This window comes from Devosia sp., assembly GCF_017307495.1.
Classification (GTDB): Bacteria; Pseudomonadota; Alphaproteobacteria; order Rhizobiales; family Devosiaceae; genus Devosia_A.
This window is the reverse complement of sequence record NZ_JAFKHE010000029.1, coordinates 1-56,118: the sequence shown is the minus strand read 5'-3', so window position 1 is coordinate 56,118 and position 56,118 is coordinate 1. Positions and strand designations below refer to the sequence as shown.

55 protein-coding genes are annotated in these 56,118 nt (G+C 64.9%); 7 read left to right on the top strand and 48 right to left on the bottom strand.

What is annotated here, in order from left to right; genetic code table 11:
* Positions 1-17: 17 nt before the first annotated feature.
* On the top strand, positions 18-509 hold the full coding sequence (locus J0I99_RS18335; RefSeq protein ID WP_291398927.1) for a hypothetical protein: 492 nt from the start codon (positions 18-20) through the stop codon (positions 507-509).
* Positions 510-558: 49 nt separating this feature from the next.
* Here the strand turns inward: J0I99_RS18335 and J0I99_RS18330 are convergent, their stop codons facing one another.
* The 6 genes from J0I99_RS18330 to J0I99_RS18305 are packed head-to-tail and all read right to left on the bottom strand — an operon-like array spanning position 559 to position 7,774.
* A complete protein-coding gene (locus J0I99_RS18330; protein ID WP_291398926.1) occupies positions 559-2,058 on the bottom strand; it encodes an efflux transporter outer membrane subunit in 1,500 nt (499 codons plus the stop codon).
* Complete coding sequence (locus tag J0I99_RS18325; protein WP_291398925.1) at positions 2,055-3,179, bottom strand: ABC transporter permease; 1,125 nt, start codon at positions 3,177-3,179, stop codon at positions 2,055-2,057. Before J0I99_RS18325 ends, J0I99_RS18330 begins: the two co-directional genes overlap by 4 nt.
* Before the next feature lie 6 nt (positions 3,180-3,185).
* Positions 3,186-4,304, bottom strand: coding sequence for an ABC transporter permease (locus J0I99_RS18320; RefSeq protein WP_291398956.1), 1,119 nt, complete (start codon positions 4,302-4,304; stop codon positions 3,186-3,188).
* A 47-nt stretch (positions 4,305-4,351) separates the two neighbouring features.
* The gene (locus tag J0I99_RS18315; RefSeq protein WP_291398924.1) at positions 4,352-6,136 is read right to left on the bottom strand and encodes an ATP-binding cassette domain-containing protein; all 1,785 of its coding nucleotides are present in this window, start codon (positions 6,134-6,136) and stop codon (positions 4,352-4,354) included.
* A gap of 1 nt (position 6,137) precedes the next feature.
* Positions 6,138-7,169: a secretion protein HlyD gene (hlyD, locus tag J0I99_RS18310; protein ID WP_291398923.1), complete on the bottom strand. Its 1,032-nt coding sequence runs from the start codon at positions 7,167-7,169 to the stop codon at positions 6,138-6,140.
* Positions 7,166-7,774, bottom strand: coding sequence for a TetR/AcrR family transcriptional regulator (locus J0I99_RS18305; protein ID WP_291398922.1), 609 nt, complete (start codon positions 7,772-7,774; stop codon positions 7,166-7,168). Before J0I99_RS18305 ends, hlyD begins: the two co-directional genes overlap by 4 nt.
* Before the next feature lie 209 nt (positions 7,775-7,983).
* Here J0I99_RS18305 and J0I99_RS18300 point away from each other — a divergent pair, with 209 nt between their 5' ends.
* Positions 7,984-8,931: a LysR family transcriptional regulator gene (locus tag J0I99_RS18300; protein WP_291398921.1), complete on the top strand. Its 948-nt coding sequence runs from the start codon at positions 7,984-7,986 to the stop codon at positions 8,929-8,931.
* Here J0I99_RS18300 and J0I99_RS18295 read toward each other — a convergent pair.
* From J0I99_RS18295 to J0I99_RS18150, 30 genes are all read right to left on the bottom strand, one after another.
* Positions 8,876-9,103: a DUF2274 domain-containing protein gene (locus J0I99_RS18295; protein WP_029075203.1), complete on the bottom strand. Its 228-nt coding sequence runs from the start codon at positions 9,101-9,103 to the stop codon at positions 8,876-8,878. The genes J0I99_RS18300 and J0I99_RS18295 overlap by 56 nt on opposite strands.
* A 2-nt stretch (positions 9,104-9,105) precedes the next feature.
* Complete coding sequence (locus J0I99_RS18290) at positions 9,106-10,269, bottom strand: TrbI/VirB10 family protein (protein WP_291398920.1); 1,164 nt, start codon at positions 10,267-10,269, stop codon at positions 9,106-9,108.
* Positions 10,269-11,228 carry a P-type conjugative transfer protein TrbG gene (gene trbG / locus J0I99_RS18285; protein WP_291398919.1) on the bottom strand — a complete coding sequence of 320 codons (960 nt, stop codon included), beginning with the start codon at positions 11,226-11,228 and terminating at the stop codon, positions 10,269-10,271. The genes J0I99_RS18290 and trbG overlap by 1 nt, the downstream gene beginning before the upstream one ends.
* Positions 11,225-11,914, bottom strand: coding sequence for a conjugal transfer protein TrbF (trbF, locus tag J0I99_RS18280; protein WP_291398918.1), 690 nt, complete (start codon positions 11,912-11,914; stop codon positions 11,225-11,227). The genes trbG and trbF overlap by 4 nt, the downstream gene beginning before the upstream one ends.
* On the bottom strand, positions 11,911-13,278 hold the full coding sequence (gene trbL, locus J0I99_RS18275; protein ID WP_291398917.1) for a P-type conjugative transfer protein TrbL: 1,368 nt from the start codon (positions 13,276-13,278) through the stop codon (positions 11,911-11,913). The genes trbF and trbL overlap by 4 nt, the downstream gene beginning before the upstream one ends.
* A 3-nt stretch (positions 13,279-13,281) precedes the next feature.
* Positions 13,282-13,587, bottom strand: a complete 306-nt coding sequence (trbK-alt, locus tag J0I99_RS18270) for a putative entry exclusion protein TrbK-alt (protein WP_291398916.1) — start codon at positions 13,585-13,587, stop codon at positions 13,282-13,284.
* A gap of 20 nt (positions 13,588-13,607) precedes the next feature.
* Positions 13,608-14,375 (bottom strand): P-type conjugative transfer protein TrbJ, encoded by a 768-nt coding sequence (trbJ, locus tag J0I99_RS18265; RefSeq protein ID WP_291398915.1) that lies wholly within the window; start codon positions 14,373-14,375, stop codon positions 13,608-13,610.
* 2 nt (positions 14,376-14,377) lie between these two features.
* Positions 14,378-16,816, bottom strand: a complete 2,439-nt coding sequence (gene trbE / locus J0I99_RS18260) for a conjugal transfer protein TrbE (protein WP_291398914.1) — start codon at positions 16,814-16,816, stop codon at positions 14,378-14,380.
* Between the two features lie 12 nt (positions 16,817-16,828).
* Positions 16,829-17,107, bottom strand: coding sequence for a VirB3 family type IV secretion system protein (locus tag J0I99_RS18255; protein WP_291398913.1), 279 nt, complete (start codon positions 17,105-17,107; stop codon positions 16,829-16,831).
* Entirely contained in the window at positions 17,107-17,439 is a 333-nt protein-coding gene (locus J0I99_RS18250) for a TrbC/VirB2 family protein (protein WP_291398912.1), read from the bottom strand. The genes J0I99_RS18255 and J0I99_RS18250 overlap by 1 nt, the downstream gene beginning before the upstream one ends.
* Complete coding sequence (trbB, locus tag J0I99_RS18245; RefSeq protein WP_291398911.1) at positions 17,436-18,416, bottom strand: P-type conjugative transfer ATPase TrbB; 981 nt, start codon at positions 18,414-18,416, stop codon at positions 17,436-17,438. The genes J0I99_RS18250 and trbB overlap by 4 nt, the downstream gene beginning before the upstream one ends.
* A gap of 188 nt (positions 18,417-18,604) precedes the next feature.
* A complete protein-coding gene (locus J0I99_RS18240) occupies positions 18,605-19,033 on the bottom strand; it encodes a CopG family transcriptional regulator (RefSeq protein ID WP_291398910.1) in 429 nt (142 codons plus the stop codon).
* A 7-nt stretch (positions 19,034-19,040) separates the two neighbouring features.
* Positions 19,041-21,026 carry a conjugal transfer protein TraG gene (locus tag J0I99_RS18235; RefSeq protein WP_291398909.1) on the bottom strand — a complete coding sequence of 662 codons (1,986 nt, stop codon included), beginning with the start codon at positions 21,024-21,026 and terminating at the stop codon, positions 19,041-19,043.
* Between the two features lie 24 nt (positions 21,027-21,050).
* Entirely contained in the window at positions 21,051-22,790 is a 1,740-nt protein-coding gene (locus J0I99_RS18230) for a VirD2 family relaxase/mobilization nuclease (protein ID WP_291398908.1), read from the bottom strand.
* Positions 22,791-23,033: 243 nt separating this feature from the next.
* Complete coding sequence (locus J0I99_RS18225) at positions 23,034-23,813, bottom strand: lytic transglycosylase domain-containing protein (protein WP_291398907.1); 780 nt, start codon at positions 23,811-23,813, stop codon at positions 23,034-23,036.
* A gap of 3 nt (positions 23,814-23,816) precedes the next feature.
* Positions 23,817-24,164 (bottom strand): DUF736 domain-containing protein, encoded by a 348-nt coding sequence (locus J0I99_RS18220; RefSeq protein ID WP_291398955.1) that lies wholly within the window; start codon positions 24,162-24,164, stop codon positions 23,817-23,819.
* 68 nt (positions 24,165-24,232) lie between these two features.
* Positions 24,233-24,778 carry a S26 family signal peptidase gene (locus tag J0I99_RS18215; RefSeq protein ID WP_291398906.1) on the bottom strand — a complete coding sequence of 182 codons (546 nt, stop codon included), beginning with the start codon at positions 24,776-24,778 and terminating at the stop codon, positions 24,233-24,235.
* A complete protein-coding gene (locus tag J0I99_RS18210; protein ID WP_291398905.1) occupies positions 24,775-25,296 on the bottom strand; it encodes a DUF2840 domain-containing protein in 522 nt (173 codons plus the stop codon). The genes J0I99_RS18215 and J0I99_RS18210 overlap by 4 nt, the downstream gene beginning before the upstream one ends.
* The gene (locus tag J0I99_RS18205; RefSeq protein ID WP_291398904.1) at positions 25,293-25,544 is read right to left on the bottom strand and encodes a hypothetical protein; all 252 of its coding nucleotides are present in this window, start codon (positions 25,542-25,544) and stop codon (positions 25,293-25,295) included. The genes J0I99_RS18210 and J0I99_RS18205 overlap by 4 nt, the downstream gene beginning before the upstream one ends.
* Positions 25,541-26,284 carry a site-specific DNA-methyltransferase gene (locus J0I99_RS18200; protein WP_291398903.1) on the bottom strand — a complete coding sequence of 248 codons (744 nt, stop codon included), beginning with the start codon at positions 26,282-26,284 and terminating at the stop codon, positions 25,541-25,543. The genes J0I99_RS18205 and J0I99_RS18200 overlap by 4 nt, the downstream gene beginning before the upstream one ends.
* Entirely contained in the window at positions 26,281-26,934 is a 654-nt protein-coding gene (parA, locus tag J0I99_RS18195; protein WP_291398902.1) for a ParA family partition ATPase, read from the bottom strand. Before parA ends, J0I99_RS18200 begins: the two co-directional genes overlap by 4 nt.
* A complete protein-coding gene (locus J0I99_RS18190) occupies positions 26,931-28,106 on the bottom strand; it encodes a replication initiator protein A (protein ID WP_291398901.1) in 1,176 nt (391 codons plus the stop codon). Before J0I99_RS18190 ends, parA begins: the two co-directional genes overlap by 4 nt.
* Before the next feature lie 18 nt (positions 28,107-28,124).
* Positions 28,125-28,406, bottom strand: a complete 282-nt coding sequence (locus J0I99_RS18185) for a helix-turn-helix domain-containing protein (protein WP_029075224.1) — start codon at positions 28,404-28,406, stop codon at positions 28,125-28,127.
* Positions 28,407-28,549: 143 nt separating this feature from the next.
* Positions 28,550-29,146, bottom strand: coding sequence for a DUF2285 domain-containing protein (locus J0I99_RS18180; RefSeq protein WP_291398900.1), 597 nt, complete (start codon positions 29,144-29,146; stop codon positions 28,550-28,552).
* On the bottom strand, positions 29,088-29,312 hold the full coding sequence (locus J0I99_RS18175; protein ID WP_291398899.1) for a DUF6499 domain-containing protein: 225 nt from the start codon (positions 29,310-29,312) through the stop codon (positions 29,088-29,090). Before J0I99_RS18175 ends, J0I99_RS18180 begins: the two co-directional genes overlap by 59 nt.
* Positions 29,313-29,439: 127 nt before the next feature.
* Positions 29,440-29,700 (bottom strand): DUF2285 domain-containing protein, encoded by a 261-nt coding sequence (locus J0I99_RS18170; protein WP_291398898.1) that lies wholly within the window; start codon positions 29,698-29,700, stop codon positions 29,440-29,442.
* Positions 29,701-29,793: 93 nt separating this feature from the next.
* Positions 29,794-30,060, bottom strand: a complete 267-nt coding sequence (locus J0I99_RS18165) for a hypothetical protein (RefSeq protein ID WP_291398897.1) — start codon at positions 30,058-30,060, stop codon at positions 29,794-29,796.
* A 247-nt stretch (positions 30,061-30,307) separates the two neighbouring features.
* Positions 30,308-30,472: a hypothetical protein gene (locus tag J0I99_RS18160; protein ID WP_291398896.1), complete on the bottom strand. Its 165-nt coding sequence runs from the start codon at positions 30,470-30,472 to the stop codon at positions 30,308-30,310.
* A gap of 450 nt (positions 30,473-30,922) precedes the next feature.
* Complete coding sequence (locus tag J0I99_RS18155) at positions 30,923-31,324, bottom strand: single-stranded DNA-binding protein (protein ID WP_291398895.1); 402 nt, start codon at positions 31,322-31,324, stop codon at positions 30,923-30,925.
* A gap of 841 nt (positions 31,325-32,165) precedes the next feature.
* Entirely contained in the window at positions 32,166-32,582 is a 417-nt protein-coding gene (locus tag J0I99_RS18150) for a hypothetical protein (RefSeq protein ID WP_291398894.1), read from the bottom strand.
* A 259-nt stretch (positions 32,583-32,841) separates the two neighbouring features.
* On the opposite strand from J0I99_RS18150, the gene J0I99_RS18145 reads away from it, so the two are divergent.
* Positions 32,842-33,762, top strand: coding sequence for a DUF6615 family protein (locus J0I99_RS18145; protein ID WP_291398893.1), 921 nt, complete (start codon positions 32,842-32,844; stop codon positions 33,760-33,762).
* A 15-nt stretch (positions 33,763-33,777) separates the two neighbouring features.
* Here J0I99_RS18145 and J0I99_RS18140 read toward each other — a convergent pair whose 3' ends face one another.
* The 10 genes from J0I99_RS18140 to J0I99_RS18095 form a co-directional block, all read right to left on the bottom strand.
* Positions 33,778-34,710, bottom strand: a complete 933-nt coding sequence (locus tag J0I99_RS18140; protein WP_291398954.1) for a DUF2493 domain-containing protein — start codon at positions 34,708-34,710, stop codon at positions 33,778-33,780.
* Between the two features lie 329 nt (positions 34,711-35,039).
* Positions 35,040-36,101: a toprim domain-containing protein gene (locus J0I99_RS18135; RefSeq protein ID WP_291398892.1), complete on the bottom strand. Its 1,062-nt coding sequence runs from the start codon at positions 36,099-36,101 to the stop codon at positions 35,040-35,042.
* Entirely contained in the window at positions 36,102-40,442 is a 4,341-nt protein-coding gene (locus J0I99_RS18130; protein WP_291398891.1) for a strawberry notch-like NTP hydrolase domain-containing protein, read from the bottom strand.
* 159 nt (positions 40,443-40,601) lie between these two features.
* A complete protein-coding gene (locus J0I99_RS18125; protein WP_291398890.1) occupies positions 40,602-41,246 on the bottom strand; it encodes an antitoxin of toxin-antitoxin stability system in 645 nt (214 codons plus the stop codon).
* A complete protein-coding gene (locus J0I99_RS18120) occupies positions 41,239-41,655 on the bottom strand; it encodes a hypothetical protein (protein WP_291398889.1) in 417 nt (138 codons plus the stop codon). The genes J0I99_RS18125 and J0I99_RS18120 overlap by 8 nt, the downstream gene beginning before the upstream one ends.
* A gap of 69 nt (positions 41,656-41,724) precedes the next feature.
* Positions 41,725-42,279 (bottom strand): hypothetical protein, encoded by a 555-nt coding sequence (locus J0I99_RS18115; protein WP_291398888.1) that lies wholly within the window; start codon positions 42,277-42,279, stop codon positions 41,725-41,727.
* A gap of 154 nt (positions 42,280-42,433) precedes the next feature.
* Positions 42,434-44,605, bottom strand: a complete 2,172-nt coding sequence (locus J0I99_RS18110) for a chromosome partitioning protein ParB (protein ID WP_291398887.1) — start codon at positions 44,603-44,605, stop codon at positions 42,434-42,436.
* Between the two features lie 131 nt (positions 44,606-44,736).
* Positions 44,737-45,159 carry a hypothetical protein gene (locus tag J0I99_RS18105; protein ID WP_291398886.1) on the bottom strand — a complete coding sequence of 141 codons (423 nt, stop codon included), beginning with the start codon at positions 45,157-45,159 and terminating at the stop codon, positions 44,737-44,739.
* Positions 45,156-45,929, bottom strand: coding sequence for a hypothetical protein (locus tag J0I99_RS18100; RefSeq protein ID WP_291398953.1), 774 nt, complete (start codon positions 45,927-45,929; stop codon positions 45,156-45,158). Before J0I99_RS18100 ends, J0I99_RS18105 begins: the two co-directional genes overlap by 4 nt.
* The gene (locus J0I99_RS18095) at positions 45,929-46,882 is read right to left on the bottom strand and encodes a zincin-like metallopeptidase domain-containing protein (protein ID WP_291398885.1); all 954 of its coding nucleotides are present in this window, start codon (positions 46,880-46,882) and stop codon (positions 45,929-45,931) included. Before J0I99_RS18095 ends, J0I99_RS18100 begins: the two co-directional genes overlap by 1 nt.
* 261 nt (positions 46,883-47,143) lie before the next feature.
* Here J0I99_RS18095 and J0I99_RS18090 point away from each other — a divergent pair, with 261 nt between their 5' ends.
* The 4 genes from J0I99_RS18090 to J0I99_RS18075 all read left to right on the top strand — a co-directional run bounded on the left by J0I99_RS18090 (position 47,144) and on the right by J0I99_RS18075 (position 54,152).
* Positions 47,144-48,364 (top strand): ATP-binding protein, encoded by a 1,221-nt coding sequence (locus J0I99_RS18090; RefSeq protein ID WP_291398884.1) that lies wholly within the window; start codon positions 47,144-47,146, stop codon positions 48,362-48,364.
* Between the two features lie 65 nt (positions 48,365-48,429).
* Complete coding sequence (locus J0I99_RS18085; protein WP_184006061.1) at positions 48,430-49,212, top strand: DUF1837 domain-containing protein; 783 nt, start codon at positions 48,430-48,432, stop codon at positions 49,210-49,212.
* Complete coding sequence (locus J0I99_RS18080) at positions 49,199-52,702, top strand: DEAD/DEAH box helicase (RefSeq protein ID WP_291398883.1); 3,504 nt, start codon at positions 49,199-49,201, stop codon at positions 52,700-52,702. The genes J0I99_RS18085 and J0I99_RS18080 overlap by 14 nt, the downstream gene beginning before the upstream one ends.
* 127 nt (positions 52,703-52,829) lie before the next feature.
* Positions 52,830-54,152, top strand: coding sequence for a hypothetical protein (locus J0I99_RS18075; protein ID WP_184006065.1), 1,323 nt, complete (start codon positions 52,830-52,832; stop codon positions 54,150-54,152).
* Between the two features lie 58 nt (positions 54,153-54,210).
* Here the strand turns inward: J0I99_RS18075 and J0I99_RS18070 are convergent, their stop codons facing one another.
* Together J0I99_RS18070 and J0I99_RS18065 are read right to left on the bottom strand one after the other, a co-directional pair.
* Entirely contained in the window at positions 54,211-55,566 is a 1,356-nt protein-coding gene (locus tag J0I99_RS18070; protein WP_291398882.1) for a site-specific integrase, read from the bottom strand.
* Positions 55,567-56,000: 434 nt separating this feature from the next.
* Positions 56,001-56,118 (bottom strand): IS3 family transposase (locus tag J0I99_RS18065; RefSeq protein WP_291398952.1); only part of this gene is annotated, 118 nt, incomplete at its 5' end.

The following is a 56,118-nucleotide window of genomic DNA, read 5'->3' as shown; positions in this document are numbered from 1 at the left end:
CGAATGGGACGAGGTCGATGTCTGAATATAGACTAAATGTGACTATAAAAGCCTGCGGTGTAGCGGCAATTCTATTTGGAATAGCCACGGTCGTTTCCGGTGGAAACGCTATTCTCGGTCTTCACGGGATACCCGAATCTCGGGAGAAAATTGTACCATTCGTCTTGTATTTTAATTTTCTTGCTGGATTTGCATACATCATCACCGGGATCGGTTTGATTTTGCGAAGCAGATGGGCGCCTGCATTCGCGGTCGCTGTTGCTGTTGCCACAGTCATTGTCTTTGCTGGCTTTGGTGTGTGGATATTCCGAGGCGGCGCATACGAAATGCGAACTCTCATTGCTATGAGCGTGCGGACCGCATTTTGGTGCATCGTGAGCATTGCCGCATTGGTTGCGCGCAATGCTTGTTCAACTTCGTCAGTTGTAGAAACTGATTTGAGATCAAATAATTCCGATTATGCCGGGAAGGAGATGCCACACCAAAAGCAACGACAAATAAGACCGTAGAATGATCGCGAAGAAAACAGCGCTGTTCAAAAATCGATCGCCGATCCTGTCATGAAATGGGAGTGGATGAGGTTGCTTCGGACGCCCCCCAGCCACCTCCGATCGCTTTGTACAGCGCTACCAGTTGCACAGCAGCTGCCGTCTGCGCGCGCAGATTTACAGTTTCGGCCTCGTGCAGAAGGCGCTGGGCCGCAAGCAACTCAATTCGCATGATATCGCCGGCGGCAAAGCGCGCTTGAGCATGACCAAAGCTACGGCGCGAGGAATCCAGTGCCGCTTGACGACGTGTCAATGTATCAAGAGCTGCATTGTAATCGCCCAAGGCACGCTCTGCATCTCCCAGTGCCGCCAGCACAGCCTGTTCATAACCCAGCGCGGTCTGCCGTTGAGAAGCTTCCCGGGCACGTATCTCTGCGCGCACACGGCCGCCGTCGAACAATCGCCACGAGATGAGCGGCACAATGGAGAGGCGCGTGCTGGACGAATCGAACCAGTCGCCCGGATTGAGCGCCTGGAATCCGCCACCGGCACCAATGGACAGCTTGGGAAACAGCTCTGCGGTAGCAACGCCGATATCGGCGGTGCTGGCAGCGAGTCGCCGTTCAGCGGCCAGAACATCGGGGCGGCGACGCAAGATGTCGGCGCGTTCCCCTACGGGCAGTGCTGGCAGGACGCGCGCAGGCGCGGCGGTGTTGAGCAGCTTCAGTTCCCGTTCCGGGGGTGCGCCGAGCAGGACACCAAGACCGAGTACTGCTCCGCGCTGACGCGCCTCAATGCCCGGTAGCATGGCATTAGCCGCAGCCCACCGCTCATGGGCTGCATCCACATCGGCGCGGGAAACATCGCCGAGAGCGGCACGGCTGCGCATGAGGTCCAGCGTCTGTTGCAACGTCGCGACCGTCGCCTGCTGCGTAAGCAATTCTTCCCTGGCGCCAGTCGCCTCGAACCATGTGCGAGCGACCTCCGCCGCGATCCGCATACGTACGCCCTGTGCCTCGGCTTCGGCCTCCTGCAACCGCGCGCTCGCGCCTTCCAGCGTCCGGTGATTGGCGCCAAACAGGTCAAGCTCCCAGGCAGCATCGAAGCCGGCATCATAGATTGTCTGCGACGCATCGAGCCCCGGAATGGAACCAACGGGCAGCGGGCCATTTTCGCTTTGCCGGCGGCGGTTCACGCTGGCGCCTGCGGAAACAGAGGGCAGTTGTTGACCAGCAGCCCGGTCGCGCAGTGCCCGCGCTTCGTCGATCCTCGCGGAGGCCTGACGGATATCCAGATTCTGCGCCAGTGCAGTGTCGACCAGTCTCTCCAGTTCTGGGTCGCCCAGCGTTGACCACCAGCGGGTAAGGTCGGCGGGCGCGGACGCTCCTGCCGCCGTCAGGGTCCAGCCGCTCCCCGTGTAAACGGAAGGTGGCCCGTGATAGTCAGGGCCGACGACACAGGCGGTCAACGAGGTAGAGCCGACTGTCACCAGTGCGGCGCGCCACCATCGGAGAGGACGCACGCCCCGATCCGTCAAGGATGCCGGTTCGCGATAGCAGATCAATCTCATTGCAGACGTCCTCGAACGAAGATGGTGGCCATGGTGAGCGACACCAGGGCGATGAGAGCCAATGGCCAAAGGCTGGCAAGAATATCGCCGGGCGACATTGCTTTCAGAAAGCTGCCTTCCACGATGATGAGGAAATGGGTGAGTGGTATCGCCTGAGCCAGCCATTGCAGCATTGTGGGCATGTTCTCGACTGGCGTGGCGAAGCCCGACATCAGAACGGCGGGTACGCCGATGGCGAAGGCGCCAAGGATGGCCTGCTGCTGGGTCGCGCTGATCGCCGAAATCATCAGGCCGATGCCCACCACCGACAGGATGAACAGGACCAGGCTGACAAATAGGAGCCCAAACGATCCGTTGAACGGGATCTGGAACGGTCCTGCGGCTGCCGCCATCATCAGAAGTCCGAGCATGGTGCCGATGACCAGCGCCGGCAGCGACTTGGACACGATGATTTCCGGCGTGGAGGTTGGCGACACCAGCAACTGGTCGAACGTTCCCAGTTCGCGTTCACGGGCGATCGACAGCGACGTGATGAGCAGCGCGCTGAAGAAGGCCAATATGCCGGAGAGGCCGGGCACGATAAACCAGCGGTACGTCAGATTGGGATTGAACCAGTTGCGCACCGCTGCCGGCGTCGTGGGCCCGGTGCCGGCGTTGGCCTCCGCACCAACCTCGGCAGCGATGGTGGAAAGATAACTGGCGGTGATCTGCCCTGAATTGCTGCGTCGACCATCGATCAGAACCTGGATGCGACCATTGTCGCCGGCGGCGATTGCACGCGAAAAGTCCGGCTGGATATCGAGCGCCGCGATCACCTTGCCCTGGTCGATAAGATCGCGAAGCTCCTGGCTGTCGGTCACGCGATAGACCCGGGTAATGAAGTCGGCCCGGTCCAGTCGCGTGATCAGTTCATAGGACCAGCGCCCGGTATCCTGATTGTGAACGGCGATATCGACATTGCGCACTTCTAACGTAGCAGCGAAGGCAAACACCAGCAGTTGCAACAGCGGCGGCGCGAACACCACCATACGGCTGCGCGGGTCGCGCAGGATGCTCAGGACTTCCTTGATGAACTGCGCCCGCAGCCGGGTGAAAGCGAAATAGCTATTGTGTTGCGCCACGGCCGCTCACTCCAGATTCTTGCGCGTGGCGCGTTTCGCTAGGAGGAAAAACAGGATTCCGATTCCGGCCATCGCCAGCAGGTTCGGCACAAAGACCGCCCAGATGTCTCCGGCCAGAAAGATGGTCTTCAGCGAAGACACGAAATAACGTGCCGGGATCAGCCAGGTGATGGCCCGTATCGGCGCTGGCATGGCGTCGATCTCATAGAGAAAGCCCGACAGCATGAATGCCGGAAGAAAGCCGGAGAATAATGCAATCTGCGCGGCCAGAAACTGATTGCGGGTGACAGAGGAAATCAGCAGTCCCTGACCCAGTGCAGGCACCATGAAGGTGGCTGAAAGCAACAGGAGCGCGGCCAGCGATCCACGCAACGGCACGTCGAACACAAAGACCGCCAGTGCGGTTGCGCCAAGCGTGGATAGCATGCCGAGCGCAAAATAGGGCAAGAGCTTGCCGATCAGGATTTCCACGACCGATGCGGGCGTGGAGAGAACCGCTTCCATCGTGCCGCGTTCCCATTCGCGCGCGACCACGAGCGCGGTCAGCATGGTGCCAATGATGGTCATGACGATGGCGATGGCGCCAGGTACGAGCGAACGGCGGCTTTCCAGTTCGGCGTTGAACCAGTAGCGTGGCTCCAGTGTTACGCCTGCCTGGGGCGCCTCGACACCGAGGCCGCCCCGCCAGGTCTGCACGACGCCCTGCGCATAGTTAGTTACATAGTTGGCGGTATTGGGCTGCGAGCCGTCGGTTATGATCTGCACGAGAGGCTGGACCCCACGGTTGGCCAGGCGCTGCTCGAAATCCTGCGGAATCACCACAAAGCCGCGCAAGCTGCCGGAGACAACCCGGTCCGCGACCTCCCGCCGGTCATGGACGAAAGTGACATTCAGATAACGGGTGCCGGCGAATGCGGCGGCCAGTGAGTGTGCTGACGCGGATTGCGATTCCTGCACGACGCCGATCCGCACCGCGCGCACGTCCAGCGACACCGCATAGGCAAACAGAAACAACAGCACGACCGGAAGGACGAAAGCGATCAACAGCGTGGACGGATCACGCATTGCCTGCAGGCTTTCCTTAAGCACCAGAGCCCAAAGACGCTTTGGATCGAAGCGGCGCATGGCCTCAAGAGGCACTCGTTGTTCCGGGCGCGGTCCGTTCGAGCCGTTCATACTGTCGCCCCGCTGCGTGCCTCGTCAGCGAGATCTTCTGCTTCGACCAGATGAATGAACGCGTCCTCCATGGTCGGGTCCGGCTGGTGATCACTGACCGCGCCGCGCTTGAGAGCGTCCGGCGTGTCTAGCGCGATCAGCCGGGCGCGATAGAGCATCGCCACCCGATCGCAATATTCCGCCTCGTCCATAAAATGGGTGGTGACCATCACGGTCACACCCTTGCGGGCAAGCCCGTTGATATGGGTCCAGAATTCGCGCCTTGTGATGGGGTCGACGCCCGAAGTCGGCTCATCCAGGAACAGCACAGGCGGGCGATGCATCACCGCGCACGCCAGCGCCAGGCGTTGCTTATATCCAAGCGGCAATGAGTCCGGCGCCGCCGAGAGCCAGGGTTGCAGACCGAAGATGTCGATCATCTCCTCGATCCGGGCCTGCCGCGCGGCGCCTTTCAGGCCATATACGCCGGCGGAAAACTCCAGGTTCTGCCGCACGGATAACAAACCATAGAGCGAGAATTTCTGCGCCATGTAGCCAAGCTGGCCTTTGGCCGCGCCGGTCGCCCGGCGCAGGTCCAGCCCCACCACCTGCGCCTCGCCGCTGGTGGGTTTGAGGAGGCCGCACAGCATTTTGAAGGTGGTCGATTTGCCAGCGCCATTTGGCCCTAGCAGGCCGAAGATCTCGCCTTTGCGGACCTCGAAGCTCACATTGTCGGTGGCTGTGAAATCGCCAAAGCGCTTGGTCAGATCCCGGCAGGAAACGGCGACGTCTGAGGCAAGTTCGACCGGCGACAACCCTTCAGCGAGCGCCGATGTGCCGCCCGGACCACCACCAAGAAGATCGATGAAGGCGTCTTCGAAACGGGCGGGCACCGCCCTGAGCTGCGCATCGACCCGCCCGGCGAGCGCGGTTATCTGCTCGCTTCCCGTATCGGCGCGCAGCACCATGCGTACGCCGGCACCCTGGATCACCCCATCGCTGACGCTTTCCAGATCCAATGCCTCGGCAAGCACGGCACGTCGCTGATCGCCAACCTGTTCCAGACGGAAGCTTCGGTTTGTAAGGCGTGCGGTCAGCTCTCCGGGCGGCCCGTCATAAGCAAGCTGCCCTTCGTTGAGCAACAGCACGCTGTCGCAGCGCTCAGCCTCGTCGAGGTAAGCGGTCGACCAGACCACGGCCATCCCTTCGTCGGTCAGCGCCTGCACCATGCGCCACAGATCCTGACGGCTGACCGGATCGACGCCGACGCCCGGTTCATCGAGCAACAGGACGGCAGGCCGGGCCATCAACGCGCAGGCCAGACCGAGCTTCTGCTTCATGCCGCCGGAGAGCTTCCCTGCCAAGCGTTCGGTAAAGGGGGCAAGACGCGTGAAGTCGAGCAATTCCGCAAAAAGGTCAGCGTTCCTGTCGGCATCCATGCCGCGCAACTGCGCATAGAGGCGCATATTCTCCATGACCGATAAGTCTTCGTAGAGGCCAAAGCGCTGCGGCATGTAGCCGGTCGCGACATGGATGGCGTCATTGTCGTCCACCACATCAAAGCCCGCCACCGTGGCCTGGCCGCTGTTCGGCGCCAGCAGACCTGTCAGAATGCGCATCAAGGTTGTCTTGCCCGCGCCGTCCGGTCCAACCAGCCCGGTAAGACAGCCGTACCGGATATGCGCATTCAAGCTCTGCAAAGCATGCACGCTGCCAAAATGCTTGCTTACCCCGTCGATGACGACTGCTACCTCACTATCCGTGTCACGTAGCGGGTCGGATGTTGTGCTACCGGACGCCACGTCAACGGCCTTTGACGTGCGCGCTGGAGGCTTGCCCGGCATCGACGTCGATGGTCACCGGCATGCCCTGGCGCAATGCGGCATCTGCATTGGTGACCACGATCCGCAGGCGATAGACTAGATCTGTGCGTAGATCCGTGGTCTCTACCGTTTTTGGCGTGAACTCGGCGCGCGGTGAAATGAACCCGATCTGACCTCGATAGACCTTGTCGGACGAGTCGCTGCGAACCTGCACCTGCATTCCGGGCGCGATGCGGCCCAGATCCGGTTCCCTAACATAGGCACGTACATAAACCGGAGCATCAAGGCTGAGGCTATAGATCGGACTCTGACTAACGACCATGCTGCCGGGTTCGCGAACCCGTGCAATCACAGTGCCGGTGCTCGGTGCCAGCAGCACTGTGTCTGCAAGAGCAGTCGCAGCTTGTGCTCGTGCTGCTTGTGCGGCTGCCAGGCGGGCTTGCCCCGCTGCGATATCTTCCTTGCGGAAGCCTTCCATGGCTTGTGAATGGGCGGCCCGGGCCGCATTGACAGTGGCGACGGCCTGATCGCGCGAGGCGCGCGCCGCATCGGCCGCCTTTTGACTGGTAGCCCCCGACGTGAGCAACTGGTTCTGACGATCGAAATTGCGCTCTGCCTCCCTAGCGACGGCCAATGCCTGATTAAGGGCCTCCTGCGTCTGTGCAATCTCTTGTGGACGCAGGCCGCGGTGCAATTTGTCGAGCTCTGCCCGAGAAACATCCACAGACGCATCCGCCGCCGCGAGCGCTTCCTCGAACGGCTGCGCGTCGAGGACAGCAATGCGCGCGCCCTTTTCGACGTGATCTCCTTCATCGAAGTGCATCTGCGCTACACGGCCGGACTGACGGAAGGCCAATTGCACCTCCCGAATGTCGACATTGCCGTATAGGCGCAGAGTATTGTCGTTGCGGTCGCCGCGCTGCACCCACAGCCATCCAGCACCAATTATCGCGATGACGGCGGCAACAATCAGGAGCCGCTTTGTGACGCTGGATAGATGAATACTCTTCATTGCACTGTTCCGATACCGCGCAGATAAATGGCGAAAACGCCGCCCGCATCGCTGCGAATGCGGGTTACATCGCCCGCCAGCAAGGATCGCACGACGAGTCCCTGGACCGTGCCGATGAACAGCGTGGCTGCGGCATCTGGATCGAGATCCGCATGCAGCTCGTTCCGTGTCTTCCCTGCTTCGAGCAACCCACGAATCCGCTCGCCGTTGTGGCGGATCAGCGTCTGGGCCATCCGCTTTGGAAGGGTCTCGCCCGGACGCTGCAACTCCCCGAACAGCATTCTTGGCACCCCCGGGTGTTCAGAGACGAATTCGATATGTGTCACGAAGACCGCCTCAAGGGCTGCGATCGGAGACGTGGCTCCTTCTGCTGCCTTATCCACGCGGGCGAGCAAGCGTTCGGCCACCCAAGATATGACGGCCTCTAAGATCGCATCCTTGCTCGGGAAATGACGGAACAGCGCCCCCTGGGTCAGCCCCATTCGCTGCGCGATGGCCGTCGTTGTGATGTCGCTCGGATTTTGTTCCGCGGCCAGATCGACCATCGCCTCCACGGTCGCCGCTCGTCGCTCGTCAGCGGGAAGATGCTTGGGATGCCCATTCATGGCTTGCACTCACACAAGAAAGTAATCTATTACTATCTATCCATTATAGTTGCTCACCGCAAGAGGAAACCACGGGGGTAATCGTCATCGACAGCAAGGCCGTTATCCCGGTCGACCAACGCCGGTCGATCCCACGCGAATGGAACGGTGAGCGCCTGTCCTCCCTCCATGGGAGGAGCCCGATACGTCATGAACCCAGCGGAATATAAGTGGAACTACGCCACCTCCGATACTTCGTTGCCGCAGCGGAACATGGCAGCCTTCGCAAGGCTGCGTCGGCGCTTGGCATCCGAGAGTCAGCGGTCAGCCGTCGAATCCGCGATCTTGAGGATCACTTGGGCGCCTCGCTCTTTCAGCGGCACAATGGCGGTGTCATTCTAACGCTGGCCGGGCAGCGCTTCGTGCGGCACGCGCGAAAGGCACTTAGGCAGATCGAGTATGGTGCAAAGGACGTCGCCACGATCGGACGCTCCGAAGACGGTCGGATCAAGATCGGGATATTCTCTTCGCTCGCCTCGGGCTTCCTGTCGGAGTTGCTGCGCGCTTATGATAAGGGTCACGCGCAGGTCCGAATCGAGCTGATAGACGGCGATCCGGCGGATCATGTTTCGGCGATTCGTCAGTTGCGACTTGATGTTGCGTTCATCACCGGTACGTCGCAGTGGCCCGATTGCGAAGTCGATCAGCTTTGGTGGGAGCGGGTATTTGTTGTCCTTCCCGCTAACCACTCGCTCTGCGGCAAGGCGGAACTCAACTGGCGCGACCTCGTCGGCGAGCGGTTCATTGTAAGCGACGGGGCGCCGGGGCCGGAGATTCACGACTACTTGGTGCAGCGCCTCGCTGATCTTGGACGGCATCCAGAAGTTGATACACAATATGTCGGTCGAGACAATCTTCTCTCGCTTGTAGCGGTCGGTCGAGGTCTAACGCTGACGAGCGAAGCAACTACGGTCGCACAGTTCCCAGGAATCACATATCGACCGATCGCGAACGAAGTTCTGCCCTTCAGCGCAGTGTGGTCGCCCCGGAACGATAATCCGGCCTGCCGTCGATTGCTCAGTCTCGCGCGTACATTATCCCGATCAACAAGAGCAACAATCATTACTGCGATGCTTTTGACTTCCTCGCTTTCACAAATCCCCGATCCGTGGCTATGAATCGCTCCAGCATAGGAACAATGAGACGGACCGGATCGGCCGATGCCTGTCCCGACTCGCGGCCGAGGATCTCGGCATAGGCCATCAGGTCGCGATGGAGCGCGGCAGGCAGCTCCAGCGCGACCTTGACGGGTTTATCGTCGGCGATGGGGCCGAGTTTCAGCTTGGTCATGGTCAGTTCCTGAAGGGTTCGAGGACAAGATCGCGCGTCACTACAATCCTGACCAGGAAGCCCGGCCGGATGGTCAGCGTCGGCGCGACGTTGAGCTGGCGGCGAACGATCTGCTGTCCGGCGTCGTTGATCGTGTCCTGGCCGCCGTTGCGGATGGCGCGCAGGAGCCGGTCCTGATCGTCGACGGCAAGCTCGGCTCCAACCGAAAGCAGGGTCGAGAGCCCGGCCGCCTTGGCGAGATCCCACCAGTGATAATCGACGCCATCCTCAAGGCCGGCATAGCCCTGCGTGTCGGTTCCAGGCTGGCGCTCGAGAACGATCGAGCGGCCGTTCGGCATGATGAGCCGGTTCCAGACGAGCAGGACGCGGCGCTGGCCGAACTGCACGTTGTTGTCGTACTGGCCGATGATCCGCGTCCCCTGGGGTACGAGCAGGATGCGCCCGGTCGGGCTGTCATAGATCGGCTCCGTGACCTGGGCGATGATCTGGCCGGGCAGATCGGAGCGGATGCCGGTGATGAGTGCGGCCGAAATGACCGCCCCGGCCTGGAGCACGAAGGGCGACGCCGGCGGCGTCACGCGATCGGGCGTGACGGTGCGCCGGTCGGCCGCCGCGTTGAGGAAGGCGAGCAGCTTGTCCTGGCCGGTGGCGGCCTGTCCGCCCGCGCCGGAGAGATCGAGGCCGGCAAGACCGGGCATTGCGCCCGCCGTGCTGGCGGCCGTCGATCCCTGCCGCGACTGGAAGAAGACGGTGCTGAGGCGCGCGGCCTCTTCCTCGGCGCGGCGACGCTGCTCGGCCTCGCTGACGCCGGGCGTCGGAACCGCGGGCGTTACAACGGGCTGGCCGTTGTTCTGCGCGTCGACGATCGGGCGGCCGAGATCGCCGGGAAGCGCCGGGCCAAGGATCGGGCCGGAATAGTCCTTCGGCAATCCGGCGAGACCGTCGGCGGTCTGGCGGTTGTTGGTGGAATAAAGCTCAGCGCCGCCATCGTCCGGCCCGCGTGTCTGGAGCGCGTAGATCAGCGATCCGCCGATGCCGACCAGGGCGACGGCGGCGACGCTCGCGAGCATCTTGCGCGAGAGGCGTGTGACGCGCGGCGCTTCGGCGCGAAGCCGCATCGGCGCGACGGGGGTGCTGGTTGCGGTATTGCCTGCGGTATCGGTCATTATGACGGCCTCCCGTCGGTGCGGGTAATCCTGACGGTCTGCTGCTTGTCGCCCGCGCCAAGGCGCAGTTCGGCCGCGCCAAACAGGCGATCGACAATCAGGATGTGTTGATAGATGCGGCTGTTGGCGATCTGGGTTTCGCCTTCGGGGCCGATGACGAAGAGCGGCGGCATCTCGCCCTGCACGATGCCGGCCGGGAACTCGACATAGACATGCCGGCCATCGTCATAGACGGCGATCGGCTTCCACGGCGGATTGCCAGTGGCGGTCAGGCTGTAGCGATAATTGCGGGCGGCCACGGCCGGAATGACCGGCGTGACTGGCACGCTTTGGCGCTGGCTGGCCGGCGGCTGCGGATAGGCCCAAGCGACAGACGGCATGTAGGGCTTCTCGCCGGAGCGCAACTCCAGCATGTAGGTGCGCCGGTCGGTGGTCACGATGAGGTTGGTGGTGATGTCGGGCCGGCTCGGCTTGACGAGGATATGGACGCGGCGCGTGACGCCGGAACCGCTCTCGGTATCGCCGATGATCCAGCGCGCCGTATCGCCGGCGGCGATCGGTCCCGCGCCGGTCAGGCTTTCGCCCGGCTCCAGCGCGATGTCGGTGATCTGGCCGGGAACGGCATAGACCTGATAGAGCGCGCCTTCCGACCATGGGTAGATCTGGATGGCGTTGTAATAGCCCTCGCGGCGCGGCTGCACGCGAGCCGCCGCATTGGCGTTCTCGACGCGGCCGGTCGGGGTGCCGGCGGTCTCGCCGCCGCGTGCGACCGTCCAGGCCGGCGGGATCAGCACCGGCTTCGGCCGGTCATCGGTGACGGCGGCCGGGATCGCCGGCAAAGGCGGCACGCTGGCGTCGTAGCTGATCGCCGGAGGCTTGGTCATGCTGGCGCATCCGGCGAGCATGGTTGCGGAGAGCAACAGGGCCGGAACGGCGAAGGTGCGGACGGACGGGCTCATTGGCTCAGCTCCCGCGACCAGTTAATCGCATTGACGTAGATGCCGAGCGGATTGGCTTTCAGCCGCTCGGCGTCTCGGGGCGGCTGGAGGGTGATGGTCAAGATCGCCGTCCACCGCTCCGTTCTCGCAAGCACGCCGTTCTCGAACTGCCGCTCCGTCCAGGCAACGCGGAAGGAATCCGGCGAGGCGCGGATGACGCTGGAGACGTCGACGGCGATCTGCTGCTTCCCGACCTTGGTGAAGGGATCGTTGGTGCGGGCATAGTCGTTGAGCGCGCCCGCGCCGCGGTCGGTCGTCCACTCATAGGCGCGAAGCCAGTTCTGGCGAACGATGATCGGATCGGCCGGGATCGAGCGGACCTGCTCAATGAAGCGGGCCAGATGCCAGGCGATCTGCGGATCGGTCGGGCGATAGTCGGCGGTGGCCGGCGCGATGCTCTGCGCCTGGCCGAGCTTGTCGACTTGCACCACCCAGGGCACGACGGTTCCGCGCGCCGACTGGATGACGAGCGCCCCGGCGAAACCGGCCGAGAGGATCAGCGAGCCGAAGGCCATGTATCGCCAGTTCTTGGCCTGCACGCGGGCCGAGCCGATGCGGTCGTCCCAGACCTGCGCGGCCTTCTGGTAAGGCGTCTCGGGTTCGGGCGTCTTGCCGTAATGCACGGCGGGCCTTTTGAAGATGTTCATGAGCGGTCGCTTTCAGAGAGGTTGACGGAAGAACCGGAGCCGTGGCTGTCGCCGGAACGGACGGCATGGGCGGCGGCGCTGACGCCGTGAGAAAGATGCTGGCCGCGCTTCATGCGCTTGGCCCATTCCGGGGTGCCTCCTGCCGTGGCTGCCGGCGTGGACGCGGCTTCGGCGTCCTGCGGACCACCGCCGACCGTTCCCATGGTCGAGGAGCCGCCGGTCGCACCGAAGCCGGCCTTGGCGCCATCGGAGAAGCTGGATTTCATGCTTTCCGAGGCGCGCGCCACCGCGCGCTTCAGCGGTGAGACGGCGGCCGAGCCTGCGGCGCGGGCAACGCCGCCCATGCCGGAGACGACGCCTGCCGCACCCGACTGCCCCACGGAGCCGAGCGAATAGGCCGCCGATGCCGAGCCTGCCGCCGTCGCGCCGCCGCGGGCAACGGCAGCGCCACCGGAGAGCGCCGCCGATCCGCCCTTGATGGCGAGACCCGCCGCACCGCCTGCCGCAAGGGCTGCGCCGCCGACGGCAAGGCCGGTCCCCACGGCAGCGCCAGCACCGAGCTGCGGGCCGCCAGAGACGAGACCGTTGGCGATGCCGGGACCGAAGATGCCGAGGCCGAGCAATGAGAGCGCGGCGAGCACGATCGCCATGGCGTCATCGACGGTCGGGGTCGTGCCGCCGAAGCCCTTGGTGAACTCGCCGAACAGCGTCGAGCCGATACCGATGATGACGGCAAGGACCAGAACCTTGATGCCGCTGGAAATGACGTTGCCAAGCACGCGCTCGGCCATGAAGGCGGTCTTCCCGAAGAGACCGAACGGAATGAGAACGAATCCGGCGAGCGTCGAAAGCTTGAACTCGATCAGCGTGACGAAGAGCTGGATCGCCAGGATGAAGAAGGCGAGGATCACGAGCGCCCAGGCAAACAGCAGGCACACGATCTGGATCAGGTTCTCGAAGACCGAGATCCAGCCCATCAGCGGCGAGATCGCTTCAAGCAGCGGCCGGGCGGCATCGAGGCCGGTTTGCGCGACCTTACCGGGGCGCATCAGGTCGGCGGTCGAGAAGCCCGTACCGCTCGCCTTCAGGCCAAGCCCGGCGAAGCTATCGAAGACGATCTTCGCGAGATTGTTCCAGTTGCCGATGAGATAGGCGAAGACGCCGACGAACAGCGTCTTCTTGACGAGACGTGCGATGATGTCGTCATCGCCGGCCCACGACCAGAACAGCGCGGCGAGCGTCACGTCGATGACGATGAGCGTGGTCGCGATGAACGCGACTTCGCCGGATAGAAGGCCGAAGCCCGAGTCGATGTATTTGGTGAATACGCCGAGGAAATTATCGATGACGCCTGCGCCGCCCATGGCTCACCGCCCTTCGGCTGCGGCGGGCGCCGCCGGTGCGACCGGAGCGACCGGCGCAGGCGCGTGGCCGAGAAAGCGGTCGCGGGTTTCGGCCCAGACGCGCAGACATTCCGCATCGCTCGCGGCCTGTTGACCAAGTTGCTGGCACCGGCGCTGGCTCTCGCGCAGCGGATCGCCTTCGGGCTGAAGCTGACGCGCCGACGGCGGTGCTGGCGCGTCCTCTCTACGGGTCATTTCGATCGCCGTCGCCGTGACGGCGATGGCGACGAATACAATAGCGCCCAGCCGGGCCAGCATCTTGCCGTCCATAAGCCTGCTCCTTCCGGCGCTTACTTGCCGCTGTTGAAGATCTGGGCGTTGCCGGGCTGGTAGCCCGAGCCCGGCGTCAGGAAGCGGCGACGCTGTTCGCGGCCCTGTTCGGCGGCGGCGCTGCGTTCGGCCTCGGTGAGCGCGCTGGCGCGGCCGTTGGAGGCGAGCAGCGCCACGAGATCCGAAAGCTGCTGCGATTGCAGGGCGAGGATCTGATTGCCGGCTTGCGTCGCCTGAAGCGCGCCGGTCGCGCCCTGGCTCTGGCTGACCAGCGCCGACATCTGCGTCCGGTTGCTGTCGATGTTCGAGACGACACCGGCCTGCACGCGCATGGCGTCCTGCAAGCCGCCGACGGTGTTCTGCCAGCGCGAGCGGGCGTCGGCGACCATCTGCTTGTCGCTCGTCGACATGGAGACGTTGCCGTATTTCTGGCTGAACATCTGGTCAATCTGCTGGACATTGAAGGCAATGCCCTGGGCCTGCTGGAGAAGCTGCTGCGTGCGCTGCACGTTCTGCTGCAAGGTCTGAAGCGCCGAGTAAGGCAGGCTCGCCAGGTTCTTCGCCTGGTTGATGAGCATCTGAGCTTCGTTCTGGAGCGAGGTGATCTGGTTGGTGATCTGCTCCAGCGTGCGCGCGGCGGTCAGGACGTTTTGCGCATAGTTGGAGGGATCGAAGACGATGATGGCGTGAGCGGGCGTCGCCACCATCGGCGAGAGTGCGAGCGGCGCGGCCGCCAGCATGGACGCGGCGAGCGCCATGGCGCGCGAGCGGAAACGAAGGGTAATCATAGTCAGGACTCCTTTGCTGCGGTGGGAAAAGTTGGGATGAGGTCGACAGCCCAGCCCACGTCGCGGGCGCGCAGCCACGCGGCGAGGAAGCCGTCGCGGCCGTGTTCGGCGACGAGGTTGGCGATCAGGGTCTGGTCGGATTTTGAGGATGCGGCGCAGAGCGCGAGGCCGAGTTCGGACAGGCCCAGCTCGAACAGGCGGTTGCCGCGCCGTGACTGGCAGTAATAATCCCGCTTGGGCGTGGCCCGCGCGAGGATTTCGATCTGCCTGTCATTGAGACCGAAGCGGCGATAGATGGCCGTGATCTGCGGCTCGATCGCGCGCTCGTTCGGCAACAGGAGGCGCGTCGGGCAGCTTTCGATGATGGCCGGCGCGATGCTCGAATTGTCGATGTCGGATAGCGACTGCGTGGCGAAGATCACCGATGCGTTCTTCTTGCGCAGCGTCTTCAGCCATTCGCGGAGCTGGCCGGCAAAGCCTTCATCGTCCAGCGCCAGCCAGCCCTCGTCGATGATAAGCAACGTCGGCCGTCCATCGAGCCGGTCGCCGATCCGATGGAAGAGATAGGAAAGCACGGCGGGCGCCGCACCTGTGCCGACCAGCCCCTCGATCTCGAACGCCTGCACGGCGGACGAGCCGAGTTGCTCGACCTCCGCGTCGAGCAGCCGACCATAGGCCCCGCCGACGCAATAAGGCCGGAGCGCCTGCTTGATGTCGTTGGACTGGAGCAGCACCGACAGGCCGGTGATCGTGCGTTCCTCGACCGGCGCCGAGGCCAGCGACGTCAGCGCGGTCCAAATGTGCTCCTTCACTTCCGGCGTGATCTGGATTGCTTCACGGGTCAGGATCGCGACGATCCAGTCGGCGGCCCAGGCACGCTCATAGGTATCGTGGATGCGCGCGAGCGGCTGAAGCGAGACGGAGAAGTCGTCGCCCTCTGTCAGCCCGCCGCCGAGATCGTGCCAGTCGCCGCCCATGGCGAGGGCTGCGGCGCGGATCGAGCCGCCGAAGTCGAAGGCGAACACCTGGCTGCGATCATAGCGCCGGAACTGGAGCGCCATCAGCGCGAGCAACACGCTCTTGCCCGCGCCAGTCGGGCCGACGACGAGGGTGTGGCCGACATCGCCGACGTGGAGGGATAACCGGAACGGGGTCGAGCCTTCGGTCTTGCCGTAAAGCAAGGGGGGCGCACCGAAATGCTCGTCCCGTTCCGGCCCCGCCCACACCGCCGACAGCGGTATCATGTGGGCGAGATTCAAAGTGCTGATGGGGGGCTGGCGGACGTTGGCGTAGGCGTGGCCGGGCAGACTGCCGAGCCATGCGTCCACCGCGTTGACCGTCTCGACCATGGCCGTGAAGTCGCGGCCCTGGATGACCTTCTCGACAAGGCGGAGTTTCTCGTCGGCAAGGCGCGGATCGGCGTCCCACACCACGATCGTCGCGGTGACATAGGCCATGCCCGCCACGTCCTGACCCAGTTCCTGCAAGGCCATGTCGGCGTCGGCCGCCTTGTTGGACGCATCGGTGTCCACCAGCGCCGAGGCTTCGTTGGTCAGAACTTCCTTGAGGATGGCAGCGATCGACTTGCGCTTGGCGAACCATTGCCGCCGGATCTTGGTCAGCAGTTTGGTCGCGTCGGTCTTGTCGAGCAGGATCGCGCGGGTCGACCAGCGATAGGGAAAGGCCAGCCGGTTGAGATCGTCGAGCAGGCCGGGCGTCGTCGCGGTCGGAAAGCCGATGACGGTGAGGACGCGAAGATGCTGGTCGCCAAGGCGCGGTTCGAGGCCGCCGGTCAGCGGCTGGTCGGCGAGCAGCGCATCGAGATAGATCGGCGTTTCGGGAACGCGGACGCGATGCCGCTTGGTTGAAACCGCCGAATGGAGATAGGTCAGCGTCTCCGTGTCATCGAGCCAGCCGCATTCGGGCATGAAGCCGTCGAGCAGCGCGAGCACGCGATCGGTGCGGTCGATGAACCCGCGCATCACCTCATGGGGATCGACGCCGGATTGCTCGCGGCCCTCGTAGAGCCAGGTTTCGGCCCGGGCGGCGTCCTCGGCCGGCGGCAGATAGAGGATGGTCAGGAAATAGTCCGACACGAAATGGATGCCGGCTTCCTCGAAGTCGGCCTTGCGTTCCTCTTCCACCAGGCCGGAGGCCGGATCGGGAAACGTGCTGTCGGGATAGGTCGCGGCTTCGCTGCGCTGCGCCTCGACAAAGATGCTCCAACCCGAGCCGAGACGGCGGAAGGCGTTGTTGATGCGACCGGCGACGGCGACCAGCTCGGCCGCGACGGCGCTATCGAGATCGGGACCGCGGAAGCGCGCGGTGCGCTGGAACGATCCGTCCTTGTTCACGATGACGCCGGGGCCGACCAGCGCGGCCCAGGGCAGATAGTCGGCAAGGCGGGCAGCGGTGCGGCGATATTCGGAGAGATTCATCATGGCGACGCCCCCTCAGACCGCGAGAAAAGCCGGGACGCGCAGATGGCGTCGGCCGACCTCGACGAATTGGGGATCGCGCCTGGCGGCCCAGACCGCCGCGACATGACCGATGGCCCAGATGGCGATGCCGACCAGCCAGAGGCGCAGGCCGAGGCCCACGGCCCCGGCCAGCGTCCCGTTGAGGATCGCGATAGAGCGCGGCGCACCGCCGAGCAGGATGTGCTCGGTCAGTGCGCGGTGAACCGGGACGGTGAATCCCGGCACATCCAATTGCTCGAAGGCGACCGCCATCAGACGAGCGCCCCGCCGCCAAAGCTGAAGAAGCTGAGGAAGAACGAGCTGGCCGCGAAGGCGATCGACAGGCCGAACACGATCTGGATCAGCTTGCGGAAGCCGCCGGACGTGTCGCCGAAGGCGAGCGCCAGGCCCGTGGCAATGATGATGATGACCGCGACGATCTTGGCCACCGGGCCTTCGATCGATTGGAGGATTTTCTGAAGGGGCGCTTCCCACGGCATGGACGAGCCGGAGGCATGGGCGGCCGGCGCCAGCATCATGCTGACAGTGACGGCGGTTATGGCGGTCGCCACGATGCGGCGGCCGCGTTGAAGCGTGCGGATCATTCGGGTTCTCCTGTGGTCGGGTGGGCTGGGGTGATGCGGTAATCGCCGTCCGGGCCGAGCCCTTCGACGCGGGCGAGTTCGGCGAGCCGGCGCGCGGAGCCGCGGCCGGCGAGGACGGCCACGAGGTCGATCGTCTCGGCGATCAGAGCGCGCGGGACCGTGACGACGGCCTCTTGAATGAGCTGTTCGAGACGGCGTAGCGCGCCGATGCCGGTGCCGGCGTGGATCGTGCCGACGCCGCCGGGATGGCCGGTGCCCCAGGCTTTGAGGAGGTCGAGCGCCTCGGCGCCGCGCACCTCGCCGATGGGGATGCGATCGGGGCGCAGGCGCAGCGAGGACCGCACGAGATCGGAAAGCGTGGCGACGCCTTCCTTGGTCCGCATGGAAACGAGGTTCGGCGCGGCGCACTGGAGTTCGCGCGTGTCCTCGATGATGACGACGCGATCGGCGCTCTTGGCGACTTCGGCCAGCAGCGCATTGGTCAGCGTGGTCTTGCCGGTCGAGGTGCCGCCGGCGACGAGGATGTTGGCGCGCGCCGCGACGGCCGCGCGTAACGTCACGGCCTGGTCGGCGACCATGATCCCCGCAGCGACGTAATCGTCGAGCGTGAAGACGGCGACGGCGGGCTTGCGGATGGCGAAGGCCGGCGCGGCAACAACCGGCGGCAACAGGCCCTCGAACCGTTCCCCCGTCTCGGGCAGTTCGGCCGAGACGCGCGGGCTTCGGGCATGAACCTCCGCGCCGACATGATGGGCGACCAGGCGCACGATGCGCTCGCCATCGGCGGCCGACAGCCTCTCGCCCGTATCGGCCAGCCCTTCGGACAGGCGATCAATCCAGATGCGGCCATCGGGATTCAGCATCACCTCGACGACGGCGGGGTCTTCCAGAAATCGCGCGATGGCGGCCCCAAGCGCGGTGCGCAGCATCCGCGCGCCGCGCTGGATCGCCTCCGGCTTCTGGTGTGAAGTGGTCATGTCGGCCCCGTTTCCTCACGAGGCGCAACAGACAGTCCCCGGAATGGGGTCGATTAAAAGAGCCCGAAATCGGGTCGGTTCAACAAGTATCGGTCGTAGTAGTAGTGTGGCGTGCAAATACAGGAGAACGGCGGAAGAGCCCTGATCTTGATGTCGTCGCCGGGCTCACCAGATGACGCGCGAGATCGTCACGGCTCCGACTCGGAGACATCCTCGGGGATCTCCTGTCGCAGCTTCGGCCCTTTGACGAGGCGCCGGCCGAGCGCGGTGATGAAAGCCTCATACCGCTCGGCTGACTTGGCGCGTGCCGCCTGCGCGGCAGGCTCCGGCAAGGCCGGCGTGGTCGTGATCCAGAAGCGGATGAACACCGCCAACGTTTCAACGGCGATGCCGACATCCCGCTCCAGGCGGGTCATGCGGCGGTCGATCTGATCGAGGCGCTTGGCGACGACGGCCTCGCGCCGCTCGGCATCGTCCGGCGACAGGAACGATGCGATCGCTGCCTCGGCGATCATGGACTGCGATTGATCCCGGCGCGCGGCAAAATCCGCCAGCGCCTGCGTCACGTCGGGGTCCAGATAGACCGTGAACTTCGACTTTTTCCGATGGCTGGTCATGGCGCGCTCACAACTCCATGCCGTCATTCGGGTCGAGCGAGACCTGACGCGCCACCCCCTGCATCTGGCGAAGCATACGCCGGTTGCGCACGGCGTCCTCCTCGGCGTCGTCGGGAAGCTCGATCTCGAACTCGTTGGCGATGGGTTCTTTCTTCTCCACCGGCTTGGCGCGGCTGAGTTCCGGTTGCAGCCGACGTTCGGAATCGGTGGTGTCTTCGTCGTCGGACAGGTCGGCAGACTGCGCGTTCAGCGCCTCCGGCCTCGCCGGGATCGGCAGGCTGCTCCAGTCGTCGGGGCGAGGCTTGTCGAGACGTTTCAGTTCGGGCGGCGACAGCAGACGCTCGCGGAAACGGGCATCCTCATAGTAGCGCGCCTTCTTCGCCCGGATCGGGGGGGTGCCGGCGACCATGACGATCTCGTCGCTCGGCGGGAGCTGCATGATCTCGCCTGGCGTCAGCAACTGGCGGGCGGTCTCGGAGCGCGAGACCATCAGATGGCCGAGCCAGGGCGAGAGCCGATGCCCGGCATAGTTCTTCATCGCCTTCATCTCGGTCGCCGTGCCGAGCGCATCGGACACGCGCTTGGCGGTGCGCTCGTCGTTGGTCGCGAAGCTCACGCGCACATGGCAGTTGTCGAGGATCGAGTTGTTCGGGCCGTATGCCTTTTCGATCTGGTTGAGCGACTGCGCGATCAGGAAGGCTTTGAGGCCGTAACCCGCCATGAAGGCAAGCGCGCTCTCGAAGAAGTCGAGCCGCCCCAGCGCCGGAAACTCGTCGAGCATCAAGAGCAGCCGGTGACGGTCGCCCTTCGCCTGTAGATCCTCGGTCAGACGGCGGCCTATCTGGTTCAGCAGCAACCGGATCAGCGGCTTGGTGCGATTGATGTCGGACGGCGGCACGACGAGGTAGAGCGTCGTCGGCCGCTCGCCGCCCACGACGTCGCTGATGCGCCAGTCGCAGCGCCGCGTCACCTCGGCGACGACGGGATCGCGGTAGAGGCCGAGGAACGACATGGCCGTGGACAGGACGCCGGAACGCTCATTGTCGGATTTGTTCAGCAGCTCGCGCGCCGCGCTGGCGACGACGGGATGCGGCCCGTCCTCGCCGAGATGGGCGGTCTTCATCATGGCGCGCAGCGTGGATTCGACCGGGCGCTTCGGATCGGAGAGGAAGTTGGCGACACCGGCGAGCGTCTTTTCCGGCTCGGCGTAGAGGACATGGAGGATCGCGCCGACCAGAAGCGAATGGCTGGTTTTTTCCCAATGGTTCCGCTTGTCCAGGCTGCCTTCGGGATCGACCAGAATATCGGCGATGTTCTGCACGTCGCGCACTTCCCACTCGCCGCGCCGCACCTCGAGCAAGGGATTGTAGGCCGAGGATTTCGGATTGGTCGGATCGAAGAGGAGCACGCGGCCGTGGTGCGAGCGGAAGCCGGATGTCAAAGTCCAGTTCTCGCCCTTGATGTCGTGGACGATCGCCGAGCCCGGCCAGGTCAGGAGCGAGGGCACGACAAGGCCGACGCCTTTGCCCGATCGCGTCGGCGCGAAGCACAGCACATGCTCCGGCCCGTCATGGCGCAGATACTCTTGGCTGTAGCGGCCCAGCACGACGCCATCGGGATCGAGCAGCCCCGCGGCCTTCACCTCTTCCTTCTCGGCCCAGCGCGCCGAGCCATAGGTCGCGATGTCTTTGGCTTCGCGCGCCCGCCAGACCGACATGCCGATGGCGACGGCGATGGCGATGAAGCCGCCGGATGCGGCGATGAACGCGCCCTCGGTGAAGATCTCCGGCGCATAGGCATCGTAAGAAAACCACCACCAGAAGAAAGCGGGTGGATGGTAGAACGGCCAGCCGAACAGGGCGAACCAGGGCGGCCCGAGCTGCGCCTGAAACCCGAGGCTCCAGGCGACATATTCGGTCGCGCCCCAGGTGGTGGAGAGGACGATGAGGAAGACGATCAGAATCTGTCCCCAAAGGATTTTGGTCGCGGACATTGCGATGGTCCTTGTCTGTTGAGGTTAGAGGCCGAGCCCGCGCTTGCGCCCGAAATCCCAATCGACGCCGCCGCCGTCGCGGGCGACGCCGGAGACGTGGCGGCCGAGCTGCTTGTCGAGGGATGGCGACCAGGGCACGAGCTGGAAGCCGAGGCCGTCGTCGATCATGGCGAAGCGGCCGGAGGCGAGCGTCAGGCGCTGACGATAGGTGCCGGCGACATATTCGCCGCCTTCGGCCGGTTTGAATGGCTGGCCGGTCTCCTTCGCGAGCCTGCCGGCCACGGCATCGACTTCGCGGCGGCGGAGCGTCTCGATCAGGTTGCGGTTAAAGATGACGCGGCGGCCCTGCTGCTCGGCAAGACCTTCGCCGACCAGATGCTCCGCGCGTTGCCGCATCGCGTCCCGCACTTCCGCGCCGAAACCGCCGTCCGACATGGCGACGGGTTCGCGGGCGATGGATTGCCGGTCGAGCCAGGTCGCGCCGGTTGCGTTCACCTGATGCTGGAGATCGAGATCGGAGCGGACTGCGAGCGCGACGCGGCGATCGCCTTTCGCGTCCTCATAGGCGCGCAGCTCGACGATCGATCCTGGCGGGCTGTCGCCGGTGGCGTCGAGATGCGGCAGCCTGATGTGATGGGTGCGGCCATCCACGCCGTCGACCACGGCGTAGGCCGTTCCCTTCAGTTCGTCGTCAAGGCCGCGTTCGACGAGGCGGCCGATGACGGGAACATCGAGGCTCTCCCCGGCGAGGACATAGCTGGCCGAGCCACGCTCGATGCCGCGTTCAGTGAGCGCGCGGTGCATCCGCTTGATGATGTCGCCACGCTCTCCAAGTTCGCGCAGCGTGGATTCCGCCTCGGCCTTGATGAACCATTGCTGGTGTCCGACCTGTCCGGCGAGCCCGCGGATTTCGAGGGTGCGCAGCCTGCCGACCTTGAGCGCGTGAAATTCGTCCGGCTGCTGACCGGGCTGCGGCGCGAGGTCGATGATGCCTGACTTGCCGGCGTCGCGGACAAGCTGCCGATCGAGCTGCGTCCAGCGTTCGGCCTCGACCTGCCGCTCCAGATTGCGGTTGATCTCCAGATCGGTGCGCCGGCCAAGCTCCTGCGTGACGAGATCCTGCGCACGGGCGCGCATTCCCTCCTTGATGTAGTCGCGGGAGATCACGAGGTCCTGGCTGTCGTCGGTGCGGCCGCGCAGGATGATATGGATGTGGGGATTGTCGGTGTTCCAGTGATCGACGCCAACCCAATCGAGCTTCGTGCCGAGATCCTTTTCCATCTGGCCCATCAGCTCGCGGGCGTGGTCCTTGAGATCGGCCATATCCACGGCGTCCTCAGGCGAGACGATGAAGCGGAAATGATGCCGGTCGTCCTCGCAGCGCGCCGCGAAATCGCGGGCATCCACGTTGTCGCCTTCAGGACCGAACAGCCGCGCCTTCTCCCCGTCTTGGGTCACGCCGTCGCGGCGGAGATAAGACAGGTGCGCAGCCAGCGGCGCGGCGCGTGCGCTATGGCGGACCACACGGGTCTTGATGACGACGATGCGCGAGCGGCCGGTGAGCAGGCGATTGGCCTGGATGCTGGCGCGCTGGCCGCGTCCGAAGCGCGAGCGGTTGCCCGTCGTGATCTTGCCGGAACAGGAGACGCGGCCCCCGGCCTTCTGCGCGGCGGCGAGCGCCTGCGAAATGAAAGGCCGGGCCTGCTGTGCGCGGGTCGAGCGGATGCGCCCAGGCCGGACGCGAATTTCGCTGTCATCGGCCATGGTGCAGCCCCGCACGGTGCAAAAGGGACAGGAAAATCATGAAGATGGGCGCGGAGCGCACGGTGCGCGAAAGCGCGGCACGGTGCGGAACGCGCCGAAAACCCAAGCAAAAACAACCGACCGACCAAAGCGCACCGTGCGCCTTTTTATCTCGCCATCGTCCGGTTGTTGTGCCTGCCTCTGCCCCTTGCGCTCTCCATGACACGCCGGGCCACGATTGCGCGCGAAGGACGGCCCGCACGCTCATGGGCGCTCTCCTGGGATGGAGCGTGCGACGACAAGGGGCGAATCCGATGTCGCGGCCGGATCGGATGGCCTCGCCGTGACGGAGGATCGGCTGTCGGCCGAACGCTCGCTGGCCGACCGTGACACCGCGGGGCGAGCGTCGGCGGAACGCACGACGAAGATCGCCGCCTCGCGCCAGTCGGGCGGCGGATCGGCTCGCCGGACTGACGTTTCGGGTGCGGCCGCGCCGCCAAGAACCGGCACGAGCGCGGCGACATAGGCCCGCGTTTCGCCCGGCAACGCGCGACCGGTCGAGCGATGGTCGTCATAGCGGCCGGGACCGGCGTTGTAGGCCGCGAGCATCGCGCCGACATCGCCATAGCGGTCCCACATTTCGCGCAGATAGGCCGCGCCCGCCATGATGTTGTCGTGCGGGTCATAAGGGTCACGGCCGAGACGGTAGCGGACGCGCAAGGCGGCCCAGGTGTCGGGCATGACCTGCATCAGTCCCAACGCACCCGCCGACGAGATGGCGCGCACGTCGCCCGCGCTCTCGGCGCGCAGAACGGCGCGAATCCAGCGTTCGGGGATGGCGAACCGCTGCGCCGCCTCGGTGATGTGGGCGGCATAGGGATCGACGGCGGCCGGACGAGCGACTGGTGCGGATTGTGCATGAGCGGCGCCGGTCGCGCTCGCTGCGAGGATCAGGCCGGAAAGGAGAAAGAGAGCCATGCGCCGGGCGGCGCGATGCCGCCCGTGCGCACTCCGATGGCTCGTCGATAGACGGCGAGCGGGCATCGGTCAGTCCTTCTCGGCGCGGTCGCGCGGACGCGACCAGTGCAGCGTCCAGTCTTTTCCGGCATCATCGTCACGGAACAGGTTGGCGCGGATCGGCTGCGGGAATGTCGGATCGTCGATCAGCAGCGCGACATACTCGCCGGCCTTCTCGCCGGTGCGCTTCCACCCCGCGCCGATCTCGGCGGTGGTCTCGTTGCTCATGGCATCGAAGACGTGAACGCGATAATCGGGCGCGTTTTCGGCGTCTGACGGCTCGGCCGGAACGATGATGATGTCCTGAACGAGCAGCAGCGTAAGAAGATTGCCGATGAAGCCGGTCTCTTCGCGCGTAAATTCACCAATCTGAGGCATGATTGCTTCCTTTGCGGTGACGTTGGGAAAGCCATCGGCGGGCACCGCTCCCGCCGTTGGCGAGGCGTTCACCGGGTCGGGGCACGCCATTCAAAGCGGCCGGTTCCGTCTTCGTCGGTCCACAGCGGGACCGCGTGGCCGATGACCCGGTCGGTGGAGGTCAGGGCGAAGTAGCGACCGTCGAGGCTGTCGCGGACCTGCCAGTTCATGAGGAAGACTTCGCCGGTATGGATGCGGCGGCAGCCCCGCCAGGCGGGCAGTTCCCGGCCGATGCGGTCGCGCTCCAGTGCCGTGCCCATCTCGATCCCGTCCACAGTGATCGTGCGGCCGGAGCGGCAAACGGTCTGCCCGGAAACGCCGAGAACGCGCTTCAGCAGCGGTACGCCGTTGGGCAGATAGCCGCGCTCGGCCATGAAGGCGGCGAGCGGTTCGGGTGCGTCGACCGCGACAAGATCAGTCACGTCGAACGGCCCGTCGAAGTCGATCGTGTAGAGGCCGATGGGCGCGCTGGCCGAGGCGTTCCACATGATCTTGATCGGCATTGGCGTGAGCGCCGGATAGCCGATGCCCATCGTGGCGAGCGCCATGACGAGGATGAGGCCGGCGCGCGTCATGGCTGGACCTTCCTGCGTAGGAGGAAGGCGCGATGCTGTTCGAGAGTATAGGCGCGTGGGCGTTGAGCGGCGGCCATCCGGTTGTGGACGTGCCGCCAGTGTTCCGGCGAAACGGCGTCCGCTTCGATGCCGATCGCCTCGATCGCATCGACGTGGTGCAGCACGTCCTCGACCTTCGGCCAGCCCTCGATCTTCAGCAGGATTTCGCCGCCCGGCCGCACGAAGGGCAGCGTCTGATAAGCCTCGCCCGGTTCGACCGCGCGCACGATGTCGATGCGCGAGATGATCGTGCCGAAGTCGTTCGCCGCCCATCGGACGAAGGCGAAGACGGTGTTCGGCCGGAAAGAGAGAATGCGCTGGCGACGGTCGATGATCTGTTCGTTCGCCGGCTGGCCGAACCTGATCCAGTATTCGATCTTCTTCTCGATCCACGTCAGTTCGACGCGGACCATGCGATCATGGGAGAGCGCGGACGGCATCGGGCCGCCGCGCACGCGGGGGGCCGCGGCGCCGGTCATGTGGGGTCTCCTGGGGTCGGGGGAAATTCGCGCGAGAGCAGCTCGCGTAGCATCTCGGCGACGGTGACGCCGCGCCCGAAGGCCGCGATCTTGATCCGGCCGCGCAGCTCGGGCGTCACGTCAATGGTGAGACGCGCCGTGTAGGCGGTGGCTTCGGATGCGCGCGGCGGGCTCTCGGCCGTCCTGATCCATTGCTCGGGATCGGCGGGGCGCCTGGCGAAGCCGCGCTTTTCGACGCGGGCCGTCATGACGCGCCTGCGTCATCGAAGGGCAAAAGCGAGGCGAGCCGTGAACGGGCGCGCGCGGCCATGTCGGGATCGATCTCGCAGCCGATATAGCGGCGGCCGGACAGCCGGCAGGCTTCGCCGGCCGCGCCGGACCCTGCGAACCAGTCGCCGAGCAACCCGCCTTCCGGGCAGCTCGTGCGGATCAGGATTTCGAGCAGCACGGACGGCTTTTCGGTCGGGTGGATCGCGCGGCCGTGGCAATTGCGCAGGTAGATGACCGAACGCATGATGCGCGGCCCGCCGTCCTGGCTGACGTAATGGCCGGCGTCGATCTGGCCGGTATGGGGAGGACGCTGCTTGCGGCGGACTGTGCGCGCCGTCGCATCGGGCGTGGTCTGGACCTCGTTGTAGATGTCGCGCCAGGCCGTCTCGGCGGGGTAGAACTGCACGGCCAGCTCATGCACGCGCTTGAAGCGGTCGGCATGAAAGCTGGAGCCGTTCTGCTTCTCCCAGATGATCTCCTGTGCGATCCGCAATCCGGCATCCGCGAAACGGTCGGCGGTCGCCATGAAGCTGCGCAGCGAACCGAAGACCCAGATCGAGCCGGTGGGCTTGAGGGCGGCGCGCGCCAGCGCCAACCAGCCCTCGACGCGCCGATCCCAGGCGAGCGAGGTGTCGCCATAGGGCGGATCGGCGAGGATCATGTCGAACGGGCCGCGCGGCGGCATGAGTTCGCGGCAGTCGCCGGCAAGGACGATCATGATCCGTCCCTCCCGATGCGCAGCCGCCCGATCTCGGATGCGAGCGCGGCGATTTCGCGAGCGGCGGGCGAGCCACTGTCGATTTCCGAGGCCAGCCGCCCGGACTGCGCGGCGTCGGCGAAGACGATGCGCTGGCCGATGGTCGCGGCGAGCACCGGAGGATCGTGATCGGCCAGCGTCTCGGCCGTCTCGCGAGCGATGACGGTGCGCGCGGCGCAGCGATTGAGAACGAAGCGGGCGACGAGCTGCGGCCGGTAGATGCGCGCTTCCGACAGGAGCGAAAGCATCTCGGCCGAGGCCCAGCCGTCGAGCGGCGATGGCTGCACCGGGATCAGCACGAGGTCGGCGGCGAGCAATGCCGACCGCATGAGGCCCGCGACGCGCGGCGGGCCGTCGATGACGATGTGATCGGCATCGCGCGCCAGCTCGGGCGCTTCGCGGTGGAGCGTATCGCGCGCCAGGCCGACGACGCCGAACGCGCGCGGCAGGCCCTCACGGTTGCGCTGCTCGGACCAGTCGAGCGCCGAGCCCTGCGGGTCCGCATCGATCAGCGTGACACGCCTGCCGCGCCCGGCGAGTTCACCGGCGAGATGGAGCGCGAGCGTCGTCTTCCCGACCCCGCCTTTCTGATTGAGGAGCGCGACGATCATCGGCGTTCCCCCGGTGCATCAAGGGGAAGCCGGGGCGCTTCGGGATCGCCGACCTGGGCCGAGAGGACGTTGCCGGAAGCCCTTCGGGGACCGGACGGTGCGATCGGGACGCTCTTTTTCGCCGCTACGCTGAGGCTTCTGGCGGCGTCGCGGATGAGGTTCTCCACATCGCGCGCGCGCGCTTCAAGGTTAGATTCTTGGTTAGACTCTAAGTTAAGGGCGCGAATCCGCCTCCGATTTCCAGACGTTAAGGCCGGTTTGGGTTCCTGATAGCACGAGCCTCGGGTTCCCGATGGCACGATAGTCCGGGTTCCCGATAGCACGAGGCCGTCCACAGGTTTTCCACAGGCCGGGAGCGGCTCGAAAGCGAGCAGCGTGCGCCCGCCGATCTCCACCTCCAGCGACAGGACGTAGCCGGGCAGCGGCTGGCGCCGCACGATGTCGCGCAGCTCGAACGCGAAGCGTTTGAACGGCGACAGACTGCCGGATTTGACGTGGAGGTGGCGCAGATCGAAACGCCACCCGTCGCGCTGGCGGCCGCCGTGCTTACGCACGATGCGGTAGAGCCAGCGATCGAGGCCGCCGGTGAGATGGAAATAGGCCGGGTCGATGGTGAGGATAAGCGCTTCATCGAGGACGGCTTTGTAGAACCAGTCGGGGACGATCAGTTCGATGCCGTCCGGCCGCCCATGGCGGTCGGTGCGCTCCTGCCATTCGTTGATCCACGAAAAGCGGTGGCGGCGACCTTCGGCGGGCTGGCGGATCGATGTCGAGATAGTGGTCGATTGCAGCCGGTCCAGCGCCGCCTTGAGGCGCTGGTAGTCGCGCAGCGATGTGCCGCGTCCGACATAGGTGAGGATTTCATAGGGCGTCGCGGCCATCAGTCGGGACGTGCGAAGCCCGTTATCGCGAGCTTCGACGATCTGGCTGGCGGCCCAGATCAGGATGTCGGCGTCCCAGATCGTGGCCATGCCATGATCGGGAACGGCCTCGACGCGGATCGTGATGTCGCCCGCCGAAAAGTCGATCGGGGCGACGCGATGGGATTTGGAGAGGGAGAAGAAAGGATAGGCCATGAGATCCTGCGCATCTCGTGGCGCGAAGTCGCCGGGGAGCGCGCGAAACAGATCGAGCTGCCCACGCTCCGAAGGGTCACGACGCCGCACCACCATGAAAGGGACCGGCCACGATCAGCGTGCGTATCGGCCGGCGCTCTGGCCGGTCGGCAGCGTCTGGCGCTTTGCGGGAAGCACGGAGCCGCGCGGATCGGAGGTCGAGGTGACGGCGCCGCGTTCGGCCCAGGTTTCGAGATCGTCGACGGCATAGACGACGCGCCCGCCGAGCTTGCGGTAGGCCGGGCCGGTGCCGTAGGTCCGGTGTTTTTCGAGGGTGCGGGCGGACAGGCTGAGAAATTCAGCGGCTTCCTTGGTCCGCAGGTAGCGTGGCGGGAGCGCGGCGGTATCGGGTCGCATGGGGCGGGCCTCCGTGGGGTTGCTGGGGGCCGCTGGCGATCAGCGGCTGACAGCGACCACGGTGGCGGAGAACCGTCGGCGGGATGGATGGGGGACTTGAGGTGGCTAAAATCTCCACCCCGGACGCCATGGAAGCGCGGCGACTAGGAGCGGCGGCGATGGCGAAGAAGTTGCAGATAGCCGCCGTCAATGAGGGCAAGGCCGCCTTCGACGAAGGCGATGACGGCATCGCGCAGCGGCGATGTCTTCCAGGGCTCGGTATCGACGCGCGCCGCGCCATAGATTGCGATGGCGATCTCGCGATAGGTCGCGCCGTTCATATGACCGTCGGCGGCGCGGAGTTTGAGCCGGAAACGCCGCCGTTGCTCGGTGGTCATGCGCGTATCGCGCGGCGGTGGGCGGCCGAGCCAGATGCGCGCCATTCGAGACAGGGCGTCGATGCGATCGAAGACGTCGCCGTCGAACGGAACCAGCGCCGCGAGCTGGTCATCTGGAACCGTGCCGGAAAAGAAAAGAACCCGGATGTCGTGCTCGGAGATGGACGCATAGGCGCCTTCGGGAGCGTCACGCCCTACGGCAAACAGGTCGGAAGATGGCGCAGAGGCAGGAGGCAGAAACTCCGGTCGGCGCGTCAGCAGAAGAATGGCGCTATCGCATGAGGGCGACCACACGACGTCCTGGTCAAGCGCGGACAGGCCCGGCCTGGCGGCGAAATCGCAGCCCCCAGAGTCGTTCTGCATCTTTCGGAAGCGGTGCGGCCTCAGTGGCAGCGTTCACGAGACGGCTGTAGAGTTGCTGATAAGGAACGAATCGGCGAAGACATTCCCAGGCGAGATCTTCGACCTGCAAGCTATCGAAATAGTCGTAACGGCTGTCGTCCCGCCAGTCGCTTGTATCTGGCCTCATAGCGTCAACTCCTCGCAAATTACGCGCACAAGTCGAACGCCCAGTTTTCTTATTTCCTCATAGTTGGTGGAAGGCCGGGAGAGGACATTGCCTGATGCCGAAAGGGCATCGCACGGACATCGGCAGATCAGTGGTGGGACTGGCGCAGAAGGTGCCGATAGCCGGTGTGCGTCATCCAGCGGGCGCGAGCGAGATGGCTGTCATGGATGCGTCGACAGCGTTCGGGGTCGTGTGCCGGATCGAGACCGAACAGAATCTGCACCGCCTCTGTCCAATCGGCGCCATCGGCATCCGCGTCCAGCAAGCGCGCGTAGAGCTTGACGTGCGCCTTGTCGTAGGCGGTGAGTTCCTGCCCTGCGGGTGCGGTATCGTCGAATGTCTCGATCATGGAGCAGGCTCGATTACTATGCGGCTGCTGCATCTAAACCAAGTTTGGTCCAAAATGGAGCGAAGGCAAGCGTCGGCGGCTTCTGCCCGCCGATCAGCGCGCGGCGTCGGATGAATTGGGCTTATTTCCGCGATCATCGACCAGCAACACTCCTTGCCCTTTGTCGGTGGACAGGAAGACGATGCCGGCAGCTTCCAAAGCTCTGCGCACCTCATCGCGCGTTGTCTCGTACACATCGAGTCCGTTTGCGGATTCGAGGCGTTTGAGCGCGGTCAGCGCTATGCGGGCCCTGTCAGCGAGCGTCTCCTGTGTCCAACCCAGCAACGCGCGTGCGGCCCGTGATTGTCGGGCGGTGATCATACATGATCACCTCCCATTCAGACCTACGCGCACTCCAGAACTACGACCATTTTAGTCGCTCTTTCTTCCTTTTGCCAGCCCGAAGGTGCTGCGAGGATCCCGCGATGACGTGTTTCCGATGCAGCGATTCGCAGGGCCGGATGGCATCGGGAAGCCTGAGAGGCCGCTCCAGCCCCGCCGCGCGCCGGCGACCGCATTGGGCGGGCGGCGTCTGAAATAGATGGAGGGGCGGATGATCCGCCCCGTTTCATGCGAAGGGATCGATCTCGGAGACGATGGTGTCGTCGTCGCCGTCATATTCGGTGGCGGGCATCACGCTCATGGTGCCGTCGCCGGCGCGGAAGATGATGATGACGACCATCAGGGTGGAGGCGAGACTGGCGGCGTAGGCGTTGGCGGTTGCGAGGGTCATTGTCCGGCTCCCGATTTTGGCGGGGACCATTCCCCGCTCGACGGGCACCCGAAGTGTTTTGGGCTCGGCCGGGGTCATCGCGCAGGCGAAGACGAAGCGACCGCACGCTTTGCGTAGCGGACCCCATGAGGGTTGACCCTGGAAGGCCGGGACCGGAACCAAGGTTAAGCCACAAGAGCGGGGTGGTTTCCGTCTGCCGAAGCCGGTTGTCCCTGCATTGCCATTGCCGATGCTGCCCGGGCTCGCTGCCTGATGGTCGCGATCGTCCTCCGCCGTCCGTGAGCCGCGCGATGCCCGCCGCCGAATATATGCCTGGCGCACGCCAGCCCTTCCGATTCGATCGCATGAGACGGTGCGCAGCGGCCAAGGCCGTCGTGCGACGGCGCCGGCGATCCGGCGTGAACATGGGAAATCCCGGCGGCTTTCGCCGCCGGGGCTCCTGCCGTCCGGTCAGAACGGGATGTCGTCATCCGTGTCGTCCTGGTTGTTGCCGTTTTCGGTCTGCTTCGCCCGGCTCAGGAAATCGACGGTCTCGGCGATGATCTCGCAGCCGTAGCGGTCGTTGCCCTGCTGGTCGGTCCATTTGGTGTAGTGGATGCGGCCGCGAACCAGAACCTTCATGCCCTTTTCGCAATGCTCCTCGATCGTCTTGCCGAGGCCGTTGAAGGCGGTGATCCGGTGCCATTCGGTGTCTTGCACCCGGTAGCCCCTGTCGTCACGGACCACCTTGCCTTCCGAGTAGCGGGGGCGCGAGGTTGCGAGGGTGAAGTGGGTGATCTTGGTGCCGCCCTGGGTGGTGCGGGTTTCCGGGTCCTGGCCGATGTTGCCAGCGAGGATGACGATGTTCTGCATTGTAGGTCTCCGTTGCTTCTCGGAGGAACCATTCCCTCCGACGAGACCCGGCCAAGGCCGTCTGGAGACTCCTGCATCGCCGCTTCCGGCGGCGGCTTGACCCCCAAGGTCCGGGTGGAGCGGGCAGCCGCGCGCAGCGCGGCAACACGGCCGGAAACCGCGGGGGTTGCCGGAAGGAAACAGAACGGACTTAGGGGATCAGTCAGTCGGAGGGATTGGTGCTTCCGTAAGCCCGATGGAGACTGGAGCCAGAACAGCATCCTTGCTGGCGCCAGATGATGACAGGGCCAGACGCACCGCCCCGGAGGCTCACCGGCCACGTCCCAGTTCGCCTGCCGATCAGCGCTCTGGCTTCGCAGGCAAGCGAGGACTTCCGCGAGAATGAGACGCCTACCGGGTCAACGCGCCGATGGCCGGATCATCGTTCCAAGGAACGTGGCTCGACCCAGGGCATTGCAGCAAGGCATGAAGATGTTCGCGGCGCAGCTCTACGCACAGTCCCACGGACGGATCAGCCCGGCATCAATCGCCGTGCTCGCAGATCCGGCCCGATGCCGACGCACCGGGCCGGACGGGGCGACCGACACGGCAACGGCATGTCCAGCGAGGGCGATGACGCTCTGTACTTATTGGATGGCCGGAGGCTTGGTGGCGAAAGCTGCCGGGATGGACATGGGAATGATGGATCGCCGCCGCCCCATGTCAGCGCCCCGTGTCAGCGATTGAAGCCGAATGGCGGAAACGCGCCGCAGGCGTGGTTCCGGCGCAGCCGAAAGCGCGGCCCGAAGGGCGGCATCCTTTCTTTCAGGTCCATGCCGCCAGCATCACCGAAACGACACTATCAACGTGAAAGCGCAGCCGTTCCGACCGCATTGAGATTCAGCACCGCGGCGATGCCGATGACGATGCCACCGATCCCGCCGAGGATGTTGATGGCGATGGCCGAGTCGATCATGTGCTTGGTCACGCCATGAACCAGTGCGAAACCCGCGATGACGGCCGGAATGGCGAAGATGGCGAGTGCGATCAGGCGCAAGGCCGGGTTCTTGGCAAAGCCGAGGACGCCGATGACGAGCACGATGGAGCCCACGGCCGCACCGATGGCAGCAAGGGCGGAAAGCCAGAAGCCCGAGCCGGTCGCATAGACATATTGGAACGCGGTAATGCCCGTCATCACTGGCAGCGCATAGATGGCGAGATGCCAAGCGATCACGCAGAAGGTGATGGTGAGCGAGATGGCGAGAAGGATCAGCGTCATGGAAACCTCCAGATAAAGGCATGAGGATCACGACAGGCTGCCGGGAGATACGCTCCGCCTGCGACTGTTCTGCTTCGCCGGTTCTTCGCAAAAGAGAAGACGCAGCTTTTCGGCGTTCGTCAAGCCAGCTTGGGGCATCGCATTTGCTGTAGAGACGCGTCAGGAAAATGCGAACAGGCAAGTAACGATCAATGGGACGGCGCTCCCGAACTGGCATCACCCCCGCTGGAATTCTATCAGTGTTCAAAAAGGGGGAATCATGCCGACGACAATGTGTGACCTCGCGTCCAAGCTGCCGCTTTTGATCGGCCAGCTTCTCGATCGCGAAAGCCATCTCAAGCGCGGGCGCTTTCGAGAGGAGACGATGACCGATATTTTCACGGGCGCTCTGGCCGCGTTTGCCGGCTCCAATCTCGTGATTCAATATCCGGTCGAAGTCGAAACCGGTGGCGACATCGATCTGCGCTTCTGGCACGCGGCGAGTGGCCGCAACCTGTTCGTCAGGATTCAGGCCAAGCGTCTGAATGCGGAAAGCGATGTCGCGAAAACGAAGCAGGTCAAGATCAAGAACCGCGCCTATAACGAGCTGCTGCACAAGCCGCCGAAGGCTCTGGATTACCAGTTCCGGACTCTGCGAGACGCGCCCGATCCGTGGATACCGCTCTATATGTTCTACAACCACCACAGCGTAACGCGCGATCCCGCCTTTGCAGGGACGACGCCGACCGTCCGGGGGATCAATCTGGCCTTTGCCTGTGACATCGCCGAAGAGCTGGAGCTGAAGCTGGCTTCAGCGCCTAAGAAAAGGCTGAATCACAAGCGGCTGAGTCATCTGCAGAAGCACTTTTTTGGGATCGAAGCGATCCTGTGCCCGCCTGGTAGCTGGAATGACGAAGGCGTTCCGCCGCCGGATTTTGTGCAGAAATCCCTGAGAGAGTTCTATCGTCAGGATGTGGCCAGCATCGAAGGCAAGGATGATCGGGATGCGGTCTTCCGTCGCCTCATGGAGCCGAGCGGCCTCGTCGTCCGCAGCGATGTCGCCCGCCGCTTGCCGGACGGTCCGTCGATCCGCGTCAGGCAACATGACGTGGACGTTCCGACGATCACTTTCATTTCGGGGCGAACGACGGATGATCGGACGCCCAACATCACCAACAATCCCGACGCTGCGCAAGGGTGAGGTGAATGGCGGCGCTCACGCGCCGCCGCCGTGCTTCATGACCGGGATGCCGAGCTTGCGGGCCTTGTCCGCGAGATTGTCCTGAATCCCGGTTCCGGGGAAGTGGATGACCCCGATCGGCATGGTGTCGAGCATCGCGTCGTTGCGCTTGAACGGCGCTGCCTTGGCGTGCTTGGTCCAGTCGGGCTTGAAGGGGATTTGCGTGACCTTGCGGTTGCTGGCCCATTTCGCGGCGATGAGTTCGGCGCCCTTCGGGCTTCCACCGTGCAGCAGCACCATGTCGGGGTGCTTAGCGTGAACCTGATCGAGCTTGGCCCAGATCAGGCGATGGTCGTTGTAGTCGAGACCACCGGTGAAGGCCACTTTCGGGCCGGGCGGCAGGAGCACCTCGTTCTCGGCGTGCTTCTTCGCGGCGAGGAAGTCGCGGCTGTCGATCATCGCGGCGGTCAGGTTGCGATGGTTGACCATGGAGCCCGTGCGTGGCCGCCAGACTGAGTGGGTGTGGCGCTCGAAGTGATCGCCGGCCTGGTCGCGCATCAGCTCGAAGGCGTCGCGCCGTTCGAGAAGGGTCTGCCCCTCTGCCGTCAGGCGCTCCAGTTCGACGGACTTCACCTCGGAGCCGTCCTGTTCCCTCTGGAGGCGGCGCTGCGCGACTTCGTTGTCGTCCAGCTCGCGTGCGATCCGGTCGCCGGCGCGCTGAAAGAGGTTGACCGTGCCCCAGAGCAGTTCTTCGAGGTCGGGTTCGAGGCGGGTGTCCGAGAGCGCCACCACGAGGGCGTCGAAGATGTCGGCGATGCTGCCGGCCACCACATTGCCCTCGGGGAGCGGCCGCGGGTCGGGTTCGTCCTCAAAGGGACGGTAGCCGTAGAGCGCCAGTTCCTGAAGGACGTGATCGGTCGGGGAAGATGCGTGGTGCGGTTCGTAGTCGGTGTCGTGGTGTTCGGTCATAGCGGTCTGCCTTCGGCTGGAAGCCGCGCCCATCGCGGCCTTCGTGGCGACGAAAGGCGGCGGGCGGGACGGACCTGCACCGGACGCGTAGCGGGAGGCCGGAACGCAGAGGAGGATGACGGGGGCCGGCGATTTTGCTTCGCGATGCAAAGCGTCCGCAGGACGCGGCGGAAAATCGTTGGCAACCGGCATTGCCTGTCCGGCACGACTGACGCCCCGATCGCCCTCTCAGAAGGCCGTGGGTGTGGCCTCCCCGCGCCGGAGGTAGACCGCTATGGCCGAACCGGCCCCGCGATACAGCGTTGCCGCTACCACCTGACCGTGACCGATCAGGCCGCCAGCAACATGAAGCGGGCTATGTCCTGCGAGACGATCTGGTCGCGCAGCCGTGCCGCCAATGCGTCGTGGCCGAGCAGCCTGAGATCTTCGTTGAAGTCGCCGAGCCGTGGCGTGAGCACGACCGCCTCGATCCCGACCGCGCTCGCACGCTCTGTCAAGGTCGCCATCGCGCCGTCGCCGGCTGGATCGTTGTCGCGGGCGATATAGAGTCGCCGCAGCGTCGTCGGGAACAGGATGGCGCTGAGATGGGCCGCCGAGAGCGCCGCCTGTGCCGGCATCATGGGCAGAACCGAGCGGACGGACAGCACCGTTTCGATGCCTTCGCCGGCCGTCATCACCTCGCTGCCCACGCCGAATCGGACGGCGTTCCCAAGGAGATCACCCATCGCACGCCGGGGCGTCTCGATCGGCGCACGGCCAAGACGCGCCTCGCTGAAGCCGTCGGGATCGAGCCAGGTGCGGTGCGCGCCCGTAATCGTGCCGGCGGGGTCGGTGACGGCGGCGACCATTGCCGGCCATGTCTCGGTCGGAGCGTTCTCGTCGGCCCGATAGTAGCAGCGGGGGTGGAAGCGCAGGCTTGCGGTTTCGTGCAAAGCCGTAATGGCGCGGTTCCGCAAATACGTTTCCACGAGCGTCTGCCCGACGGGCTTCGCCATGGCAAGGAGCCGCCGTGAGGCTTCGGGCGATCCTGTCGGGACCGATGCCGGGCGTCCGTCACGATCACCGGGTTCGGGTTCAGGATGCGGCAAGGCCAGGAAGGACCGGGCCTCGTCTGCAATGTCCTTGAAGTCGATCAGCCCGCAGCTTTCGCGGATGACGTCGAGAAGATCGCCATGTTCGCCGGTGGCGGAATCGGTCCATTTGCCGGCTGCGCCCTTACCGGTTTCCGGCCCGGTCAACCGAACGAACATCGACCGGCCCGGTGTGTTGCGGACATCGCCGACCTGCCAGTATCGCCCGGCGCGATGGCCGGACGACAGATAATGACGGCAAACCGCCTCGGCCTGCCGGCCGAGACGGATTGCGAGTTCGCCAGCGTCGAAGCGGGCCATTTACGCCGCCTCCCGTTCGCCGATGCGCTCGACCGGCCAGCGTTCGAGCAGCTTTACGAGCACGATTGGCCCATTGGCGTCGACCGGCACGAACATCCTGAGCTTCCACGAGATGATTTCGTGGAACAGGCCATAGGCCGACAGCCGCTCGCGCATGGTGTCGGTGAAGCCCGAGAGTTCGATGCGGTTCGCACCCATGACACGAGCGCGTCGAAGCTGAAGGCCCTCGGCGAGATCGAGGATCGTGCGGCCGTCCATCAGCGCCATGAAGGCGTCATCAGGCGTGAGCGTCGTCGTGCTGGTCGTGGTCGCATTGGCGGCCCAGGCCGGAGAGACCTTGCGGCCGATGATGCGTTCGCCGTCATCGGTCTGGAGGCGATACACCCGCGTCGATTCATTCGGCAGGCTCTTCCAGATCGGCAGCAGCAGGCCGGTGACGACATGGATCGTGCTGTCGGCAAACTCCGGCACCTCCGCGATCTCAGCGGTCCAGGCGGCGGCGAAAGCATCGTGATCGGCCTCGATCCAGTGGGTTTCGTCCATCGCGCGCACCGGCATGTTGTGCGCTTCCATCGGTCGCAGGAGACGCACCCGCCGTTCGATCTCGCCATCGTCGAGCATGATGCTCGTCGTCGGTACCTGCACGGCGGCGCGGCCCGAACGCTCGTTGACGAGGAGCTTCGCGCGCCGGTCAGCGAGGTGGCCGAGAGCGGCGGCGAGCGTCAGCGGACGATTGCGCTCGCGCTGCGTGATGGCGAGCAACCGCGTCTCGGCGCCGGTGCCCGGATGGACATAGATTGTCTTGCGGTCGGTGACGATGAACCGTTCGGCGGTCAGCGTCTCCAGCCCTGCGTCATAGGTGCCGCTGGCGATGGCGCCCTCGATGCGCGCCGTCAGCAATTGCTCGAAGGCGGTGAAGAGGACGCCCTGAAGCTCGATCGTCAGCGCCAGCAGGCGATTGAGAAAGGTGGTGATCGGCGGCAGCTCGTCCTTGATGCCGGTCGAATCCATCAGCTTCAGGCCGGTAGCGGACTCGAAGCGGTCGAGCGAGCAGCCCTCGACCTTGCCGCGCACCAGCAGCATGTAGAGCTGGCGCAGCGCATCGCGCGCATAGGGGCTTTCCAGATTGTCCTCCGGGCGGAACAGACCTTGCCCGCCCGTCTGGCGCTGCCCGCGCGTGATCGCGCCGAGCGTGTCGAGGCGACGGGCGATGGTCGAGAGGAAACGCTTCTCGGCCTTCACGTCCGTCGCGATCGGGCGGAATAGCGGCGGCTGCGCCTGGTTGGTCCTGTGCGTGCGGCCGAGGCCCTGGATGGCGGCGTCGGCTTTCCAACCGGGTTCGAGCAGGTAGTGAACGCGCAGGCGCGTGTTCCGCGCCGAGAGTTCGGCATGGTAAGAGCGCCCCGTCCCGCCAGCGTCGGAGAAGATCAGGACGCGCTTGGCGTCGTCCATGAACGCCTGCGTCTCAGCGAGATTGGCCGAGGTTGCGCGGTTCTCGACCACGAGCCGCTGGCCTTTCCTGACGATCCGGCGCGAGCGGCCCGTCACCTCGGCCACCATGTCGGTGCCAAAGTGCTGGACGATCTGGTCGAGCGCGCCGGGAACGGCCGGCAGGCTCGCCAGCTTCTCGATCAGCTCGGTGCGGCGGGCGACGGCTTCACGGCTCTCGACCGGCTGGCCGTCACGCATGACCGGGCGGGACGAGACCTTGCCGTCGCTGTCGGTGAAGGGCTCGTAGAGCTGAACGGGGAAGCTGGTTTCGAGGTAGGACAGGACATATTCGCGCGGCGTGATGTCCGCCCGAATATCGTTCCATTCCTCGGTCGGGATGTCCGCCAGACGCCGTTCGGTCAGCGCCTCGCCGGTCGAGACGATCTGGATGACGGCGGAATGGCCGTCTTCGAGATCGGCTGTGATCGACCGGATCAGCGTCGGCGTTTTCATGCTGGTGAGCAGATGGCCGAAGAAACGCTGCTTGGCGGACTCGAAGGCCGAGCGGGCGGCGGACTTGGCCTGCTTGTTCAGCGTGCCGGACGATCCGGTGATGTTGGCGGCCTCCATCGCCGCGTCGAGATTGTTGTGAATGATGGCGAAAGCGCCGGCATAGGTGTCGTAGATGCGGGTCTGCTCCGGCGTCAGCGCGTGCTCGACGAGCTCGTATTCCACACCGTCGAAGGAGAGCGAGCGGGCGGTGTAGAGGCCGAGCGCGCGCAGGTCGCGAGCCAGCACTTCCATTGCCGCGACGCCGCCGGCCTCGATCGCCTCGACAAATTCGGCCCTGGTCGAGAACGGGAAATCCTCGCCGCCCCAGAGGCCGAGCCGCTGGGCATAGGCGAGATTGTGGACGGAGGTGGCGCCGGTCGCCGAGACATAGGTGATGCGGGCGTTCGGGAGCGCGTGCTGGAGGCGAAGCCCGGCGCGGCCCTGTTGCGAGGCGGCGACATCACCCCGTTCACCCTTGCCACCGGCGGCATTCTGCATCGCGTGCGCCTCGTCGAAAATGATGGCTCCATCGAAATCGGAGCCCAACCATTCAACGATCTGCTTGACGCGCGATAGCTTCTCGCCGCGGTCGTCGGAGCGCAGCGTGGCGTAGGTTGTAAATAGGACGCTTTCGGGCAGCGTGATCGGCCGTCCTTGCGGGAAGCGGGACAGAGGCGTGACCAGCAGGCGTTCCATGCCGAGCGCGGACCAGTCGCGTTGCGCATCCTCCAGCAGCTTGTCGGATTTGGAAATCCACACCGCCTTGCGCCGGCCTTGCAGCCAATTGTCGAGGATGATCGCGGCGGACTGGCGGCCTTTGCCGACGCCCGTGCCATCCCCGATGAAGAAGCCGCGCCGGAAGCGCACGGCCTTCTCGGCATCGTCACGCGCGGCGGAAACGAGATCGAACGTCTCGTCCACGGTCCATGCGCCAGCGAGATAGTTCGAATGGGCTTCGCCCGCATAGACCAGCGTTTCGAGCTGGGCGTCCGACAGAAGTTCGCGGATGTTTTCGGGGAGTTGCGGGCGATAGCTGGGCTTCGGCGGCGCGACGCTCGCCATCGCCGCCGACTGCACGAGCTTGGTCGGATGAGCCTGAGAGCCGGAGATACGGATCGCCTGCAATCCGTATTCTTCGTAGATGGCGTCGGAGATGCGGCTATCATCGTCGGCCCCGGCTTCGGTCTCGGCCAGCGCGTCGACGATCTCATAGTCGAGCGCGACGCCTTCAGGCTCGGCCATAGGTGCTGCGGGCGCGGTCCTGTCGGCGCGATTGAGATAGCCGCTCACGCTGCGCGCGGCGGCGGGCCCAGCGGCCGGAACGATGACGGACGGATCGATCGGCAGGCGCGGCGGAAGATACGCGCCGATCCACTCTATGAGCGTGGCGGCGTCCCGCGCGGTCCCCGGCGAGGCTGGAAAATCCGTGGGATCGTCGGCGGGCAGCTTGTCGATGACGGTAAGCCGCGTGGCGAAGGTCGTGCCATGCTTGGCATAGACCGCGCCGTCGATCCCGGCGGAGAACACGATCCGGCCGCGCTCCTGCAGGCGGGCGAAGGCGGCGGTCCAGGCCGGGGCTTCCGGGCCGAAGTTCGCGCCGGTGATCGTGACGAGACGCCCGCCGGGCGCCAGGCGCGCGAGCGCCGAGGCGACATGGCGGAACGCGGCGTCGGCCACGCGGCCCTCGACATGAACCATGGCCGAGAACGGCGGGTTCATCAGCACGACGGAGGGCACGGCGGCGGCGTCGAGATGATCGTCGATCTGGGCCGCGTCGAAGCGGGTCACGAGAATGGCCGGAAAGAGAGAGGAGAGCAGCGCGGCGCGCGTGTCGGCCAACTCGTTCAGCACGAGCGAGCCGCCGGCGATCTCGGCGAGGATCGCCAGCAGCCCGGTCCCGGCCGAGGGCTCCAGCACACGGTCGGCGGGCGTGATCGCGGCCGCGGTCGCGGCGACCAGGCCGAGTGGGATCGGCGTCGAAAATTGCTGGAGGGCCTGGCTTTCCTGCGAACGGCGGGTGTGCGTCGGCAGAAGTCCGACGATCTTGCCGAGCAGCGGGAGTGCCGCGACCGGAGAACCGGCTTTGCGGAAAAGCGCCTTTCCGTATTTGCGCAGGAAGAGGACGGTTGCGACCTCGCACGCCTCGTAGGCGGTTTTCCAGTCCCATAGGCCGGTGGCGTCGGAACCGCCGAAGGCCGCCTCCATCGCGCCGCGCAGGGCAGCGGCATCAACACGCGCACCGCGTTCGAGGTGCGGCAGGATGAGCAGGGCAGCCGCGCGGACGGCGGCGGCGGAATTGCCGGATGCGGCGAGCGGCGTCGCCGGCAGCGTATCGGCAAGGGGAAGCAGAGCGTTCATCGTGGAAGTCCTCGGGAGAGCGGAAACAGGCAAGCCCGCCGACGCTCTCTCTCGGACCGGACGGGCTCGAACCCGTCCCGGCCACTCTCTCCCTCTCAAACCGTGGCCATAGCCGACATGAAACAAGCGCCCGGCCGTACGGCCGGGCGCTTGTGAAAGTCAGCCGAACCGGCGTCCGGTTTCGGTGAATGTGTATTGGTTGGCGGTGATCGTCTCGTCCACGGCCTCGTCCGAACTGAGATATTCGTATTCGCGTTCGAGCTGCCGGTAGAGCCAGCGGGCGAGATCGCGCAGCGCCTCGATCACGGCGTCTTCCGCATCCGCTGTCATGTCCTGCCAGGTCGGGCTATCGCGCTCGACCGAGATCGCCATGCAATACTCATGAGAGTAGCGGCCACGATGGCTGACATCGGCGCGGAGCTGATAGAAGTTGCGGCGCTGGATCGCGAGCAGATCATCGGCGATCGCGTGCAGGCGCGTGTCCTGCGGCGCGTGCGCGCGAATTTCGCGGGTGGCGTTTTTCCGAAAGGCGTAGAACGCCTGATAGCTGGCGCCGTCGCCCTGCGACCAGAAGCCGGTGAACGCGATCTGCGGCTCCTGACGGGTGCCGCCGCCCATGAGGCGGACGGGCCGGGTTTTGAGGCAGATGCCGAGGATTTCCGCAATGCGCTGGAAGTCCTCGAAGACGGAATCATACCATTCGTAGTCGAAGCCGCCTTCACGATACCAGGCCCGAGCGTTGTCCTTGGCGGCGTCGGAAAGCTCGTCGAGCCGATAGACCGTGGTTTCGATAATCTCAGGCATCGGGATCGCCTCCGTCGAGAACCTGGGCAAGCCAGCCGTGGGTATAGGTCCAGGCGACGGTCTCGCCGGTGGCGAGATCAAGGACATGCGCGCCGCCGCCGAAGCCGTCGGGGCGCGGCCGCGAACAGGTGTTGGCATATTGGAAGCCCCAGCGGCCGGAGAGACCGAACGCCGTCGCGCACCGCTGGACGAACCGGATGACACGCGCGGGATCGCCGGTGGTGTCATCGCGCATCCAGAGCTGGGTGCCGCCATGCTCGGGTTCGATCGACAGGAGGAAGCCTTCCGATGGCGGGTCTTCGACGGCGTTCTCGGCGGCGAGCGTGTTGTAGAGATCGAGCGCACGAGCGGCATTGTCGGGGGTGCCCACGTCGAGCAGGCAGGAAAAGCGGGTGAAATACTCGGCCATGACTGGCTCCTGAAACGACGAAACCCGGCGCATGGCCGGGTCGAATGAACGAAAGAGCGTGGCGGAAAGTCAGGCGGCGAGCGGCAATCGCAGAAGTTCGGCGGCCGTCTCGCGCCAGAGCGCATCGACCAGCCGCGCCTCAAGCTGGCTGGCGCGGTAGCGATAGTCGCGAGCCGGGCCGTGCTCGCCGCGACCGGACGCGGCGAAGGCCGCGCCGCGCAACTTGCTGGCCTCGGTCACGATCTGGCGGGCTTCGGCGTCGGATGCGACCGGCTGCTGCCAGAGGATGATCCCGGCCCGGATCGTTCCGGCGAGAACCAGGCCCTGATCGCAGTCCTGAATGACCACGATGCGCGGGCGGAAACGCAGCATGTCGTCGGTCCCGACGCGGACGTCGCCGCCTGCGATGCGGCGGCTGGCGACGGACATGGCCTCTTCGGGCGACGGGCATTCGCCGATGGTGACGATATGGTCGAAGCCATCGGCATCCATGCCGTCGTAGCTGGCGGTGCCGATGCAGGAGATCCGCAGCGGGAATTTCTGCGCGCGCTGCAGGGCCGGCAGGACATGATGTGCGAGAATGGCGCCGATCGGGACGACGCGGGATTGGCCGGAAAGGGTCATGGGATCTACTCCGCGACGGGCGGCGGAAGACTCTCCTCTACCTCGTAACCCGTCACGGCCAGGCCGTCCGGCCTCTGCCTCTCTCCACTCTTGGAAGGCGACCGTGGCGAGCATGAAAAATGCGCCCCACCGGATGATGGGGCGCATGTTTCGATCACTCGGCCGCCACGAGAACGACGTGCTCGTCTTCGGCCTCAATGGCTGCGTCCTCGTCGCCATCGCCTGCCAGGAAGTCCGGCAGGGCCTCGCCGTCACCGTCACCGGCATCGCCAGCGTCCGCGGCGTCACCGTCGAGTTCGACCAGGCGCAGCGGCTCGGGCAGCCAGCCGGTCTCCGCCAGCAGGCGCTCGGCTTCCTTCGCCATGTCGCCCTTCTTCAGATGGCTGATGAGCTGGGCTGCGCGCTCGCCCGCACCTTCGCGGACGGCTTCGAGGATACGGGGCTTGGTGACGCGGCCGAGATAGTTGTCGACCGTGGGCCTCCAGCCGCCATCGGCCACCATGTCGAAGCCGGTGGCGCGGGCGATACGGTCTGCACCGGAGAGGCGACGATCAAGGCCGAACTGCGAGACACCGGAACCGCTGTGGGGGTTCGGCCGCTCGTAGAGGGCGTTGACGCCATAGCTGACGCAATGGGCCAAGAGCGCCATCCGGCTCGCCTCGTCGAGCGCGGCGATCCAGTCCCAGAGCGCGCCTTCGTCGGTCGGCATATCGGCCTTCCAGGCGTCGAAGCGCTCGTCGATGGCCTTGGCCGAGGGCGTGTCGCTGAGGTCGCCGCCCTGCACACCGAAACGCTGCTGGCGCACGGAGATCTCCATGCAGCCGGTCGGCGCCGAGTAGTGATAACGCTGCATGACCAGGCGGTGCAGGAGCGCCGTCATCGCGACATGCGGATTGTTGGCGAGCGCGTCATGAAGCGCGAGCGTGCGATGGGCGGTGAGTTCGATCACCAGCCGTTCGGGAAGCGGCTTGATGCTGTCGTCCTCGTCCTCCTCCGCGTCCACCGGCTCGCCGCCGATGGTGATGACGGCCCGCTGGACGCCGGGCTGGGCCGCGACCGCGCTGCCTTCGGACTCGCCATCGCCGGCATCCTCCTCGCCGTCGACGGCGACGGGCGCTTCATCCTCGGGACGGACATAGCCGCGGGCAACGACAAGCTCGCCGGCGCGGTCGATGCTGATGAAGACGCCCGCTCGGGCGATCTCGGCAGCGTCATAGATCGCCGGACGTTTCTCGAAGGCGCTCAGCGCGGCCTCGATCTCACCGAGGCGCGCGTCGATGTCATCGGGCAGCTCGTCATAGTCGGCGTGTTCCGCCTCGAGCCGCTCATATTCCTCGCGCAGCGCCTCGCGGGTGGCGCGCTCGTCCTCGGTCAGATCGGGGAACGTGGCAGTCAGGACGCGAAGGCCGCGATCATGGCCGTAGGGCAGATCGGTATCGACCTCGATCCACTTCCAGCCCTCGGCCGCGACTTCATCGGCGATGCCCTTCAGCTTGTCCGAGACCAGCCGGTCGAGCAGCTCGGGATTTTCCAGCCAGCCTTCGTCCTCGTCGGAGAAGAGATCGCGCAGCATCACGCCGCCGGCCTGTTCGTAGGCTTCGACGCCGATGAACTGCGCGCGCTTGTCATCGGTCGGCACCGTCGTCTCGGTCAGCAGATCACGAGCATACCAGGGCTGGCGGTTGTGAGAACGCTGGATCGCCTCCCAGACCTGCTCCTGACGGGCATGATCGGGGTTGACGGTGAACGCCTCCAGCATCGCCAGCGTCATCTCGCTGCGCGCATAGGCGTCCATGAGGGACGGCGCCACACGAGCAAGGCGCAGACGCTGGGCGATATAGCGCGGCGTGGTGCGATATGCGTCGGCGACTTCCTCCTTCGACATGCCGCCGTCAACCATGCGCTTGAACGCCTTGAACTGGTCGAGCGGATGCAGCGCCAGCCGGATGACGTTCTCGGCGTAGGAATCGTCGACGGCCGAGGTCTTCGCATTGGCCTTCTTGACGAGGCAGGGAACGAGACCGTCAGCCGGGAAACGACCCGCCACGACCAGGCGGGCGATAGCACGGTAGCGCCGGCCGCCTGCCGGGGTCTCGAAGTCGCCGGTCTCGGTGCCGGCATCGTCGAGGACGGCACGGACATTGAGACCCATCACGAGGTCTTCGCGGCGATCGATGTCCTGGGTCAGCTCGTCGAGGCCGTCTTCGACGTCGATCTCGCGGACATTGCTGTCCGACAGCCGGATACGGTTGAACGGAATGTCGCGCGTGCGGGAAAACTCGATCATCGCGACGGCAGGGTTCTTCTTGCGGGCGGCTTTAGCCATGGTCTTTACTCCACGACGGGCGCCGAGAGCCTCTCTCTCGGTCCTAACCCGTCATGAAATCCCGTCCCCTCTCTCCCTCTATCGGCGGTGCGGCTGGCGGGGCGCCAACCGGCAGAGCGCACGGCTGCGCCTCATCCTCCCCCGGTTTCCGGCGTCTCGCCGTCTTCGAGATCGAGCGTTTCCTGAAGATAACGCGAAGGCGTTTTCTCCTCCGGCCCCTGCCAGGCGATGCGGCCGTTCCGCCAGATCGTGACGAGGCCGCCGCCGACAGGGCGCGCCGGTCGGGGTTTCGCCTCGAAATTCCGGCAACCGAACTCGGCCGTCGTCGCCGAGAAGACGGTGGAGGACCGGCCATCCAGAAGCACACGGTCGCATGTGCCGGACGGCCGCTTGACGCGCTTGCGCGAAAGGTCGAGCCGGAACATCTCGTAGGCGCGCTGCTCGTTGTCGGACGGAGCGTGCCAGTGGATGCAGTTCTTGCACTGGCCGCGTTCGTGGCGAACGGGCGGATCTAGCGGCGGCCCGCCGTTGTGACCTGATCCGGGCGTGCTCATGGCCGGGCACCTCCGGCGATAGTGACGGGGATGATCCGCTGGACGGTGACGGGCCGCGTCTCGGCGGCCTGCGCGAGCTGCTCGATCAACGCCACATCGGCATCCGAACATTGGCCGCGCACCTCGATCTCAACGCGATGATCGGCGTGGCGAAGATGGGAATCGCGCAGGCGATGGTCGGACGCGGCGTGGAATCCCGCATTCCGATCAATGGGATGCACTCGCTCGTTGAGAAACAGAATGCCCGATCCGAGATTGCCGCAGAACAGCCGCTCGTCGCTTTCGGCCCTGTTCGGACCGCCCGCGACCTTGCGCTTGCCGATCTGGCGGAAGGCGTCGTGGAAGCTCGAAGGGTCGCGGGTGATGCGAGCCGAACGCTCCTGATGGAAGACCCATGGCGGCCGGTCGGGATCGAGCTTGCCGACGGCGATCTGATGCAGGAAATCGGCGAAGCTCGCCGGATCGGCAGGATATGGGCAGGTCCGCCAGATCTCGCGGACGCGGGCGCGCAGGGCGTCGGGCAGCGTAAAGAGCCGGGCACGGCCTTTCCGCCACCAGGCAGCGCGCTGATCGCGACGGTCGCGTTCGTACTCGTCCCACCAGATGGTGCGGCGAGCCATTTCCTCGTCGGCGCCATGCTGCGTGGCGGCGATGTCGTCGGCAAAGAGCGGCAGGGCCTCGCGTTCGAGCCGCTGCTTGCGGTGGAACGCCGCGCGCTTGCGTGACGTATCGCGATAGGATTCGGGGCGATGCCAACGGCCGAAGCGCATCACGCGGCCCTCCACATGTCGTCGGTATCGGGAGGGCTGTCGGCGTCCGGCAGGAAGGACAGGAGCCAGTCCGCCGCCTTGCTGGCCTGCGAGGCGGCGCGGACGATGGCGCGATTGTCCTCGCGCAGCACCTCCAGCCAGGAGCCGATATAATCAGCATGGCGCACGGTCGGGACGATTCCGAGCGAGGCGCAGCAAAAGGCCGAGATCAGCTCGGCCGTGATTTCCTCGACCGAATAGAGCTTCGAGCCGAAGGAGCCGGAGAGGTTTCGGTTCAGCCGGTGCGCTGCGCCGCTGGCGTGACCGAGTTCATGGAGCGCCGTCCGATGCCAGTTGATTGGCTCGAAATAGGCGGCCGGCGGCGGCACCTGCACATAGTCGAGCGACGGCACGTAGAACGCCCTGTTGCCGCCGATGCGGAAGTCGATGCTAGTCGCCTTGATGAGCGCCTCGACCTGGGGCTCGATCATGCCGGGCGGCGGAGGAGGCACCGCCGCCTCGATGTCTTCGGGCAGGTCGTCGCATTGCGCCGTGTTGAAGACCGTGAAGCGTTTCAGGAACGGAATCGCCTGCGCTTCCTCGCCGGCGTTGAAGGCGCGGCGCTTCTCGTCCTCCGGCGTGAAGCGGTCGGCATAGACGACGGTGGTGCCGCGTTCGCCCTTGCGGACATGGCCGCCGAGCGACAGCGCTTGGCGAAAGGTGAGCCAGCCCTGGCCGGGGAAACCATGTTCGATGACGGCGCCCCAGAGGATCAGGACGTTGATGCCGCTATAGCTGCGCGAGGTCGTGGCGTTTCGCGGCAAGCCGAGCGGAGCCTTCGCCGCCGAGGTGCCCCAGGGCTGGACCCACGGCACGCGGCCGGCTTCCAGCTCGGCAATGATCTTGTCGGTGATTTCGTCATAGAGGTTCGCCCGGTCAGCGCCGGTGCGAGGGGTGCGGTCATATCTGGACATCGCGGTTCTCCGCGACGGGCGCCGGAAGACTCTCTTCCGGTCCTCAACCCGTCACGGAAAACCCGTCCGCACTCTCACTCTACAGGGGGCGTTGCGGGGTCTCCCCGCTGAAGGGATCGGCCGAGACCTTGGGCTCGGCCGCAGGGGAAGGCCTTCCCCTTCAAGCCTCCCAGATTGCGGTCCAATCACTCCCAATTAGCGGATCATTGACTCCCAAACAGCCGGGCCCAATAATCCCGATTAGCTGGATTCGGAGCTGGTATGTTCGGACGGTTTGTAGAGCGACGGGCGGAAGAAGCCCTTTCGGATACCCCGGTGGTCCTCATCGTGGGGCCGCGCCGGGCGGGCAAGACCACGCTCGTCCGCAAGATGGGCGACGCCGGCCGAACCTATATCACGCTGGACGATCAGACGGTTCTCGCGGCGGCCCAATCCGATCCGGCCGGCTTCATCAGGGGAACGGACCAGGCCATCATCGACGAGATCCAGCGCGCGCCCGACCTGCTGCTGGCGATCAAGAAGACGATCGACGAGGACTATCGGCCTGGACGATTCCTGCTGACGGGATCGGCAAACGTGCTGACCCTGCCGCGGATCGCCGACAGCCTGGCCGGACGGATGGAGACCATCCAGATGCTGCCGCTGGCCAGGGCCGAGATCGAAGGCCGGACGCCGACTTTCCTCGAGCACCTTTTCGAGGGAAAGCCCCAAAGCCAGCGGGACGCGATCGTCGGTGACGATCTGGTCCAACTCGTCCTGGTCGGAGGGTTTCCGGAGGCGATCAGTCGCGACAATGAGCGACGGCGACAGGACTGGTTACGCTCCTATCTCACGTCGATCCTGACGCGCGATCTGCGCGACATCGCCGACGTGGAGAAACTGACCGAGCTTCCGAAATTCGTGCGGCTACTGGCCGAGCACTCGGGACAGTTGGTCAATTATTCGCAGTTCGCCGCCGGCATCAACGTCACCCACAAGACGGGGCAGCGTTATGTCGGACTGCTCGAACAGGTGTTCCTGATCACGACAGTGCAACCGTGGTTCACCAACGCGCTGAAGCGCATCGTCAAGACGCCCAAGCTGCACTTTCTCGACTCCGGCTTGTTGGCGACCGTGCGCGGGCTCACCTTCGACAGGGTGAAGGCCGATCGCAGCACATTCGGCGCGCTCTTGGAAAGCTTCGTCTTCTCGGAAGTGCTGAAGCTGATGAGCGCCTCGGATCTGCGACTGACGCCGCATCATTTCCGGGACCGGGACATGCGCGAGGTGGATATCGTGCTTGAGCGCGATGACGGCATGATCGTCGGGATCGAGGTGAAGGCGAGCGCCACGGTAAAGGCCGGCGACTTCGCCGGCCTTCGGGCACTGGCCGAGGCGTGCGGGGATCGCTTTGCCTTCGGTGTGGTCCTTTATGACAGCGCAGACGTCGTGCCGTTCGGCGACCGGCTGGCGGCGGCGCCACTGTCGTGTCTGTGGAATTGAGCGCATGCGCAGAGATCACCAACTGATCGAACTGTGCAGCGCAATGATGGTAGCGGGGGGACGGCGTGGGATTGTATGAGAGGTGGTGCGACGCCACCAAAGAAAAAGACAAGCGCAAACGCTACTGGACTTATGTCGAGAAGGATGGCGGCCGCGACGAGATTCGCGAAGACCTCGCCGAGACTATCCGCTCGCACTACGATCGGCTCGAACGCATCGCCGAAGACGTCGAGCGGCTCGGATACAAGGTCGCGGCTACGATTCTCAGTGAGGCGATGCCGCAAACCGCCAAAGGCCGCTCCGGCGATCTCGGCGAGATTCTTGCGACGGAACTGGTCGAGGAAGAGATTGGCCTGCGCGTCCCCGTGCGCCGCCTCCGCTATAAGGACGGCCGCAACATGGCCATGCGCGGCGACGACTTCATCGGCGCCGGATACGATGGGGCCGGCGAGAAGCTCTGGCTTCTGAAAGGCGAAGCCAAGAGCAACAAGGTACTCGGCAAGGCCACAGTCACGAGCGCTCGCAAGGTGCTCAACCGCGATAAAGGCCGCTGCACGCCCGACTCCCTGCTGTTCGTTGCCAACCGGCTGCTGGAGAGCAACGATCCGGACGACAACGCGCTGGGCCGTAGCCTCCGTGACGAGGTGGGCGTGAAGTCCCTCCGCGCCGATCGCATCGACCACATGCTCTTCACCGTGTCGGGCAATGGCCCGCACGCTTCGCTGAAAGAGGACCTCGACGCCACGGGAACCAATCGAGACCATTACGTCGTGAACATCCACGTGGAAGATCACCAGGACTTCATCGCGGCCATGTACCAGGAGGCGGAAGACCTTGGAGACGATTGACGAACTGACCGCGTTCCTGGCGGCCGCGACCGTCGACGGCATCCTCGGGCGCCTCCTTTATCGCGGTGCAGCGTGGTCGCTGATGCGTGAGGCGGGCGTGCTGCCGGCGAATGCGCCGCCCCTCGGTGCGACAATCGAAACCGATCTCGCCGAACACGGCTTCGCCCTGCTTCGCGGCGCGATGGCCTTGCGTGCTCAGGCTGGCGCTTCGGATCTGACCAGCAAAGCGTTCGAGCGTGCTGCCAACGCCTTCGAAGCCTTGGTGCGCAACGGCGACCCGGAGTCGCCGGACCGTGGTTTCCGTCGCACCATCGCCGCCGCAGCCTATCACCTCGCCGGTTTCTCAGCCGTCGCGTATTCGCTCTTCAACGAGACTGCGGACGATCTCAATGCCTCGCCGGGCGAGACGGCGATCCGACACCTGATCCTGCGCGATCTCGGCCAATTGCGTGGCTTCGTTCGCCAGTGGTTGGACGACGAGGCTCACGGCGATGAGCAGATCGCCGAGGCGCTACGGGGCGAAGAACCGGATGTTGACGAGGCGCTTTCGACCATCCTCAACACGACGATCTGCCGTGCCTTGGCGCATTTTGACTTCGCGCTCGAGACGGGCGAGCCCGAGCCGATCGAGAGCGCACGGGCGTTACTCGCCACCGCGGTCAGCCTGGCAGACAACGCGGAAAATGTTCCGCTGTGGTGGATATCGAACCTCTGCCGCCATCTGATCGACGATCTTTGGCAGCATTCGCTGCACCAGAATCTGCCGACCGAGCCGCCAGAGGGGACGGAGGAAAAATACCCGGACCTACGCCGACTGTTCATCTCGTCGCTCTACGCGCGCAAGACTTCCGAGGTGGAGCTATGGCCATCGCAGCGCGAAGCGGCCCAGCGTTCAACAGATGTCACTGACGATCTGGTCGTCGCTTTGCCAACCAGCGCCGGCAAGACGCGGGTGGCTGAGATCGCCGCACTGATGACCCTGTCATCGGCGCGCCGGGTGTTGATCGTCACGCCGCTGCGCGCCTTGTCGGCGCAGACCGAGCGATCTTTCAGAAAGACCTTCGCGCCCCTCGGCTTCAGCGTCTCCTCGCTTTACGGCGCCAGCGGCCTTTCGGCCGGCGATGAAGACGCCTTGCGCTCCCGCGAAATCATCATCGCGACGCCCGAGAAGCTCGACTTCGCGCTAAGAAGCGACCCGTCACTGATCGATGATGTCGGCCTGATCGTCCTCGACGAAGGCCACATGATCGGCCCGACAGAGCGCGAAATCCGGTACGAGACGCTGGTGCAACGCCTGCTTCGGCGCGCGGACGCGGGCGAACGCCGGATTGTCTGCCTCTCCGCGATTCTGCCTAGCGGCGACGAACTCGACGATCTCACCGCATGGATACGCTCCGACGAGCCGGGCGAGCCAGTGCGTTCCGACTGGCGCCCCACGCGGCAGCGGTTCGGCGTACTCACCTGGCGGGGCAAGGACGCGCTGCTTCGGCTCGACCTCGACGACGATGGCCCGTTCCTCGACAAATTCGTCGTGCAGAAACCGGCGCGTGGGAAAGAGAAGAAGCCCTATCCGCGCAAGAACTCGCACCTCGCCATGTTCGCGGCATGGGAATTCGCCGGCCAGGGCAAGCGGACCCTGATCTTTTCCACCCAGGCGAATTGGGTCGAGAGCTACGGCAAACAAGTCGTGGACCTTTGCAAGCGCGGCTATCTGGACTCGCTGCTGGAGGATGAGGCGTCGATCGCCCGCGCTCTGGAGGTTGGAAAGGAATGGCTGGGCGAAGACCATCCCGCCGTTGCCTGCCTGAAGGCGGGCGTTGCCATCCACCACGGCCGGCTGCCGAGCCCGTTTCTGCGCGAGCTGGAAGCCCTGTTGTCCGAGGGTATCCTGAAAGTCATCGTCGCGTCGCCGACGCTATCGCAGGGCCTCAACCTCAACGCCGCGGTCCTGTTGGTGCCAGCGCTGTATCGGGCGTCCGAGAAGATCAAAGGCGAGGAGTTCGCGAACGTCGCCGGCCGCGCCGGGCGCGCCTTCGTGGACGTCGAAGGCCTCATCGTCCACGTCATGTTCGACAAGATTGACTGGCGAAAGAAGGAGTGGCGAAAGCTGGTCGCCTCCGCCAAGGCCCGCACGCTGAAGAGCGGCCTCATCCAGATTGTCGCCGAGATCCTTGAGCGCCTGTCCCGTGAAGGTGTCCTGGATCGCGACGACGCTTGGGAATATCTCGCCAATGCCCGCGAAGCCTGGCGATCGCCCGAGGAGGAAGCCGCGGTCGCCGAGCGCCTGGCGGCCGGTGCGGAGTACGACGCTGATGGCGACGACGATGAAGGCGGCGGTGATGACGAAGAGGAGACCGTTGACGAGGAGCCGCTTTCGCAAATCGTCGAACGACTCGATGCGACCGTGTTCGGTCTGATCGAAGCACTCGATTCCGATCGCGCCGACCTGCCGAAGCTCTTGGACGAGGCGCTCAAGGGATCGCTCTGGGCGCGCCAGATCGCCCGCGAGGACGAGGACGTCGCCCCGTTGCACAGGAAGGTGTTCGAGGCGCGCGCCGATCTCATCTGGAAGACCACCACGGCGCAGGCACGACGCGGACATTTCGCCATGGGCGTCGGGCTTGAAGCTGGCCTCACCATCGACGCCATGGCCGACGAGCTGGCCGAACTCATCGACCGGGCAGACGAAGCGGCTTTGAGCGGCGACATCGACGTGCTTGTCGATGCGCTCGGCGGTCTCGGTGAGCGTCTACTGTTCATGCGGCCCTTCATTCCCGACAAGGCCAATGCGCTGCCGGCGAATTGGAAGGCCATCCTGCGGAGTTGGGTGTCTGGCGATGATGTCGCCAAGATCGGACCGCAGAACATGCGGGCGGTCGAAGAGGCTTTCACCTATCGCTTGGTCTGGGCGTTGGAAGCTATCCGTACCCGCCGCATGTCCCTCGGCTGGTCGCCGGAGAAGGTGGCGGGCGGCGCCGCAGCGGCGGTCGAAACCGGCGTCCCGCAATTCATGATGTCGATGCTAATCCGCGCGGGCCTTCCGTCACGGCGCGCGGCCATGGCGGCGATCGAGGATGCCGAGCCAGTCTTCGTCACACCCGCCGAGATGCGGGCCTGGCTCGAATCCGACGAGATCACAGCCTACACGGACGCCGGCGACTGGCCGACGCCCGACACGGCCGCGCTATGGGCGCGGTTCCGAACCGAAGCCCTCAGCGGCGGCATCCAGAAGTGGTCTGTCGAACATTACAAGCGCCTGCTCGATAGCGCGGCCGCCCCACGTGCTGGCCTTTATCGGATCGTCACTGACGAGGGCGATGGGCGGACTTGGCTGGCCACGCCCGACTATCAGCGAGTCGCCGCGTTCAAGAAGCCGGCTGTCGATCCCAAGCCCAGCCTCTTTTCAGGCCGTTTGCCGGGCGACACGAGGCTAGTGGAAGCCTTGCGTGTCGGCCGCGGAAAGCTGCGCTGGCCGACAGCCGATGCGTAAAGGGAGACCATAGCCTTGCTCCACGCTTGGATTGGCGACCAGAAACGCGCGCCCATCGCGAAGGGAGCGTGCGTGACCTGCCACGACTTGCTCGCTGCCGTCATGTCGGCGGAGAAGGAAACAGGCCGTGGCAGATGACCTTCATGGGCTTCTCGCCGGATTTCTGCAGGCGATGACCCACTCCCAGCTGAGTGAGGAGCCGCAGCGGATCGCGGGATTGGTCGTGCCTAACGCGGAGGGTCTCTCAAAGCGGCAGCGCATCGACCTGACGCTAGCGAACCTTACACGAGAGGAACTGGCGCGTTTTGCGCTTAAGTTCGCCGCTCATCGTGGCGACATCGCCCTCGACGAAGCGAGCCGTAAGGTCATCGAGGCAAACGACCCGCCTCTGACCCACATCACACGACGAGATGTCGCGCGTGCCTTCGGAGATGACCTCGCCGGCGAGCGCAGCACGGTGGAGATGGTCGGACGCTATTTCCCTCTCTCCACGCCGCTTGAAGGCTTCCTCGGAAGCAGCGGTCGCAGCCTACGCGATCAGATCGCTCAGCATATGGATCGCAATCCCGGCGACTGGTCGGTGGAATATCTGTTTGGTGAAATCGGCGCATTCGACTGCTCCAGAGCCAGGTTTGGTGCATTGCTCGAAGAAGCCGTTCACCCCCTTTCCAGGTCGGGAGACGAGCAGGCGCAGATGGTCGCCGCCCTGAACAACATCCTTGCACGCGACGGCTACGAGCTGGCGCAGGAAGGCGAACTTTCTGGTCACCCGATCTTCGGCTTCCGCCCTCTGGTGCGCGGAGTCGGTGGTCGCCCCAAGAACTTGATCTTTGCCTCGCGAGGACCGAAGCCGGAGATCGGCTTCGCCGACGCGATCAACAACGACATCGTGATTCTATCAGGCGAAGAGAGCTGCCTGGTCTACGACCGGCCGATCGGCTCGAACGGCCTTCTCTGGTCCGAACTTGTCGCTTGGTGGAGCGATTTCACACCAGGAACCAATGCAGCAAATCTCGGAGCGCGCCTCCAAGAATCCTTGGCCTCGGACGCCGAACGCAAGCTCTTCGCCACATACTTCAAGACCTATCGATCCGTCTTGGGCGAGGCTCTGCCGGCCCTCCTGCCGCAGGTCTATCTTCACTATGACCCAGCCGTCGTGAAAACCCTACGTCATCGCCTGCCTCTTCCACGTCAGCGCATGGATTTTCTGCTGCTTCTCCCTGGGCGACAACGCATCGTGCTGGAGGTCGATGGAAAGCACCACTTCTCGGAGAACGACCATCCGTCACTGAAGGTCTATGCAGACATGGTGTCGGCTGACCGTGAGTTGCGCCTTGCCGGATATGAGGTCTACCGGTTTGGAGCGAATGAACTAGTCGGCGATGGCGCTGAACCGAAGATCGCCGATTTCTTCGAAAAGCTTTTTCGACTGCATCGCGTCCGGCAATGAAGTGCTCACCGATACGCTAAGCCCCGACGGACTTTGGCTCCTTAACACCATCAGTAGATTAGGCGGCAAGCCGCGGCTCTTCGGCTTCGTTCGCCGGCTCTCCCACCGCTTTGGTCAGGAAGAGGTCGAGCGCAGCTCGGCGAGAGTCACGATCCAGTGCGTAGGCCGTCTGCTTGAATTCGATCCCCTCGAGCAGCCCTTGGATGTAGCCGGAGATCGTATCGGCGGCCATGATTAGGGCGGTGTCGAGCGTGTGAATATATTTGCTCGTCACCGAGCCCTTGGAGTGGCCGACCAGCGCCGCGATCGTCACCTCGGTGAAGCCGAGGTCGTTGGCGATGCTGGCAAAGCTGTGACGCAGGACGTGCGGCGTGACGTCGGCGAGCGGGCTGTCTTTGAATATCTGTTCCCAATGGTTTGGGAAGCTGCCGAAGGCATTGTCCTCGCCCTGGCCGGGGAAGACATAGGTGCCCGTGGCGGTCTTGCGGCGCTCCTCCAGGAAATCGACGACGGGAAGCCCGATGGGGCGAATGGACTCGCCTTCCTTGCTGTCCACCAGGCGCATGCAACTCGCATCGGTATCGGCCTCGATCCACATTAGCGAAATCATTTCCGAGCGGCGGCAGCCGGTGAGCGCGATCTGCCGAATAATCTCGACCGTCATTGCATACTTTTCGTTTTCTGCGGCCTTCACGAGCATCTCGCCTAGGGTGCGGTACTCCGCCTCTGTCAGCCGGCGATTCCGGACATTGTCCTTGGGCTTCTTGATGCCGTGCGCTGGATTGCTCTCGATGATGCCGGCGTCCACGGCATAGGTGAGGATGCCGCCAAGCAGACCGACCGTTCGAGTCGCCGTGCCCGCGCCGCCGCGCACGATGGCCTTGCCGCGCAACTTCTTCGTCTTGACGGCGACGCGTGTCTTGCCGGCCATGATGTCCTTCAAGACCTTGTTGATGTCGGCCTTGGTGAGATCCTTGACCCGGCGCGCACCGATCAGTGGAATGATGTGCCGCTCGATGCGACCAGTGTCGGTGACGATGGTGGTCGGCTTTTTCGGCCGCCCGCCTTTGCCCAAGATGAGGCCGGCGTTCAGGTCAGCGGTGTAGAGAGCGCAAAGCTCCTTGACAGTGATGGCCTTGTGATCGAGCTGGCGTTCTTCGGAAGGGTTGTCGCCGCGCGCGACGCGCCCCAGCTGGACCTTCGCCTCCTGCCGGGCTGTCTCCGGCGTCCATACGCCATGCAGACCGATGGTATAGCGTCGCGTGCGTCCGGCGGCGCGATATTGAATGAGATAGCTGCGCTTGCCGGACGCGAACACGCGGAGACCGAAGCCGGGCAGCTCGTCGTCCCAGACGAAATAGTCCTTCTCGCGAACATCGGCAGCGTCCACGATTCGTTTGGTCAGCTTTGCCATGAGGGGTTCCCCTCGCTGATGAGGGGCTGTTTCCGCGGAAGCACCACGGAAGCAACCGGATGGATATCAGAGCGAAATTCTGGATAGACAGTTCGGCATGAAAATCCGAATTGTCTAGGCGTTTCAGATAGATATCGCATTGTAGCGTGCCCTATCGTGCATTTAGGATAGACAGGCTAAATTGCTCCGAAGGCAAAGGTCACACGTTCGAATCGTGTCGGGCGCGCCATTACTGAATTCCTGAAAATACTCGGGTTTCAGCTTCGGAAGCCTCTCTGAGAAACCGTCAGAATTCCTGTCTGTCACAGCTTTTGTCACAGCTGGCACAGGGATACGCGTGTGGCTACGATCCGCAGAAGGGGAAGCAGTTGGCAGGTGCAGGTCAGGCGCGAAGGCAGCCCTCCTGGCCTGCTGCCGGTTTCGTGGACGCTCAGTTAAGCTAATCCCACCTTCTTTTCGAACTCGACCGGGCTGATGTAGCCGATGGTCGAGTGCCTGCGAACGGCATTGTAGAAGCGCTCGATGTAATCGAACACGTCGGCACGGGCATCG

What these genes read in the sequence shown, in the direction of transcription:
- trbB (WP_291398911.1), bottom strand. Translation starts at nt 18,416, where the DNA reads ATGACCACTTCACACCAGAAGCCGGAGGCGATCCAGCGCGGCGCGCGG.
- J0I99_RS18305 (WP_291398922.1), bottom strand. Translation starts at nt 7,774, where the DNA reads ATGAATGGGCATCCCAAGCATCTTCCCGCTGACGAGCGACGAGCGGCG.
- J0I99_RS18295 (WP_029075203.1), bottom strand. Translation starts at nt 9,103, where the DNA reads ATGACCAAGCTGAAACTCGGCCCCATCGCCGACGATAAACCCGTCAAG.
- J0I99_RS18115 (WP_291398888.1), bottom strand. Translation starts at nt 42,279, where the DNA reads ATGACCCTTTCCGGCCAATCCCGCGTCGTCCCGATCGGCGCCATTCTC.
- J0I99_RS18235 (WP_291398909.1), bottom strand. Translation starts at nt 21,026, where the DNA reads ATGTCCGCGACCAAAATCCTTTGGGGACAGATTCTGATCGTCTTCCTC.
- J0I99_RS18165 (WP_291398897.1), bottom strand. Translation starts at nt 30,060, where the DNA reads ATGATCACCGCCCGACAATCACGGGCCGCACGCGCGTTGCTGGGTTGG.
- trbJ (WP_291398915.1), bottom strand. Translation starts at nt 14,375, where the DNA reads ATGATTACCCTTCGTTTCCGCTCGCGCGCCATGGCGCTCGCCGCGTCC.
- J0I99_RS18100 (WP_291398953.1), bottom strand. Translation starts at nt 45,929, where the DNA reads ATGCGCTTCGGCCGTTGGCATCGCCCCGAATCCTATCGCGATACGTCA.
- trbL (WP_291398917.1), bottom strand. Translation starts at nt 13,278, where the DNA reads ATGGGCGGCGCAGGCGTCATCGATAATTTCCTCGGCGTATTCACCAAA.
- J0I99_RS18150 (WP_291398894.1), bottom strand. Translation starts at nt 32,582, where the DNA reads ATGACGCTGATCCTTCTCGCCATCTCGCTCACCATCACCTTCTGCGTG.
- J0I99_RS18125 (WP_291398890.1), bottom strand. Translation starts at nt 41,246, where the DNA reads ATGCCTGAGATTATCGAAACCACGGTCTATCGGCTCGACGAGCTTTCC.
- J0I99_RS18335 (WP_291398927.1), top strand. Translation starts at nt 18, where the DNA reads ATGTCTGAATATAGACTAAATGTGACTATAAAAGCCTGCGGTGTAGCG.
- trbG (WP_291398919.1), bottom strand. Translation starts at nt 11,228, where the DNA reads ATGAGCCCGTCCGTCCGCACCTTCGCCGTTCCGGCCCTGTTGCTCTCC.
- J0I99_RS18210 (WP_291398905.1), bottom strand. Translation starts at nt 25,296, where the DNA reads ATGACCGGCGCCGCGGCCCCCCGCGTGCGCGGCGGCCCGATGCCGTCC.
- J0I99_RS18220 (WP_291398955.1), bottom strand. Translation starts at nt 24,164, where the DNA reads ATGCCTCAGATTGGTGAATTTACGCGCGAAGAGACCGGCTTCATCGGC.
- trbF (WP_291398918.1), bottom strand. Translation starts at nt 11,914, where the DNA reads ATGAACATCTTCAAAAGGCCCGCCGTGCATTACGGCAAGACGCCCGAA.
- J0I99_RS18110 (WP_291398887.1), bottom strand. Translation starts at nt 44,605, where the DNA reads ATGGCTAAAGCCGCCCGCAAGAAGAACCCTGCCGTCGCGATGATCGAG.
- J0I99_RS18185 (WP_029075224.1), bottom strand. Translation starts at nt 28,406, where the DNA reads ATGCGACCCGATACCGCCGCGCTCCCGCCACGCTACCTGCGGACCAAG.
- J0I99_RS18155 (WP_291398895.1), bottom strand. Translation starts at nt 31,324, where the DNA reads ATGCAGAACATCGTCATCCTCGCTGGCAACATCGGCCAGGACCCGGAA.
- J0I99_RS18205 (WP_291398904.1), bottom strand. Translation starts at nt 25,544, where the DNA reads ATGACGGCCCGCGTCGAAAAGCGCGGCTTCGCCAGGCGCCCCGCCGAT.
- J0I99_RS18320 (WP_291398956.1), bottom strand. Translation starts at nt 4,304, where the DNA reads ATGCGCCGCTTCGATCCAAAGCGTCTTTGGGCTCTGGTGCTTAAGGAA.
- J0I99_RS18105 (WP_291398886.1), bottom strand. Translation starts at nt 45,159, where the DNA reads ATGAGCACGCCCGGATCAGGTCACAACGGCGGGCCGCCGCTAGATCCG.
- J0I99_RS18070 (WP_291398882.1), bottom strand. Translation starts at nt 55,566, where the DNA reads ATGGCAAAGCTGACCAAACGAATCGTGGACGCTGCCGATGTTCGCGAG.
- J0I99_RS18095 (WP_291398885.1), bottom strand. Translation starts at nt 46,882, where the DNA reads ATGTCCAGATATGACCGCACCCCTCGCACCGGCGCTGACCGGGCGAAC.
- J0I99_RS18225 (WP_291398907.1), bottom strand. Translation starts at nt 23,813, where the DNA reads ATGCCCGCTCGCCGTCTATCGACGAGCCATCGGAGTGCGCACGGGCGG.
- J0I99_RS18250 (WP_291398912.1), bottom strand. Translation starts at nt 17,439, where the DNA reads ATGATCCGCACGCTTCAACGCGGCCGCCGCATCGTGGCGACCGCCATA.
- J0I99_RS18240 (WP_291398910.1), bottom strand. Translation starts at nt 19,033, where the DNA reads ATGACCAGCCATCGGAAAAAGTCGAAGTTCACGGTCTATCTGGACCCC.
- J0I99_RS18215 (WP_291398906.1), bottom strand. Translation starts at nt 24,778, where the DNA reads ATGACGCGCGCCGGCCTCATCCTCGTCATGGCGCTCGCCACGATGGGC.
- J0I99_RS18145 (WP_291398893.1), top strand. Translation starts at nt 32,842, where the DNA reads ATGCCGACGACAATGTGTGACCTCGCGTCCAAGCTGCCGCTTTTGATC.
- J0I99_RS18120 (WP_291398889.1), bottom strand. Translation starts at nt 41,655, where the DNA reads ATGGCCGAGTATTTCACCCGCTTTTCCTGCCTGCTCGACGTGGGCACC.
- J0I99_RS18200 (WP_291398903.1), bottom strand. Translation starts at nt 26,284, where the DNA reads ATGATCGTCCTTGCCGGCGACTGCCGCGAACTCATGCCGCCGCGCGGC.
- trbK-alt (WP_291398916.1), bottom strand. Translation starts at nt 13,587, where the DNA reads ATGGACGGCAAGATGCTGGCCCGGCTGGGCGCTATTGTATTCGTCGCC.
- J0I99_RS18160 (WP_291398896.1), bottom strand. Translation starts at nt 30,472, where the DNA reads ATGACCCTCGCAACCGCCAACGCCTACGCCGCCAGTCTCGCCTCCACC.
- J0I99_RS18090 (WP_291398884.1), top strand. Translation starts at nt 47,144, where the DNA reads ATGTTCGGACGGTTTGTAGAGCGACGGGCGGAAGAAGCCCTTTCGGAT.
- J0I99_RS18290 (WP_291398920.1), bottom strand. Translation starts at nt 10,269, where the DNA reads ATGACCGATACCGCAGGCAATACCGCAACCAGCACCCCCGTCGCGCCG.
- hlyD (WP_291398923.1), bottom strand. Translation starts at nt 7,169, where the DNA reads ATGAAGAGTATTCATCTATCCAGCGTCACAAAGCGGCTCCTGATTGTT.
- J0I99_RS18140 (WP_291398954.1), bottom strand. Translation starts at nt 34,710, where the DNA reads ATGACCGAACACCACGACACCGACTACGAACCGCACCACGCATCTTCC.
- J0I99_RS18170 (WP_291398898.1), bottom strand. Translation starts at nt 29,700, where the DNA reads ATGATCGAGACATTCGACGATACCGCACCCGCAGGGCAGGAACTCACC.
- J0I99_RS18135 (WP_291398892.1), bottom strand. Translation starts at nt 36,101, where the DNA reads ATGGCCCGCTTCGACGCTGGCGAACTCGCAATCCGTCTCGGCCGGCAG.
- J0I99_RS18330 (WP_291398926.1), bottom strand. Translation starts at nt 2,058, where the DNA reads ATGAGATTGATCTGCTATCGCGAACCGGCATCCTTGACGGATCGGGGC.
- trbE (WP_291398914.1), bottom strand. Translation starts at nt 16,816, where the DNA reads ATGATGAATCTCTCCGAATATCGCCGCACCGCTGCCCGCCTTGCCGAC.
- J0I99_RS18180 (WP_291398900.1), bottom strand. Translation starts at nt 29,146, where the DNA reads ATGCAGAACGACTCTGGGGGCTGCGATTTCGCCGCCAGGCCGGGCCTG.
- J0I99_RS18230 (WP_291398908.1), bottom strand. Translation starts at nt 22,790, where the DNA reads ATGGCCGATGACAGCGAAATTCGCGTCCGGCCTGGGCGCATCCGCTCG.
- J0I99_RS18130 (WP_291398891.1), bottom strand. Translation starts at nt 40,442, where the DNA reads ATGAACGCTCTGCTTCCCCTTGCCGATACGCTGCCGGCGACGCCGCTC.
- J0I99_RS18255 (WP_291398913.1), bottom strand. Translation starts at nt 17,107, where the DNA reads ATGGCGGTCGCCTTCGAGCAATTGGATGTGCCGGGATTCACCGTCCCG.
- parA (WP_291398902.1), bottom strand. Translation starts at nt 26,934, where the DNA reads ATGATCGTCGCGCTCCTCAATCAGAAAGGCGGGGTCGGGAAGACGACG.
- J0I99_RS18190 (WP_291398901.1), bottom strand. Translation starts at nt 28,106, where the DNA reads ATGGTGGTGCGGCGTCGTGACCCTTCGGAGCGTGGGCAGCTCGATCTG.
- J0I99_RS18175 (WP_291398899.1), bottom strand. Translation starts at nt 29,312, where the DNA reads ATGAGGCCAGATACAAGCGACTGGCGGGACGACAGCCGTTACGACTAT.